The 52,918-nt window shown below is 72.0% G+C and carries 59 protein-coding genes and 1 tRNA gene (2 of these 60 only partly in view); 35 read left to right on the forward strand and 25 right to left on the reverse strand.

From position 1 onward, the window contains the following. The 4 genes from ACFYZ3_RS33995 to ACFYZ3_RS34010 all read left to right on the forward strand — a co-directional run. Positions 1-178, forward strand: partial view of a DUF397 domain-containing protein gene (locus ACFYZ3_RS33995; RefSeq protein WP_388525990.1) — the 3' portion only. Its footprint begins 116 nt before the window's first position; the window shows 178 of its 294 coding nt (coding positions 117-294); its start codon lies beyond the left edge, outside the window; the stop codon is at positions 176-178. Between the two features lie 168 nt (positions 179-346). Continuing rightward, positions 347-922, forward strand: coding sequence for an FABP family protein (locus ACFYZ3_RS34000; RefSeq protein WP_356864747.1), 576 nt, complete (start codon positions 347-349; stop codon positions 920-922). 15 nt (positions 923-937) lie between these two features. Continuing rightward, entirely contained in the window at positions 938-1,375 is a 438-nt protein-coding gene (locus ACFYZ3_RS34005) for a Fur family transcriptional regulator (RefSeq protein WP_007388818.1), read from the forward strand. A 20-nt stretch (positions 1,376-1,395) separates the two neighbouring features. After that, the gene (locus ACFYZ3_RS34010) at positions 1,396-2,361 is read left to right on the forward strand and encodes a YgfZ/GcvT domain-containing protein (protein ID WP_388525994.1); all 966 of its coding nucleotides are present in this window, start codon (positions 1,396-1,398) and stop codon (positions 2,359-2,361) included. A 10-nt stretch (positions 2,362-2,371) separates the two neighbouring features. Here the strand turns inward: ACFYZ3_RS34010 and dtd are convergent, their stop codons facing one another. Continuing rightward, entirely contained in the window at positions 2,372-2,797 is a 426-nt protein-coding gene (gene dtd, locus ACFYZ3_RS34015; RefSeq protein ID WP_388525997.1) for a D-aminoacyl-tRNA deacylase, read from the reverse strand. A 177-nt stretch (positions 2,798-2,974) separates the two neighbouring features. Here dtd and ACFYZ3_RS34020 point away from each other — a divergent pair, with 177 nt between their 5' ends. The 3 genes from ACFYZ3_RS34020 (at position 2,975) to ACFYZ3_RS34030 (ending at position 6,131) form a co-directional block, all read left to right on the forward strand. Then, positions 2,975-3,640, forward strand: a complete 666-nt coding sequence (locus ACFYZ3_RS34020) for an aerial mycelium formation protein (RefSeq protein ID WP_388526000.1) — start codon at positions 2,975-2,977, stop codon at positions 3,638-3,640. Positions 3,641-3,730: 90 nt separating this feature from the next. Next, on the forward strand, positions 3,731-4,777 hold the full coding sequence (locus tag ACFYZ3_RS34025) for an asparaginase (RefSeq protein ID WP_388526003.1): 1,047 nt from the start codon (positions 3,731-3,733) through the stop codon (positions 4,775-4,777). Positions 4,778-4,874: 97 nt separating this feature from the next. After that, positions 4,875-6,131, forward strand: a complete 1,257-nt coding sequence (locus ACFYZ3_RS34030) for a GNAT family N-acetyltransferase (RefSeq protein WP_388526006.1) — start codon at positions 4,875-4,877, stop codon at positions 6,129-6,131. A 178-nt stretch (positions 6,132-6,309) separates the two neighbouring features. Here ACFYZ3_RS34030 and ACFYZ3_RS34035 read toward each other — a convergent pair whose 3' ends face one another. Continuing rightward, a complete protein-coding gene (locus ACFYZ3_RS34035) occupies positions 6,310-6,495 on the reverse strand; it encodes a hypothetical protein (RefSeq protein ID WP_003974784.1) in 186 nt (61 codons plus the stop codon). A 153-nt stretch (positions 6,496-6,648) separates the two neighbouring features. On the opposite strand from ACFYZ3_RS34035, the gene ACFYZ3_RS34040 reads away from it, so the two are divergent. After that, positions 6,649-7,560, forward strand: coding sequence for a FadR/GntR family transcriptional regulator (locus tag ACFYZ3_RS34040; protein ID WP_388526009.1), 912 nt, complete (start codon positions 6,649-6,651; stop codon positions 7,558-7,560). A 9-nt stretch (positions 7,561-7,569) separates the two neighbouring features. Here ACFYZ3_RS34040 and ACFYZ3_RS34045 read toward each other — a convergent pair whose 3' ends face one another. Next, positions 7,570-7,758 (reverse strand): hypothetical protein, encoded by a 189-nt coding sequence (locus ACFYZ3_RS34045; protein WP_104635634.1) that lies wholly within the window; start codon positions 7,756-7,758, stop codon positions 7,570-7,572. A 140-nt stretch (positions 7,759-7,898) separates the two neighbouring features. Between ACFYZ3_RS34045 and ACFYZ3_RS34050 the strand changes: the two genes are divergently transcribed. From ACFYZ3_RS34050 to ACFYZ3_RS34070, 5 genes are all read left to right on the forward strand, one after another. Then, complete coding sequence (locus ACFYZ3_RS34050; protein ID WP_388526012.1) at positions 7,899-8,774, forward strand: winged helix-turn-helix domain-containing protein; 876 nt, start codon at positions 7,899-7,901, stop codon at positions 8,772-8,774. Then, positions 8,774-9,550: an HAD family hydrolase gene (locus tag ACFYZ3_RS34055; RefSeq protein WP_388526015.1), complete on the forward strand. Its 777-nt coding sequence runs from the start codon at positions 8,774-8,776 to the stop codon at positions 9,548-9,550. The genes ACFYZ3_RS34050 and ACFYZ3_RS34055 overlap by 1 nt, the downstream gene beginning before the upstream one ends. Before the next feature lie 157 nt (positions 9,551-9,707). Beyond that, a complete protein-coding gene (locus tag ACFYZ3_RS34060) occupies positions 9,708-10,817 on the forward strand; it encodes a phosphotransferase (RefSeq protein WP_388526018.1) in 1,110 nt (369 codons plus the stop codon). 10 nt (positions 10,818-10,827) lie between these two features. Next, positions 10,828-11,442: a TetR family transcriptional regulator gene (locus tag ACFYZ3_RS34065; protein ID WP_388526021.1), complete on the forward strand. Its 615-nt coding sequence runs from the start codon at positions 10,828-10,830 to the stop codon at positions 11,440-11,442. 41 nt (positions 11,443-11,483) lie between these two features. Then, positions 11,484-13,526, forward strand: coding sequence for a HelD family protein (locus tag ACFYZ3_RS34070; RefSeq protein ID WP_388526024.1), 2,043 nt, complete (start codon positions 11,484-11,486; stop codon positions 13,524-13,526). Between the two features lie 114 nt (positions 13,527-13,640). Here the strand turns inward: ACFYZ3_RS34070 and ACFYZ3_RS34075 are convergent, their stop codons facing one another. Further along, positions 13,641-14,540: an NAD(P)-dependent oxidoreductase gene (locus ACFYZ3_RS34075; protein ID WP_388526026.1), complete on the reverse strand. Its 900-nt coding sequence runs from the start codon at positions 14,538-14,540 to the stop codon at positions 13,641-13,643. A gap of 50 nt (positions 14,541-14,590) precedes the next feature. Here ACFYZ3_RS34075 and ACFYZ3_RS34080 point away from each other — a divergent pair, with 50 nt between their 5' ends. Next, entirely contained in the window at positions 14,591-14,950 is a 360-nt protein-coding gene (locus ACFYZ3_RS34080; RefSeq protein WP_388526029.1) for a winged helix-turn-helix transcriptional regulator, read from the forward strand. Positions 14,951-15,064: 114 nt separating this feature from the next. Here ACFYZ3_RS34080 and ACFYZ3_RS34085 read toward each other — a convergent pair whose 3' ends face one another. Then, complete coding sequence (locus tag ACFYZ3_RS34085; protein ID WP_388526032.1) at positions 15,065-15,568, reverse strand: NUDIX hydrolase; 504 nt, start codon at positions 15,566-15,568, stop codon at positions 15,065-15,067. 223 nt (positions 15,569-15,791) lie between these two features. Between ACFYZ3_RS34085 and ACFYZ3_RS34090 the strand changes: the two genes are divergently transcribed. From ACFYZ3_RS34090 to ACFYZ3_RS34100, 3 genes are all read left to right on the forward strand, one after another. After that, complete coding sequence (locus tag ACFYZ3_RS34090; protein WP_115743339.1) at positions 15,792-16,217, forward strand: helix-turn-helix domain-containing protein; 426 nt, start codon at positions 15,792-15,794, stop codon at positions 16,215-16,217. Positions 16,218-16,239: 22 nt separating this feature from the next. Continuing rightward, on the forward strand, positions 16,240-16,881 hold the full coding sequence (locus ACFYZ3_RS34095; protein WP_388526035.1) for a hypothetical protein: 642 nt from the start codon (positions 16,240-16,242) through the stop codon (positions 16,879-16,881). A 113-nt stretch (positions 16,882-16,994) separates the two neighbouring features. After that, entirely contained in the window at positions 16,995-17,330 is a 336-nt protein-coding gene (locus tag ACFYZ3_RS34100; protein WP_030868443.1) for a DUF2516 family protein, read from the forward strand. A gap of 39 nt (positions 17,331-17,369) precedes the next feature. Here ACFYZ3_RS34100 and ACFYZ3_RS34105 read toward each other — a convergent pair whose 3' ends face one another. From ACFYZ3_RS34105 to ACFYZ3_RS34115, 3 genes are all read right to left on the reverse strand, one after another. Next, positions 17,370-18,848: a PP2C family protein-serine/threonine phosphatase gene (locus tag ACFYZ3_RS34105; RefSeq protein WP_388526038.1), complete on the reverse strand. Its 1,479-nt coding sequence runs from the start codon at positions 18,846-18,848 to the stop codon at positions 17,370-17,372. 270 nt (positions 18,849-19,118) lie between these two features. After that, positions 19,119-20,255: an NlpC/P60 family protein gene (locus ACFYZ3_RS34110; protein WP_388526041.1), complete on the reverse strand. Its 1,137-nt coding sequence runs from the start codon at positions 20,253-20,255 to the stop codon at positions 19,119-19,121. A gap of 225 nt (positions 20,256-20,480) precedes the next feature. After that, on the reverse strand, positions 20,481-21,296 hold the full coding sequence (locus ACFYZ3_RS34115) for a class I SAM-dependent methyltransferase (RefSeq protein ID WP_388526044.1): 816 nt from the start codon (positions 21,294-21,296) through the stop codon (positions 20,481-20,483). A 232-nt stretch (positions 21,297-21,528) separates the two neighbouring features. On the opposite strand from ACFYZ3_RS34115, the gene mshA reads away from it, so the two are divergent. Both mshA and ACFYZ3_RS34125 read left to right on the forward strand, forming a co-directional pair. Continuing rightward, positions 21,529-22,902 carry a D-inositol-3-phosphate glycosyltransferase gene (gene mshA / locus ACFYZ3_RS34120; RefSeq protein WP_388526047.1) on the forward strand — a complete coding sequence of 458 codons (1,374 nt, stop codon included), beginning with the start codon at positions 21,529-21,531 and terminating at the stop codon, positions 22,900-22,902. Then, a complete protein-coding gene (locus tag ACFYZ3_RS34125) occupies positions 22,895-23,401 on the forward strand; it encodes a YbjN domain-containing protein (protein WP_388526050.1) in 507 nt (168 codons plus the stop codon). Before mshA ends, ACFYZ3_RS34125 begins: the two co-directional genes overlap by 8 nt. A 27-nt stretch (positions 23,402-23,428) precedes the next feature. Here ACFYZ3_RS34125 and ACFYZ3_RS34130 read toward each other — a convergent pair whose 3' ends face one another. After that, complete coding sequence (locus ACFYZ3_RS34130) at positions 23,429-24,256, reverse strand: AraC family transcriptional regulator (RefSeq protein ID WP_388526053.1); 828 nt, start codon at positions 24,254-24,256, stop codon at positions 23,429-23,431. A 49-nt stretch (positions 24,257-24,305) separates the two neighbouring features. Here ACFYZ3_RS34130 and ACFYZ3_RS34135 point away from each other — a divergent pair, with 49 nt between their 5' ends. Next, the gene (locus ACFYZ3_RS34135) at positions 24,306-24,764 is read left to right on the forward strand and encodes a DUF2000 family protein (protein WP_388526056.1); all 459 of its coding nucleotides are present in this window, start codon (positions 24,306-24,308) and stop codon (positions 24,762-24,764) included. A 22-nt stretch (positions 24,765-24,786) separates the two neighbouring features. On the opposite strand, the gene ACFYZ3_RS34140 is transcribed toward ACFYZ3_RS34135, so the two are convergent. After that, positions 24,787-26,076, reverse strand: a complete 1,290-nt coding sequence (locus ACFYZ3_RS34140; RefSeq protein WP_388526059.1) for an MDR family MFS transporter — start codon at positions 26,074-26,076, stop codon at positions 24,787-24,789. Between the two features lie 161 nt (positions 26,077-26,237). Here ACFYZ3_RS34140 and ACFYZ3_RS34145 point away from each other — a divergent pair, with 161 nt between their 5' ends. Beyond that, on the forward strand, positions 26,238-26,999 hold the full coding sequence (locus ACFYZ3_RS34145; protein ID WP_361012597.1) for a phosphoglyceromutase: 762 nt from the start codon (positions 26,238-26,240) through the stop codon (positions 26,997-26,999). A gap of 111 nt (positions 27,000-27,110) precedes the next feature. Here ACFYZ3_RS34145 and ACFYZ3_RS34150 read toward each other — a convergent pair whose 3' ends face one another. Beyond that, entirely contained in the window at positions 27,111-28,007 is an 897-nt protein-coding gene (locus tag ACFYZ3_RS34150) for an MOSC domain-containing protein (protein WP_388526062.1), read from the reverse strand. Between the two features lie 158 nt (positions 28,008-28,165). Here ACFYZ3_RS34150 and ACFYZ3_RS34155 point away from each other — a divergent pair, with 158 nt between their 5' ends. Further along, a complete protein-coding gene (locus ACFYZ3_RS34155; RefSeq protein WP_388526065.1) occupies positions 28,166-28,357 on the forward strand; it encodes a DUF6381 family protein in 192 nt (63 codons plus the stop codon). 227 nt (positions 28,358-28,584) lie between these two features. Further along, positions 28,585-29,343, forward strand: coding sequence for a dienelactone hydrolase family protein (locus tag ACFYZ3_RS34160; protein WP_388526068.1), 759 nt, complete (start codon positions 28,585-28,587; stop codon positions 29,341-29,343). Positions 29,344-29,440: 97 nt separating this feature from the next. On the opposite strand, the gene ACFYZ3_RS34165 is transcribed toward ACFYZ3_RS34160, so the two are convergent. Both ACFYZ3_RS34165 and ACFYZ3_RS34170 read right to left on the reverse strand, forming a co-directional pair. Next, the gene (locus ACFYZ3_RS34165; RefSeq protein WP_388526071.1) at positions 29,441-29,836 is read right to left on the reverse strand and encodes a VOC family protein; all 396 of its coding nucleotides are present in this window, start codon (positions 29,834-29,836) and stop codon (positions 29,441-29,443) included. 68 nt (positions 29,837-29,904) lie between these two features. Next, positions 29,905-30,303: a signal peptidase I gene (locus ACFYZ3_RS34170; protein WP_388526074.1), complete on the reverse strand. Its 399-nt coding sequence runs from the start codon at positions 30,301-30,303 to the stop codon at positions 29,905-29,907. Between the two features lie 108 nt (positions 30,304-30,411). Between ACFYZ3_RS34170 and ACFYZ3_RS34175 the strand changes: the two genes are divergently transcribed. Next, entirely contained in the window at positions 30,412-30,792 is a 381-nt protein-coding gene (locus ACFYZ3_RS34175; RefSeq protein ID WP_361012621.1) for a VOC family protein, read from the forward strand. A gap of 15 nt (positions 30,793-30,807) precedes the next feature. On the opposite strand, the gene ACFYZ3_RS34180 is transcribed toward ACFYZ3_RS34175, so the two are convergent. After that, positions 30,808-31,677 (reverse strand): GyrI-like domain-containing protein, encoded by an 870-nt coding sequence (locus tag ACFYZ3_RS34180; RefSeq protein WP_388526078.1) that lies wholly within the window; start codon positions 31,675-31,677, stop codon positions 30,808-30,810. An 89-nt stretch (positions 31,678-31,766) separates the two neighbouring features. Then, the gene (locus ACFYZ3_RS34185; RefSeq protein WP_388526081.1) at positions 31,767-32,405 is read right to left on the reverse strand and encodes a TetR/AcrR family transcriptional regulator; all 639 of its coding nucleotides are present in this window, start codon (positions 32,403-32,405) and stop codon (positions 31,767-31,769) included. A gap of 142 nt (positions 32,406-32,547) precedes the next feature. Between ACFYZ3_RS34185 and ACFYZ3_RS34190 the strand changes: the two genes are divergently transcribed. Beyond that, complete coding sequence (locus tag ACFYZ3_RS34190; RefSeq protein ID WP_388526084.1) at positions 32,548-33,414, forward strand: SDR family NAD(P)-dependent oxidoreductase; 867 nt, start codon at positions 32,548-32,550, stop codon at positions 33,412-33,414. On the opposite strand, the gene ACFYZ3_RS34195 is transcribed toward ACFYZ3_RS34190, so the two are convergent. The 5 genes from ACFYZ3_RS34195 to phoU form a co-directional block, all read right to left on the reverse strand. Next, positions 33,356-34,639, reverse strand: a complete 1,284-nt coding sequence (locus ACFYZ3_RS34195; RefSeq protein WP_388526087.1) for a lanthionine synthetase LanC family protein — start codon at positions 34,637-34,639, stop codon at positions 33,356-33,358. The genes ACFYZ3_RS34190 and ACFYZ3_RS34195 overlap by 59 nt on opposite strands. 121 nt (positions 34,640-34,760) lie before the next feature. Continuing rightward, positions 34,761-35,171, reverse strand: coding sequence for an SCO4225 family membrane protein (locus tag ACFYZ3_RS34200; RefSeq protein WP_388526090.1), 411 nt, complete (start codon positions 35,169-35,171; stop codon positions 34,761-34,763). A gap of 135 nt (positions 35,172-35,306) precedes the next feature. Further along, positions 35,307-35,555, reverse strand: coding sequence for an SCO4226 family nickel-binding protein (locus ACFYZ3_RS34205; protein WP_388526093.1), 249 nt, complete (start codon positions 35,553-35,555; stop codon positions 35,307-35,309). 117 nt (positions 35,556-35,672) lie between these two features. Continuing rightward, the gene (locus ACFYZ3_RS34210; RefSeq protein ID WP_164883312.1) at positions 35,673-35,828 is read right to left on the reverse strand and encodes a hypothetical protein; all 156 of its coding nucleotides are present in this window, start codon (positions 35,826-35,828) and stop codon (positions 35,673-35,675) included. Positions 35,829-35,978: 150 nt separating this feature from the next. Then, complete coding sequence (gene phoU / locus ACFYZ3_RS34215) at positions 35,979-36,668, reverse strand: phosphate signaling complex protein PhoU (protein ID WP_109035183.1); 690 nt, start codon at positions 36,666-36,668, stop codon at positions 35,979-35,981. A 214-nt stretch (positions 36,669-36,882) separates the two neighbouring features. Here phoU and ACFYZ3_RS34220 point away from each other — a divergent pair, with 214 nt between their 5' ends. Together ACFYZ3_RS34220 and ACFYZ3_RS34225 are read left to right on the forward strand one after the other, a co-directional pair. After that, positions 36,883-38,181 (forward strand): sensor histidine kinase, encoded by a 1,299-nt coding sequence (locus ACFYZ3_RS34220; protein ID WP_388526097.1) that lies wholly within the window; start codon positions 36,883-36,885, stop codon positions 38,179-38,181. Next, a complete protein-coding gene (locus tag ACFYZ3_RS34225; RefSeq protein WP_003974745.1) occupies positions 38,178-38,858 on the forward strand; it encodes a response regulator transcription factor in 681 nt (226 codons plus the stop codon). Before ACFYZ3_RS34220 ends, ACFYZ3_RS34225 begins: the two co-directional genes overlap by 4 nt. Positions 38,859-38,993: 135 nt before the next feature. On the opposite strand, the gene ACFYZ3_RS34230 is transcribed toward ACFYZ3_RS34225, so the two are convergent. After that, positions 38,994-39,737 carry a DUF461 domain-containing protein gene (locus tag ACFYZ3_RS34230; protein ID WP_388526100.1) on the reverse strand — a complete coding sequence of 248 codons (744 nt, stop codon included), beginning with the start codon at positions 39,735-39,737 and terminating at the stop codon, positions 38,994-38,996. A gap of 667 nt (positions 39,738-40,404) precedes the next feature. Here ACFYZ3_RS34230 and ACFYZ3_RS34235 point away from each other — a divergent pair. The 7 genes from ACFYZ3_RS34235 (at position 40,405) to ACFYZ3_RS34265 (ending at position 48,424) form a co-directional block, all read left to right on the forward strand. Then, positions 40,405-40,887 carry a CarD family transcriptional regulator gene (locus ACFYZ3_RS34235; RefSeq protein ID WP_003953493.1) on the forward strand — a complete coding sequence of 161 codons (483 nt, stop codon included), beginning with the start codon at positions 40,405-40,407 and terminating at the stop codon, positions 40,885-40,887. A gap of 315 nt (positions 40,888-41,202) precedes the next feature. Beyond that, entirely contained in the window at positions 41,203-42,015 is an 813-nt protein-coding gene (gene ispD, locus ACFYZ3_RS34240) for a 2-C-methyl-D-erythritol 4-phosphate cytidylyltransferase (RefSeq protein ID WP_388526103.1), read from the forward strand. Continuing rightward, a complete protein-coding gene (gene ispF / locus ACFYZ3_RS34245) occupies positions 42,005-42,520 on the forward strand; it encodes a 2-C-methyl-D-erythritol 2,4-cyclodiphosphate synthase (RefSeq protein WP_388526106.1) in 516 nt (171 codons plus the stop codon). The genes ispD and ispF overlap by 11 nt, the downstream gene beginning before the upstream one ends. A gap of 183 nt (positions 42,521-42,703) precedes the next feature. Next, positions 42,704-44,104 carry a cysteine--tRNA ligase gene (gene cysS / locus ACFYZ3_RS34250; protein ID WP_388526109.1) on the forward strand — a complete coding sequence of 467 codons (1,401 nt, stop codon included), beginning with the start codon at positions 42,704-42,706 and terminating at the stop codon, positions 44,102-44,104. A 132-nt stretch (positions 44,105-44,236) separates the two neighbouring features. After that, the gene (gene rlmB, locus ACFYZ3_RS34255; RefSeq protein ID WP_356864798.1) at positions 44,237-45,181 is read left to right on the forward strand and encodes a 23S rRNA (guanosine(2251)-2'-O)-methyltransferase RlmB; all 945 of its coding nucleotides are present in this window, start codon (positions 44,237-44,239) and stop codon (positions 45,179-45,181) included. 117 nt (positions 45,182-45,298) lie between these two features. Continuing rightward, positions 45,299-47,032: a DoxX family membrane protein gene (locus tag ACFYZ3_RS34260; RefSeq protein ID WP_388526112.1), complete on the forward strand. Its 1,734-nt coding sequence runs from the start codon at positions 45,299-45,301 to the stop codon at positions 47,030-47,032. Between the two features lie 180 nt (positions 47,033-47,212). Continuing rightward, positions 47,213-48,424, forward strand: coding sequence for a lipase family protein (locus ACFYZ3_RS34265; protein WP_388526115.1), 1,212 nt, complete (start codon positions 47,213-47,215; stop codon positions 48,422-48,424). A 40-nt stretch (positions 48,425-48,464) separates the two neighbouring features. Here the strand turns inward: ACFYZ3_RS34265 and ACFYZ3_RS34270 are convergent, their stop codons facing one another. The 3 genes from ACFYZ3_RS34270 to msiK all read right to left on the reverse strand — a co-directional run bounded on the left by ACFYZ3_RS34270 (position 48,465) and on the right by msiK (position 51,059). Next, complete coding sequence (locus ACFYZ3_RS34270; protein ID WP_388526118.1) at positions 48,465-49,202, reverse strand: NDP-sugar synthase; 738 nt, start codon at positions 49,200-49,202, stop codon at positions 48,465-48,467. A 42-nt stretch (positions 49,203-49,244) separates the two neighbouring features. Continuing rightward, positions 49,245-49,700 carry a hypothetical protein gene (locus tag ACFYZ3_RS34275; protein ID WP_109035804.1) on the reverse strand — a complete coding sequence of 152 codons (456 nt, stop codon included), beginning with the start codon at positions 49,698-49,700 and terminating at the stop codon, positions 49,245-49,247. A gap of 222 nt (positions 49,701-49,922) precedes the next feature. After that, positions 49,923-51,059: a diacetylchitobiose ABC transporter ATP-binding protein MsiK gene (msiK, locus tag ACFYZ3_RS34280; protein ID WP_011029527.1), complete on the reverse strand. Its 1,137-nt coding sequence runs from the start codon at positions 51,057-51,059 to the stop codon at positions 49,923-49,925. Between the two features lie 218 nt (positions 51,060-51,277). Here msiK and ACFYZ3_RS34285 point away from each other — a divergent pair. After that, a tRNA-Thr gene (locus ACFYZ3_RS34285) sits at positions 51,278-51,351 on the forward strand. A 73-nt stretch (positions 51,352-51,424) separates the two neighbouring features. Here ACFYZ3_RS34285 and ACFYZ3_RS34290 read toward each other — a convergent pair. After that, positions 51,425-52,918: the 3' portion of an alpha/beta hydrolase gene (locus ACFYZ3_RS34290; protein ID WP_388526122.1), read on the reverse strand. 156 nt of this gene lie beyond the right edge of the window; 1,494 of the gene's 1,650 nt are visible here — the last part of the coding sequence; its start codon lies off the right edge, out of view; the stop codon is at positions 51,425-51,427.

The raw sequence follows: 52,918 nt of genomic DNA on the forward strand, positions 1-52,918 counted from the left end.
GAGCAGCTACAGCAACCAGGACGGCGGCAACTGCGTCGAGGTCGCCCCCAACCTCCCCTCCCTCGTCCCCGTCCGGGACAGCAAGGACCCCGCTCGCGGAGCCCTCCTGTTTGCCGCCCCCGCCTGGGCCGCCTTCCTGGACGGAGTCCGGCGAGAAGAGGCGGGGCGGGCCGCGTAAGCTGAGGCCGGCCCTGTTTATGCCCCCCGCTCAAGGAGCACCCCGTGGAGATCTTCTTCGAAGCCCTGCTGGTCCTGGTCTGCGTCGGCGTTCTCGCCTTCGCCGGTCTGACCGTGAAGAAGCTGTACCAGGGCCAGCGCTGATCACCGACGCCAGGAAGTACCGCTCATGATCGAGATCCCGTCCGACCTGCACAAGGACCTCGTCCCCCTCGTCTTCCTGCTGGGTGACTGGGCCGGCGCGGGCGTGCACGACTTCCCCGGTGCCGAGAAGTGCAACTTCGGCCAGGAGGTCTCCTTCACCCACGACGGCCGGGACTTCCTGGAGTACCAGTCCCACACCTGGGTGCTGGACAACGACGGCAACAAGGTCCGCCCGCTGGAGTCCGAGCACGGCTTCTGGCGCGTCGACGCCAACCGCAAGGTCGAGGTGACGATGACCCGCGACGACGGCGTCATCGAGATCTGGTACGGCGAGCTGGCCGACCAGAAGCCCCAGATCGACCTGGTCACGGACGCGGTGGCCCGCACGGCGGCCTCCCAGCCCTACACCGGCGGCAAGCGGCTGTACGGCTACGTCAAGAGCGACCTGATGTGGGTCGGCGAGAAGCAGACCCCCGAGGTCGAGCTGCGCCCGTACATGTCGGCGCACCTGAAGAAGGTCGTCACCCCGGAGGACGTCGAGCGCTGGGCCAAGGCCCTGCCGGACGACATGCCGGACGACGGGATCGCTTTCTTCAAGTAGTCCTAGACTCGTGGTGTGGTGAGCACCGACTGGAAGAGCGACCTCAGGCAGCGCGGCTATCGGCTGACGCCCCAGCGGCAGCTGGTGCTCGAAGCCGTCGACACGCTGGAGCATGCGACCCCGGACGACATCCTCGGCCAGGTGCGCAAGACGGCGTCGGGGATCAACATCTCCACGGTGTACCGCACGCTGGAGCTGCTTGAGGAGCTGGGGCTGGTCAGCCACGCCCACCTCGGGCACGGTGCGCCCACCTACCACCTGGCCGACCGGCACCACCACATCCACCTGGTCTGCCGGGACTGCACCAACGTGATCGAGGCCGATCTGTCGGTGGCCGCCGACTTCACCGCCAAGCTGCGCGAGCAGTTCGGCTTCGACACCGACATGAAGCACTTCGCGATCTTCGGCCGGTGCGAGAGCTGTTCCCTGAAGGGTTCAACTACCGACTCGTAAGCGAGTCGTAGGCTGGGCGTATGAAGAGCCCCCTGCTGTCCCTGCCCGGCGCCGTTCCCGCCGAGGGCGTGGACGAAGGCGTCGCCGCCCACTACGGCGACCTGTTCCGCGAGCAGCGTGCCCTCGCCGACGGCACCGGCTTCGTCGACCTCTCCCACCGCGGTGTCCTCACCGTCACGGGCGACGACCGGCTGAGCTGGCTGCACCTGCTGCTCACCCAGCACGTCAGCGACCTGCCGACCGGCCAGGCCACCGAGGCGCTGATCCTCTCCGCGAACGGCCACATCGAACACGCGCTGTACCTCGTCGACGACGGCACGACCGTCTGGGCCCACGTCGAGCCCGGCAGCCAGGAGGCGCTGATCGCCTACCTGGAGTCGATGAAGTTCTTCTACCGGGTCGAGGTCGCCGACCGCACCGCCGACACCGCCCTCGTGCACCTGCCGGCCGGTTCGATCGCCCAGGCCCCCGACTCCGCCGTCGTCCGCGAGACGCCGTACGGGCGTGACCTCTTCCTGCCGCGGGAGGAGCTGGAGGCGTTCGCCGACCGGGCCGGGCCCCCGGCCGGGATCCTGGCCCACGAGGCGCTGCGGGTCGAGCAGCACCGTCCGCGCCTCGGCTTCGAGACCGACCACCGGACCATTCCGCACGAGCTGGGCTGGATCGGCACGGCCGTACACCTCCAGAAGGGCTGCTACCGCGGGCAGGAGACCGTCGCCCGGGTGCAGAACCTCGGCAAGCCGCCGCGCCGGCTGGTCTTCCTGCACCTGGACGGCAGCGAGGTCCACCTGCCGCCGAACGGGGCGGAGATCCGCCTCGCGGACGACGGGCCCGACGGCCGGAAGATCGGTTTCATCACCACGTCCGCGCGCCACCACGAGCTGGGCCCGGTCGCCCTCGCCCTGGTGAAGCGGAACGTTCCGGTGGACGCCCGGCTGATGGCCGAGGAGACGGCGGCCGCGCAGGAGACCGTCGTCGAGCCCTGAAGGGCGGGGCTCAGACCTCCACGAGGACCGTGAACGGGCCGTCGTTCGTCAGGGACACCCGCATCTGCGCGCCGAAGCGGCCCGTCGCCACGGTCGCGCCCAGCGCGCGCAGGTGCGCGACCACCTCGTCGACCAGCGGTTCGGCGACGTCAGCGGGGGCGGCGGCGTTCCAGGTGGGACGGCGGCCCTTGCGGGCGTCGCCGTAAAGAGTGAACTGGCTGATCACCAGCAGCGGTGCGTCGAGGTCGCTGCACGACTTCTCGTCGTGCAGGATCCGCACCGACCAGAGCTTGCGGGCCAGCTGCGCCGCCTTCTCCTTGGTGTCGTCGTGGGTGACGCCGACCAGGACGCACAGGCCCTCGCCGTCGATCGCCCCCACGGTCTCGCCGTCCACGACGACGCTCGCGCCGTCGACCCTCTGCACTACTGCACGCATCCCGCAATGATGCCGTGCGCCCCTAGGGTGTGGAGGGGCGGGGCCGTACGGGGTTTTTATCGCTGCGAACCCCCCATCTGGGGCCGATCGGGGCCGATCGGGGGCACTCGGTCACATAGCGGCCACTTGGGGTGGCACGATGCTCCCAGACGCCGGGCGAGGGGACGGTTGAGGCGCATGAGCACACCGAGTACGGGGCGGTCGTTCGGGACTGCCGCGTTGACATGTCCGAGTGGTCTGGGCGGTCCGAGCGGTCCGGCCGGCCTGGGTGGTCTGGAGGCGCCCCGGGCGCCCGTGCAGCGCACGGACAGCCCCGAGCTGCCGGCGGATCCCCCGGAGGGGGACCTGACCAAGCTGAGCCTGCCGGAGCTGCGCACGCTGCGCCGGGACGCCCAGCGCGAGGAGGCCGACCTCAGTTACGTACGGCGGCTGCTGCAAGGCCGTATCGACATCCTGCGCGCGGAGCTGGCGGGGCGCGGGCCGGCCCCGTCGTCGTCGGTGGTCACCACCGCGGCGACCGGGTCGGTGGTGGAGCGGCTCTCCGAGATCCTCGCCGACGCGCCCGCCAGGCAGCGCTCCTCCGCCCGGCACGTGACGCTGGCCACCCCGCGCAGCGAGGAGTGCCGGCGGCTGGCCGCGGAGATGATGGGCGAGGTGGAGCTGTCCGACCTGACGGCCCGCACCGACGTCGAGCTGACCGCCGGGATGGGGCGGCTCGTCCGCTACGAGCAGCAGGTCTCCCGGAGCCGGCAGCGGCTCCAGCGCACGGCGGACGGCTGCAGCGCGGAGATCGCACGCCGGTACCGTGAGGGGGAAGCACAAGTCGACGACCTGCTCGTGTGACACGGGGGCGGCCATCCGCGCCGCCTCCGGAGCCCGGTGATCCCGGGCCGTCGCCGCGGGGGGTCGCCCGTTCCCGGAAGGCCACCGCCGATGCCCGCGCCCCAGCCGTCGCAACCGATGCAGCCGTCGCAGCCGTCACAGTCGCCGCAGCCGTCGCATGCGAACCAGACCGCGCCCACGTCCGCCCTCTCGCCCGTCGTGCCGCCGGTCCTCGCCGAGGTCGTCCGGTCCGGCTTCGTCGAGGGGCGGCACCGGGGCAGCCTGGTGGTCCTGGGCACCGACGGGGCGGTGGAGCTGGCGCTGGGCGAGGTGACGGCGCCGGTCTTCCCGCGCTCCTCGAACAAGCCGATGCAGGCGGCGGGCGTGCTGCGGGCGGGCCTCGACCTCGCGGGGGAGCGGCTGGCGCTGGCCGCCGCCAGCCACTCCGGAGAACCGTTTCACCGTGATCTGGTCCGCAAGATGCTGGACGAGTACGGACTGGACCCGGCGCTGCTCCAGTGCCCGCCCGACCTGCCGCTGGACGCCGAGGAGCGGGAGACGTACCTGGCGTCGGGCGCCGAGCCCGACCGCGTCACCATGAACTGCTCCGGCAAGCACACCGCGATGCTGGCGGTCTGCGCGCAGCAGGGCTGGCCGCTGGAGACCTATCTCGACCCGGAGCACCCGCTCCAGCGCGTCATCCACAGGGTTGTGGAGGACGCGGCGGGCGAGCCGGTCGCCGCCGTCGGCACCGACGGGTGCGGGGCGCCGCTGATGGCGATCAGCCTGGTCGGGCTGGCCCGCGCCTTCCGCTCCTTCGTCGCCGCCGAGCCCGGTTCGGCCGAGCGCCGGGTCGCCGACGCGATGCGCGCGCACCCCGAGTACGTCGCCGGCAGCCGACGTGCCGACACCTGGCTGATGCGCGAGGTGCCGGGCAGCCTCTCCAAGATGGGCGCCGAGGCCGTACAGGCGGTGGCCCTGCCGGACGGCCGCGCCCTCGCCTTCAAGATCGAGGACGGCGCGACCCGGGCCCTGGGCCCGGTCCTGGCCCGCGCCCTGACCCTGCTGGGAGTGGAAGCGCCGGTCGTCGAGCGCATCGGGCGCGCGCCGCTGCTGGGCGGCGGTCGCGAGGTGGGGGATATCCGGGCGTCCTTCTGACGTCCCGGGCCTTCGGGGTCTTCGGGGCCGTCGGGGCCCTCGGATCCACCCCGATAATCCCCGCGACGCAGCCGGGTGGGCGATCTACGGTGAGCGTATGAGCCGCCGCACCGAGATAGACGTACGTCCCATCACCGAGGCCGAGTTCCCCGACTGGAACCGGGCCCTGAACACGGGGTTCCTGCGGCCGCCCGCCGTGGCCGAGGAGCAGTTGGAGGCCCGCCGCCACGAGTTCGTGCCCGGCCGGTCGCTCGGCGCCTTCGACGGCGACCGGTGCGTGGCGACCTTCCGGTCCTTCGACCAGGAGCTGACGGCCGTCGGCGGCGCCCCGGTCCGGGCCGACGCGATCTCCAACGTCACCGTCACCGCGACCCACCGGCGCCGCGGCCTGCTCACCCGGATGATGGCGCAGGACCTGGCCGCGGCGAAGGAGCGCGGGGACGTCGTCGCGACCCTGATCGCGGCGGAGTACCGGATCTACGGCCGGTACGGCTTCGGCCCCGGCACCACCATGACCGAGTGGACGGTCGACGTCCCCCGCGCCGGTCTGGACCCGCGCTGGGCCGCCCCGGAGGACGGCGGCCGGATCGACCTCGTGGACGGCGCCGACGTCCGGCGGCTCGGACCCGACCTGCACGAGCGGCTGCGCCGGACCCAGCCCGGAGCGGTCAGCCGGACCGAGCTGTGGTGGCGTTACCGGACCGGTGTCGTCGACTGGAACGGCTCCGGCTGGACCGAGCCCTGCTACGCCGTGTACCGCTCGGCGGACGGCGAGGTGGAGGGCATGGCCGCCTACCGGACCGACGACCGCTGGGGCGAGGCCAAACAGCCGCTGAACACGGCGACCGTGGACTGGCTGCTCGCCGTGACCCCGGCCGCCGAGCGCGCGCTGTGGCACTACCTGTGCTCGATCGACTGGGTCCAGACGGTGAAGAGCGGCTGGCGCTCCCCGGACGACCTGCTCCCGCATCTCCTGCCGGACCCGCGCGCGGCCCGCGTCACCACGCAGGCCGACTGGCTGTGGGTGCGGATCCTCGACGTCGCGCGGGCGCTGGAGGCGCGGACGTACGAAGGGCAGGGATCGGTGGTCCTCGAGGTCGTGGACGGGGGAGGGCTCACCGGCGGGCGGTGGCGGCTGGAGGCGGGGCCGGACGGGGCGTCCTGCGCGCCGACCACCGAGAGCGCCCACTTCGTGCTGGACGTGAGCGACTTGGCCGCGCTGTGGCTCGGCGACGAGTCGGCGGTGCGGCTGGCCGCGCTCGGCCGGGTGCGGGAAGAACGAGCGGGCGCCGCCCGTGTGGTCGACGCCCTGCTGCGTACGTCCAGGCGGCCTTGGTGCCCGGACATGTTCTGAGGTGACTCCCTTCCTCCGGTGACGGCGGACGTGCGCATCCGTAGCGCGGGTTCTTCGACGTGCTCTTCAGTTGTGGTTGTGGTTGTTGTGCTTGTTCTGCCTGTTGTGCGTGGTGCCTACTGACCGGCCGGGCTCCCGGCTCCCCTCCGGAAGGGGGCCCGGCCGTCAGTACGTCGGTTCAGCCGGACTGGGCGAGCAGCATCACGAGGATCACCGCACCCACACCGCCGATCATGGTGTTCTTCGCCTTGATGCCGATGGACAGCGCGACGAACGCGATGATGCCCATCGGCCCGTACTTCCACTGCACGAGCTGCTCGAACCCGATGGCCAGAGCCGCGACGACGATGGCGATGAGCGGCATGGTGGACCCCCTGTCACCGTGGTGGCCAACCCCCGTGAGGCTCGACCACGTTGCTCAAGTTGGCTGCCAACTTCACTGTACTTATCTCCGCTTGGAAGCGTCTCATAACCACCTTTCCGCGAACTGCCCAAAGATGGCGAGAAGTTGTAGGGTTTGGTCGTGGAGCCGGAACACGCCCCCGTCAACGGGCGGGAGAGACCGCAGCGGCCACAGACAACACATCGAGAGGTGGCCGACGAGCTGCGCGCCCGGATCAGGTCCGGTCGGCTGCGGCCGGGCCAGCGCATGCCCACGCAGGCCCAGTTGGCCGAGGAGTTCGGCGTGGAGCGGGGTGCCGTCCGCCAGGCCCTGCGCACACTTCAGTCGGAACGTCTGCTCACCAATGTGTCCAAGGGGAGCCCGGCGACCGTCGCGCCCGACCTGTACGGCCCCCAGTCCGGCCCCGAAGCGCGGCCGATGCCCACGACCGTGGCGCTCGCCTCGCGGATCGCGGCGGCCTTCGCCGCCGAGCACGTCGAGATCGACGCGCTCTGCCTGACCTCCGTCTCCCTCACCCTCGCCCTCGGTGAACCGCTGAGCCAGATCCACGCGGGGCGACTGAAACCGGCCAAGGTCGACGTCCGCGTCCTGCTGCCGAGCGGCGACATCGACCTCGCCTTCCCGGTGGCGGTCTCGGGGGGCGCGGCGGGCGGCCCGGTGCACGAGCGGTGGCTGGCGATGCGCAACGCCCAGGGACAGGTGCTCCGGCACAACCTGCTGAGCCTGCGCGCCACGCACGGCATCGACGTGCGCGTCTCCTTCCGCGCACTGCCCTTCACCCCGCCGGTGAAGCTGTACGTGCTCAACGGCAGCGAGGCCCTGTTCGCGTACTACACCCTCGGCCGGCGCGCGCAGGAGATCGACCACGAGCAGCTGGAGATGTACGACGCGGAGGGCATCCGCTCGACGCTGTTCGCCTTCGAACAGGGCGGTGGCCTGCGCGACGGCGTGTTCGTGAAGCAGTCCCGGCTGTGGTTCGAGGCGCTGTGGGGGACGATCAGCTCCGAGCTGGTGCTCACGGGCTGACCGTCCCCCTCACAGTGCGGGACCCGCGACCAGGAGGGCCAGCAGCACCGCTCCGGCGGAGCTGACGGAGGGGCTCTTGGCCTTGATGCCTATGGTGAGCAGGAGCAGGCCGACGATGCCGGTGGCACCGTACTTCCACTGGACGATCTGCTCGAAGGCGATGACGAAGACCGCGGAGACCAGGGCGAGGACGGGCATGGCCTTCCCCCCTTCGGGAAGATAGACTTTCGCCAACTGAGCGAAGTTGGCAACCAACTCTCCCTAGGTTGTCCCCACTTGGCTACTACCTATAAACAAGTTTCAAACAACTCCCTATAGGTAGGTCGAAGTTGTAGCGTTTGGTCGTGACTCAGGAGAACGTGTCCGTGAACGGCAGCAGAAGGCTCTCGTCCCAGGAGATCGCCGACGTCCTGCGGGAGCGGATCCGCGGGGGAGACCTCAGGGCGGGCGACCGCCTGCCCACCCAGGCCGAGCTGGCCGAGGAGTTCGGCGTGGAGCGCGGCACCGTCCGCCAGGCCCTGCGCGCCCTCCAGGAGGACGGCCTGCTCACCAACGTCAGCAAGGGCAGCCCGCCCCGCATCGCCGAGCCCGCCACACCGCGGGCCGAGCCGCAGCCGACGATGGTGGCGCTCGGGCCGCGCCTGGCGGAGGCGTTCGCGGCACCGCACGTCCAGGTCGACGTCGTGTGCCACACCTCGGAGACGCTGATGCTGGCCCTCAGCGAGCCGCTCCGCCTGATCCACGAGGGCCGCATCCACCCGGAGTCGATCGACTTCCGCGTGCTGATGCCCTCCCGCGACATCGAACTCGCCTTCCCCGTCCTGGTCGAGGACGAGGAGGACGACCCGGTCCACCAGCGCTGGCTCCAGATGCGCAACGCCCAGGCCCGCGTCCTCCAGCACAACCTGCACGCCGTGCGCTCCACCCACCGCGTCGACGTGCGCATCGCCTTCCGCGCCCTGCCGTTCACCCCGCCGATGAAGCTGTACCTGCTCAACGGCGAGGAGGCCCTCCTCGGCTACTACATGCTGACCCGCCGCGAGGAGGAGTACGAGAGCCGGACGCTCCAGATGTACGACGCGCTCGGCTCCCAGTCGCTGCTGTTCTCGTTCCTAAAGCGGACCGGTCACCGGGACGCGGTGTTCGTGGAGGAATCACAGAAGTGGTTCGACGCCCTCTGGGAAACCATCACCACGGACATGACACTCTCCTAGTGACTTCCGATACGGATCAGACGGAACCGGTGAGCGAGCGGGCCGGCCCGGACGAGCAGTCCGAGGCCCTGCGGGACCTGGTCATGGGCGCCCGCGTCGTCCTGTGGGACTTCGACGGCCCCATCTGCAGACTGTTCGCGGGCTACTCCGCCGACCGGGTGGCGGGCGAACTGGTGGACTGGCTGGAGCGGCTGGGCCTCAAGGAGTTGCTCACCCAGGAGGAGCAGGTCCACCCGGACCCGCACGCCCTGCTGGCCGCGGTCGACCGCAGACACCGGCGGAGCGACCTGGTCGCCGAGTTCGAGGAACGGCTGACCCGGGAGGAACGGCGGGCCGTGCCCACCGCGTGGCCGACCGCGTACGCGGACGCCCTGATCCGCACCTGGTCCGCCCTCGGCGTGGGCCTCGCGGTCACGACCAACAACTCGCCCCGCGTGGTGGGCGAGTACCTGGAGTCCCGGGACCTGCTGGGCTGCTTCGCCCCGCACATCTACGGCCGCACCGGGGACCCGCAGCTGCTCAAGCCGGACCCCCACTGCCTCAACCGCGCCCTGAGCGCGATGGGCGCCGCCCCCGCCCGGGCCCTGATGGTCGGCGACTCCGCCTCCGACGTGACCGCCGCCCGACGGGCCGGCGTGCCCTTCCTGGGCTACGGCCACAACGAACGCAAGACGAAGCTCCTCAAACAGGCGGGCGCGGACACGGTCGTCGACTCCCTGGAGCCGGTCCTCAGGCTGCTGTGGGAGACGGCGGGGCCGGGACCCGGACGGGCCTGACCCGCCCCGGCGTCGTACACGTGCTCATCCGTTCGCCGTGCGGAGGGACGGCGCGGCGGCGTTCGCCGGGGTTCCGCGGGGATGAGGGGGACAACAGGAGTACCGTTTTCCCACTCCTGCACCTCCGCAAGGGTCCAAGGCGAAAGAAAAACGGTAGATGTCGCCTCAATCGGCCTCCCCCGCCCGGCTCCGTGCCGTCGAGGTGAGCGGTGACGCAAGCGCGGTCGAGGGCCCACTGCGCGGTTACCACCACGAGACGTACGTGGTCCCGCTGCCCGGAGCCGCGGGTGCCGCGGACGGGGCCCGCTGGAAGTGCCGGGAGCCGCGCAGCGGCCTGCTCTGGTTCGACCGCCGGTGCTTCGTCTCGGAGGAGCAGCTGCTGCGCGCCCTTCAGGGCCGGATCACCGGCGTGCCGGACGTCTTCGAGGTCGGCGGGCTGCCCCTGCAGCGGTTCGTCGAGGGCCGGACCCTCGGATCCCTGCACGGGGCCGGGCGGGCGGTGCCCGAGGGGTTCACGCGGCAGATCGTGCGGCTCTTCGGCGAGATGGCGGCGGTCACGGCGCGGACGCTGCCGGTGGAGCGGCGGTGCAGCCCCGAGGACCGGCCGGCGGACGGCGACACCGACGGCTTCATGGAACGGCTCGTCTGCTTCACCGAGCAGCGCGTCTATACGGAGAACCTGCCGCGGTTCGGCTCGCTCTACGCGGCCCTGGGGCTGGACGGCGACGCGTTCAAGCGCCTGCGCAAGCACGTCGCCGGGCTCCGGGAACGTCCGTTCTGCCTGCTCCACGCCGACCTGCACCGCGAGAACATCATCGTCGACGCGGACCGGCGGCTGTGGACCATCGACTGGGAACTGGCGATGGTCGGCGATCCGCTCTACGACCTCGCCACCCATCTGCACCTGATGCGCTACCCGTCCCGGCAGGGACTCCGGGTGGCGGAGCACTGGCGCCGCACGGTCGAGGCCGTGCGCCCCGGCGGCACCCGCGGCTGGCGGGAGGACCTGGAGCGGATCGTCGGCTACAAGCGGGCCCAGTCGGTCTTCACCGACGTCGTCCGCGAAGCCGTCTCACTGGGGCGCGGGGCGCGGTCGGCCGGTCCCGAGGTCGGGGCCGCCGCCGTCAGGCTGCACACCGTCCTGACCGGCGCGGCCCTTCCCCTCGGACTGGAGTCGGTGCCCGGCCCCGCCGAGATCGGTACCGCGCTCGTCCGGTGGGGCCGTACGCACCCGGACGAGGAGGGGGCCCTGCCGGACACCCCCTAGGCTCGCCTGCATGAACGCCCCCGGTCTGCGCGAGCGCAAGAAGCAGCGGATGTTCCGGACCCTGTCGGACATCGCCGTCGAACTCTTCCTGGAGAAGGGCTTCGACGCGGTGTCCGTCGCGGAGGTGGCCGCCGCGGCCGAGGTCTCCAAGCCGACGCTCTTCCGGTACTTCCCGGCCAAGGAGGACCTGGTCCTGCACCGGATCGCCGACCACGAGGACGAGGCGGCCCGGGTGGCGGAACAGGGGCTGCCCGCGCCGGTCGACGCGCTGCGGCGGCACTTCCTGGCGGGTCTTGAGCGGTGCGACCCGGTGACCGGGCTCAACGACCACCCCGCCGTGCTCGCCTTCCACCGGCTGCTCTACGGCACCCCCGCCCTGGTCGCCCGGATGCACACCCAGCTGGAGCGGTCCGAGGCCGCGCTCGCCGAGGTGCTCGGCGGTGACCTGGAGGCCAGGCTGGCGGCCGGGCAGATCATCGCCGTGCAGCGGGTCCTCGCGCTGGACAACTGGCGGCGGATCGCCGCCGGGGAACGGGTGGAGGACGTGCGGGCGGAGGCGGTGGCGGCGGCGGAGCGGGCCTTCGACGGGCTGGCCGCCGCACTGCCCAGATTCGTTACGACGTAAAAAATGTAACTCAGTAACGTCATTCCTCTATGCTTGCTGGAATGACGTCGACCGACACCGCCCTCCAGCGCGCCCTCGACCGCGAACGCGCCCACCACGAACACTGCCGGACCGTCCTCACCGCGATGGTCGAGGGCGCCCAGGACCACGCCGTCACCGGCGAGGACGTCTCCGCCTCCGGTGCCGACGCCGAGGTCCTCGGGTACCGGCTGCGCAGCCGGGCCAAGGAGATGCGAGAACTGCCCGAGGGCCCGCTGTTCTTCGGACGGCTCGACTTCGCCCAGGCAGAGGATGCCGGGCGGGCGCTGCACATCGGCCGGCTGCGGATCAGCGAGCACCCGGCCGCCCCGCCCCTCGTCGTCGACTGGCGCGCCCCCGTCTCCCGCGCCTTCTACCAGGCCACCGCGGGAGACCCCCGCGGCGTGGCCGTCCGCCGCCGCTTCGGCTGGGCGCCCGGCAGCCGCGGCGACGCCGCCGACCTCACCGGCATGGAGGACGAGCACCTCGGCCGGGGCGAGTCCCGGGCCGGCGTCATCGTCGCGCGGGAGATCGAACGGCCCCGCGTCGGACCCATGCGGGACATCGCCGCCACCATCCAGCCCGAGCAGGACGACCTGGTCCGCGCCGCTCTCGGCGCCACCGTCTGCGTCCAGGGCGCCCCGGGCACCGGCAAGACCGCCGTCGGCCTGCACCGGGCCGCGTACCTCCTCTACACCCACCCGCAGCGCATCCGGCGCGGCGGACTGCTGATCCTCGGCCCGAACCCGACCTTCCTCTCCTACATCGCCGAGGTGCTCCCCGCCCTCGGCGAGAGCGGCGTACGGCAGTCCACGCTGGACCGGGAGATCGCCCGGCACCCGGTCACCCGCACCGACGACGCACCGGCCGCCGCCCTCAAGCACGACGCCCGGACCGCCGAGGTGCTGCGCCGCGCCCTGTACGCGCGCGTGGACCCGGGCGCCGCGGGCGACCTCGCCGTGCCGGACGGCTCCTACCGCTGGCGGGTCCCGGCCGAGGCGCTGGCCCGCATCGTCGCCGAGGTCCGGGAGGAGGAGCCGCCGTACGGTGTCGGGCGCGAGCGGGTCAGGGCCCGGATCGTGCGGTACGTCCGGGAAAGGGCCGAACGGCGCGCCGGGCCGCAGAGCAACGCCTGGCTGCGCCGCGTCGAACGGTGCCGCCCGGTCGGCGCGGCCCTCGACGCCGTATGGCCCCGGGTGCGCCCCGAAGAGGTCGTCGCGCCGCTGCTCGGCGACCCCGCAGTGCTGGCCCGCGCCGCCGACGGGCTGCTGGACCAGGAGGAACAGCAGGCCCTGCGGTGGACGGGGCGGGCACCGCGGTCGTGGAAGTCGGCGCGCTGGTCCGCCGCCGACCTGCTCCTCCTCGACGAGGTCGCCGGACTCCTCGAACACCCCGAGGGGTACGGCCACATCGTCGTGGACGAGGCCCAGGACCTGTCCCCGATGGAGTGCCGGGCCATCGCCCGCAGGTCGGCCTTCGGTTCGCTCACCGTCCTCGGCGACCTCGCCCAGGGGACCACGCCGTGGGCCGCGCGCTCGTGGCGGACCGTCCTCTCCCACCTGGGCCGTCCGGACGCGGCCGTGGTGCCGCTGACCACCGGATTCCGGGTGCCGAAGGAGGTGGTGGGCCTCACCAACCGGCTGCTCGCGCGGCTCGGCGTGGACGTGCCGCCGGCCCGCTCGCTGCGCGGCGACGGCGAGTTGACCCTGCGCGAGGCCGCCCCCGGTACCGTGCCGGAGGCGGTCGTGGACGCCGTACGGCACGCGGTCACCCGGGAGGGCTCGGTGGGTGTCGTCGCCGCCGACCCGGACGTGCCGGGGCTGCGGGCCGCCCTCGACGCGGCCGGCATCGCGGCGGCCGGGCCCGAGGAGCTGGACTCCCGGGTGGCCGTCGTGCCGGCGAGCGTGGTCAAGGGCCTGGAGTACGACCACGTCGTCGCCGTCGAACCGGCGGCGATCGCGGCGGCGGAGGGCCCCGGGGGTCGGGGCCTGCACCGGCTCTACGTGGTGCTCACCCGCGCGGTGTCCCGGCTGGACGTGGTCCACGCGCGGCCCCTGCCGTTCTGACGGGCTCGCTCCCCTCGCCCGTTCCGGCGCACCGGTTCCCCGCACCGGTTCCCCGCACCGGTTCCCCGCACCGGTTCCCCGCACCGGTTCCCCGCACCGGTCCCCCGCCCCGGGTCAGCGCCCGGTGATCACGTCCGCGACCCGGGTGTAGCCGTCGGAGCCGTGCCCCCGCGCGACGACCCGGCGGGCCTGTCCCTCGATCACCCGCATCAGGCTCGTGTCGATGCCGTGCGCCTCGGCGGCGTGGACGACGTGCGCCATGGTCGAGACGGCCGAGGTGACCGGGTTGATCGCGCCCGAGTACGTACCGGCGTCCGTGCCGGCGGCGAACTCCGTGAACAGCGGCGGCAGGATCGCGGCGATGCCGTGCGCGAACGGCGCGAGTTCCGCGCCGGTGACGCCCTCCGCCCGGGCCACCGCGAGGGCGTGCACGTAGCCCGCCATCGCCGTCCAGAAGACGTCGAGCAGCGCGATGTCGTAGGCCGCCGCCCGTCCGGGGTCCTCGCCCAGGTGGGTGTGGGTGCCGCCGAGCGCCGCCAGCACCGGCCGGTGCTCCTCGTACAGCTCCTCGGGGCCGCTGTGCAGGAACACGCCGTCGTCCGTGCCGATGGTCGGGGCCGGGGTCATGATCGCGCCGTCCAGGTAGCGGACGCCGTGCCGGGCGGCCCACTCGGCCGTGTCCCGGGCGCGCCCGGGGGTGTCGGCGCTCAGGTTCACGACCGTCCGGCCCTTGAGCGCGGCGGTGACGGCCTCCTGGCGCAGCACGGCGTCCGAGGCGTCGTAGTTCACCACGCAGACGACCGTCAGCGGCGAGGCGGCGACCGCCTCCTCGGCCGACGCGGCGGCGACCGCGCCCGCCGCGACCAGCTCGGCGTCCCGCCCCGGCGTGCGGTTCCAGACGGTGGTGGCCACCCCAGCGGCCACGAACGCGGCGGCCAGCGCCCGGCCCATCGGACCCAGGCCGACGACGGTGACGGCGGTGACGGCAACGGGCCGCCCGGTGTGTGCGGACATGCTTCAACTCCCGTAACGTGAGGAACAATTGCTGATGAAGGGGGCACCTCATGGCACACCGGCGCCACGATCCGAACGTCTGCGGGGTGACCGCCGCGATCGCCGTGATCGAGGGCAAGTGGAAGACCACGCTGCTGTGGCTGCTGGAGTCCGGCCCGCACCGCCCGGCCGAACTGCGCCGGAGGGCGCCGGGACTCACCGAGAAGGTGCTGACGCAGGCGCTGCGCGAGATGGAGGCGGACGGCCTGGTGGACCGACGGGTGTACGACGAGCTGCCGCTGCGGACCGAGTACTCGCTGACCGCGTTCGGCCGCGATCTCGCCGAGGCCCTTTCCCCCCTCTCCGACTGGGGCCACCGCCGCCTGGACCGGCTGACGGGACCGGAGGCCGCCGTCCGCACGCCTTCCTGACGCCCGCCTGCCCCCTCAGTCTCCGACGGGCGCGGCGCGTTGCCCAGTACGCACAAAAAAGTGGGTACGGGGACCGGAGCCGTGCCTGAGCCCAGACCGCGATCGCGGGCAAGGTCAGGACTGCGCGGTCCGGAACGCGAGATACCGGCTGAACGCTTCGTGGCTGTCGGGGGTGAAGCGCCACTCCAGCAGGGCCGACCGCAGCTCCGGCTCGGTCAGCCAGCCGTGCCAGGCGACCTCGTCGGGATCGGGGACCACGGCGTCCGGCACCACGGCTTCGTGCACGCCGAGCCAGTGAGGGCTCACACCGCTGCGGTTGATGAACGTGAACAGCAGGCGCGGCAGCGCACGAATGCCCAGCTCTTCGGCCAGCTCCCGCGCGGCGGCCTGTTCATAGGACTCGCCGACGTTTGCTGCACCCCCGACCTCGACCTCGTAGAACCCGGGGTAGCGCGACACCTGCTCCGACCGCCGGTGGACGAGGATCCGGCCACCCTCGTCACGGCACACCGTCACGGCGACCCGATGCAGCCAACCCTCCCGCACGGCCTCCCGACGGCTGACCGCCACCCCCAGCACACGATCCTGATCGTCGACACGCTCCACCCATTCATCCACGAACCACACCCTGGCAGAGCCCACCGACAACGCCGTTTCTCGGCGACTCGCGGAGGCTGGCCCCCCAAGCACCCGCACCGGGAGGCCGCACGCGGAAGACGACAGGTGTCGTGCACATACGACACCTGCCCGTGGTCGGCCTCAGCGCCTGCGGGCCGCAGCGGGAGACACTCTTGCAAGCAGGGTGCTTGCAATAGTTAGCGCGGTGCTGCATGGTGGAGGCATGGCATCGCTCAACGTCGGCAATCTCGGTGAGTACCTGCGCGAGCAGCGGCGCAACGCGCAGCTGTCGCTCCGGCAGCTCGCCGACGCCGCGGGCGTGTCCAACCCGTACCTGAGCCAGATCGAGCGCGGGCTGCGCAAGCCGAGCGCGGAGGTGCTCCAGCAGGTCGCCAAGGCGCTGCGGATCTCCGCCGAGACGCTGTACGTCCGCGCGGGGATCCTCGACGCGGAGCGGGACCGGGAGGACGTGGAGACGCGTGCGGTCATCCTCGCCGACCCCTCGCTGAACGAGCGCCAGAAGCAGGTGCTGCTCCAGGTCTACGAGTCCTTCCGCAAGGAGAACGGGTTCGGGGCCGACGCGGAGCCGGGCGCCGACGCCGACATCGCCGTCGACGGGGCTGGAACGACACAAAACCCTCACTCATAGGCAATTCCGGAGGACCATCACCATGGCCATCACCGACGACCTGCGCAAGACCTTCAGCGACCCCACCCCGCTCTACTTCGCCGCGGGCACCGCCGACCTCGCCTTCCAGCAGGCCAAGAAGGTGCCGGTGCTGGTGGAGCAGCTGCGCGCGGAGGCCCCGGCGCGGATCGACGCCGTACGCAACACCGACCCGAAGGCCGTCCAGGAGAAGGCGACGGCCCGCGTCAAGGAGACCCAGGGCAGCCTCCAGGCCAAGGCCAACGAGCTGTTCGGCTCCCTCGACGCCGACTTCAAGAAGCTGGGCGAGACCGCCCAGGACCTCGCGCTGCGGTCCGTCGGCGTGGCCGCCGAGTACGCCGTCAAGGCCCGGGAGACCTACGAGAAGGTCGCCGAGCGCGGCGAGCACGCGGTGCGCACCTGGCGCGGCCAGGCCGCCGACGGCATCGAGGACCTCGCCGAGGACGTGGAGGACTTCGCGGTCGCCGTCGAGCCGGCCAAGCCCGCCCCGGCCAAGCCCGCGGCGCCCAAGCCGGCGACGGCCAAGTCCGAGCCGGTCCGGGTCACCGAGGACAAGTCCGCGGCGGCGAAGAAGACGCCCGCCCCGCGCAAGGCCCCGGCGAAGAAGAGCACCACCGCGAAGAAGACGACGCCGCCCGCCAAGTAGGGCAGGGCGCGAGGAGCGGGGAGCGGGCCGGGCACCCTTGGGGTGTCCGGCTCGTTCTGCGGGTACGGTGACCGCGTAATGACGATGCGATTCTGGTGGTGGACGTTGTGCTGATGCAGGGGTTCGCAGGCTTCATGTGGCTGCTGAGCATCGCCCTGATCCTTTTCAGCGGCTTCGCTTTGATCGACGCCGCCACGCGCCGCGAGGACGCCTACCGCGCGGCCGACAAGAAGACCAAGCCCTTCTGGCTGATCATCCTCGGGCTCGCCTTCGTGGTGAACCTGATCTTCAACATCCTGTCGTTCCTGCCGATCATCGGCCTCATCGCGACGATCGTGTACATGGTCGACGTACGGCCGGCGCTGCGCGGTCTGTCCGGCGGCGGCCGCAGCAGCCGCCGCGGCTCCAGCAGCGACGGTCCGTACGGCCCGTACAACGGCGGACGCTGACGGGAGCACCCGCGCGGGTGGTCTCCGGGACCGGGCGGCTCAGGCCGTCCGGTCCAGCAGGACCACGGCCAGGTCGTCGGCCAGCTCGCCGCCGTTGAGCTCGCGGACCTCGTTGACGGTCGCCCGCAGCAGCTCCTCGCCGGTCAGACCCTCGGCACGCTGGCGGCGGACCAGCTCCACCATGCCGTCCTGGCCGAGCCGCTCCCGGCCCCCGCCGACGTGGCCCTCGATCAGGCCGTCGGTGTACAGCATCAGGCTCCACTCGGCGCCCAGCTCCACCTGCATCCGCGGCCAGCGGGCGCCCGGCAGCAGCCCCAGCGCCGGGCCGTTGTTGTCGTAGGGCAGCAGCCGTGCGGGCATGCCCGGGCGGCTGAGCAGCGGGGACGGGTGTCCGGCCAGGCACAGGCCCGCGCGGCGGCCGTCCGGGGAGATGTCCACGGCGCACAGCGTCGCGAAGATCTCGTCGTCCGAGCGCTCGTGCTCCAGCACCTGCTGGAGCGTGCCGAGCAGCTCGTCGCCGCACAGCCCCGCCAGCGTCAGCGCCCGCCAGGCGATCCGCAGCTCCACGCCGAGCGCCGCCTCGTCCGGGCCGTGCCCGCAGACGTCGCCGATCATGGCGTGCACGGTGCCGTCCGGGGTGCGCACGACGTCGTAGAAGTCGCCGCCCAGCAGCGCGCGCGAGCGGCCCGGGCGGTAGCGGGCGGCGAAGCGCAGCGGGGAGCCGGCCAGCAGCGGGGTCGGCAGCAGGCCGCGCTCCAGACGACGGTTCTCCTGGGCCCGGAGCCTGCCCTCGGCCAGCCGCCGCTCCGCCGAGTCGGACCGCTTGCGCTCGACGGCGTAGCGGATCGCCCGGCTCAGCAGGCGGCCGTCCAGCTCGTCGCGGAACAGGTAGTCCTGCGCGCCGACCGCCACCGCCTCGGCGCCGCGCTCGGCGTCGCTGGAGGAGGTGAGCGCGAGCACGGCGTGCCGGGGCGCCAGCTCCAGGACGTGCCGGAGCACCGCCAGCTCGTCGCTGTCCTCGCCGCCGCCTTCACCGTCACCGGTGCCCTCGCCGCTCGGGCGGGCCGGGGCGGGGACCGACAGGGCGAGGTCCAGCAGGATGCAGTGGACGTCGTCGGTCAGCAGCCGCCCGGCCTCGGTGAGGTTGCGTGCGGTACGGACGCGGATCGGCTTGCCGGCCTGGTCGATCAGGTCGGGCACGATCGGCGAGCCGGCCGGATCGTCCTCGATCAGCAGCACCGTCAGGTTCGTGGGGGCAGCGCTCTCGGTCCGGACGGCGGGCGTCCGGTCGGTGCCGGGGCTGGTCTCCGTGCTGGTCTCCGTGCTGGTGTCCGTGGGCTTCTCGCGCTTCTCCGTGGGGTTCTCTCGGGTGTTCTCTCGCCGGGTGGCGGCGTTCTCGGCCTGGGGCGTCCCGGGCGGGGCCTGTTCCTTGGAAGGGCCGCTGTCCGGAGACGCGGCGGGCGCCTGACCACACTCCACGGCCGGGATCGCCCTCTGCCGCGGTACGGGTACGGGCATCGTCTTGGTTTCCTTCCCTCCCCCCGAGGGCATGGCGGGGCGAGGGACCTCGACCCACCGACGGGGACCATAGCGGGTGACCGCACCGCTGCGGAATGGTCCAGAACACGTCGGGCGGCCATCGGCCACTGTCATATGCCGCGTTTTCCCCCGCAGTTGGACACGTCGGCCCGGGGGCGGGGATGACGAAGGTCACGCGGGGCGGGCGCCGGGCGTGGACTGGGTCACGTGGCCCGTCTCACGCACCCGGCGCCGGTCACGTGGCCCGCGTCACTCCTTGGGGGTGGACGCCCGCTCCGGGGCCGTGTCCGGGCGGACCACGCCGAGGATCGGCATCGAGCCCGCGCCCGCGAGGGTGATCGAGCGCCCCGGACGCGGGGCGTGCACCATGGAGCCGTCGCCGACGTACATGCCGACGTGGCTGGCGTCGTCGAAGTAGATGATCAGGTCGCCGGGGCGCATGTCCTCGACGTCGACGTGCCTGAGCTGCTTCCACTGCTGCTGCGAGGTGCGCGGGATCGTCTGTCCGGCCGACACCCAGGCCTGCGAGGTCAGGCCGGAGCAGTCGTAGGACTTCGGGCCCTCGGCACCCCACTGGTACGGCTTGCCGATCTGGGCGGTGGCGTACTCGACCGCCTTGCGGCCCCGCTCGGTCGCCCCGGTGTCGAGGTCCTTCAGGATGCCGGAGTCGAGCCAGGCGGTCTGCGCCTTGGCCTGCGCCTCGCGCTCCAGCCGGGCGAGGCGCTCCTTCTCCTCCTTCTCCAGCTCGGACTCCAGCTTCTCGGCCGCCGCGATCTGCTTCTCGATCTTCTTCTGGGCGGTGGCCTTGGCCCTGCGGTTCGCCTCCAGCTCCTTGAAGCGGGCGGAGGCGTCCGCCGCGTAGGCCTTCAGGTCCCGCTGGGCGCGGGTCAGCTCGCCGAGCAGGCCCTTGGTGGCGCGCTGGCCCTGGATCACCCGGCCGGTGCCGTCGAGGAAGTCCTCGGGGTCGTCGCTCAGGATGAGCTTCGCCCCGTCGGGCAGGCCGCCGGTGCGGTACTGGGAGCGGGCCGCGGCTCCCGCGCGGTCCTTGAGGCCGTCCAGCTTCTCCTGGCCCTTGACGATCTTCTTGGCCAGCTCGACGATCTCGGCGTTCTGCTTCTCGGCCTTCTCCTCGGCGGCGTTGTACTCCTCCGTGGCCGAGGCCGCCGCGCGGTAGAGCTTGTCGAGCTTCTTGCGCACGGCCTCCAGGTCCTTGCCCTTGCCGGGTGCGGCGGCCGGGGCGCCGGCCGCCGCCGACGGTGAGGGCGACGGTGACGACGAGGCCGAGGGGCCCGGGTCGGCGAACGCCGTGCCCGGTGCCGCCAGCACGGTGATCGCGCAGACCACGGTCACGGCAGCCGTCGTCAGGCCACGCATCCCCGTACGCATACCTCGCCCCCAACCTGATTAACCGTCAGTAACATAGCCCGCTCGGGGGATCGTGCCATGCCGACGCGAAAAGCGACAGAGGCCGTGCATTCCTCCCGCTTCCCCTCGATTGCTTCCCTCGGTCGCATCCTGCGTTTGCTTCCTGCGTTTGCTTCCGTGGGGGTGTGACGAACGCCGCACGGAGATCGTTCCCGGTCGGGGGCGCCCCCGGTCCGTGCCGTCGGCTCAGGCGCGGGGTGCCAACGCCTCCCACCGCACCGTCACTTCGCCCTGCCGCCACCGCACCGGGCCGTCCGTCACCGGCCAGTCGGCCGTCAGGTCCCGCACCGCCCGCATCCAGCGCTGCCGGGCCCCGTACGAGGCGTAGGGCGCGGCGGCGGCCCAGGCGCGGTCGAAGTCGCGCAGGAAGGCGTGCACGGGCTCGCCGGGGACATTGCGGTGGATGAGCGCCTTCGGCAGCCGTTCGGCCAGGTCGGAGGGGCGGTCCAGGGAGCCGAGCCGGGTCGCGAAGGTGACCGTGCGCGGCCCCTCGGGCCCGAGCGCCACCCACACGTGCCGGCGCCCGATCTCGTCGCACGTCCCCTCGACCAGCAGCCCGCCGCGCGAGTGCTCCGACGCCGGTGCGAGCCGCGCGCACAGCCGCCGCCAGACGGCGGCGACCTCGCCCTCGTCGTACTGGCGCAGCACGTTCGCCGCGCGGATCAGCAGCGGGGGCGGGGAGACGGGGACCTCGAAGCCGCCGTGCCGGAAATCGAGCCCCGCGCACGCGTACGGCCGGGCCGCCGCCACCCGGGCCGGGTCGATCTCGACGCCCACCACGCGCGCGTGCGGAGCGGCCGTGCGCAGACGGTGCAGCAGTTCGACGGCGGTCCAGGGCGCCGCGCCGTAGCCGAGGTCGACGGCGACCGGGTCGGCGGCGCGGCGCAGTTCGGCACCGTGCGACGCCGCGATCCAGCGGTCCATGCGGCGCAGCCGGTTGGGGTTCGTCGTCCCGCGCGTGACCGTGCCCACGGGGCGGGCGGCGGTGGCGCGGGGTGGCATGCCTACGAGGATATGCGGCCGGCGTCCGGCATTCGGCCGCGGAATGGTGGTACCCGCACACCACCGGCGGGCGGGGGGACCCGAAGGGCTCTCGAACGGTTGAGCGACCAGCGGTAATGATTCGGCAAAGGTCGGAAAACCGGAATGGAGTACCGCCCGTCCGGTGTTCCCACCCCTTGGAGGGCGACCCAGGTCCTCCGACCGGCATGCCCGCAGCGAGGAGGATCGGCTCGTGAGCCAGTACGTCAGCAGGCTCGGGCGTCGCTCACCGGCGGCCTCGCCGCGGCTGAGGCTGAATCGAAAGCCCCGCCGCGTCGCCATGCTCTCCGTGCACACCTCACCGCTCCACCAGCCCGGCACCGGCGACGCCGGAGGCATGAACGTCTACATCGTGGAGCTGGCGCAGCGCCTCGCCGCGATCAACATCGAGGTCGAGATCTTCACCCGGGCGACCACCGCCGCCCTCCCGCCCGCCGTCGAACTGGCCCCCGGCGTCCTCGTCCGGCACGTCGACGCGGGCCCGTACGAGGGGCTGGCCAAGGAGGAGCTGCCCGCCCAGCTCTGCGCCTTCACGCACGGTGTGATGCAGGCCTGGGCCGGTCACCGCCCCGGCCACTACGACCTCGTGCACTCCCACTACTGGCTCTCCGGCCACGTCGGCTGGCTCGCCGCCCAGCGCTGGGGCGCGCCCCTGGTGCACGCCATGCACACCATGGCCAAGGTCAAGAACGCCAACCTGGCCGACGGCGACACCCCCGAACCGGCCGCCCGCGTCATCGGCGAGACCCAGATCGTCGCCGCCTCGGACCGGCTCATCGCCAACACGGCGGAAGAGGCCGACGAACTCGTCCGCCACTACGCCGCCGACCCCGACAAGGTCGCCGTCGTCCACCCCGGCGTGAACCTGGAGCGGTTCCGCCCCTTCCCCAAGGGCCGCGTGCCCGGCCCGGGACAGCACGGCAACGCCCGCGCCGCCGCCCGCGCCCGCCTCGGCCTGCCCCAGGACGCGCTGATCCCGCTCTTCGCGGGCCGCATACAGCCCCTGAAGGCGCCGGACATCCTGCTGCGCGCCGTCGCCGTGCTCCTCGACGAACGCCCCGAGCTGCGCTCCCGCATCGTCGTCCCCGTCGTCGGCGGCCCCAGCGGCAGCGGCCTCGCCAAGCCGGAGGGCCTGCAGAAACTCGCCGCGCGGCTCGGCATCGCCGACGTCGTACGCTTCCGCCCGCCCGTCGGCCAGGAACAGCTCGCCGACTGGTTCCGGGCCGCGTCCGTGCTGGTCATGCCGTCCTACAGCGAGTCCTTCGGCCTGGTGGCCATAGAGGCCCAGGCGGCCGGTACGCCGGTGCTCGCCGCCGCGGTCGGCGGCCTGCCGGTCGCGGTGCGCGACGGACACACCGGCCGCCTCGTCCACGGCCACGATCCCGCCGAGTACGCGCGCGTGCTGCGCGATTTCGCCGACAACCCCGAGCTGACGCCCCGCATGGGCGACGCCGCCGCCCGGCACGCCCAGTCCTTCGGCTGGGACAGCGCCGCCGCCACCACCGCCGACGTCTACACGGCCGCGATCCAGTCGCACCGCCGTCGCGTACGCTCGCACCATGGCTGAGGCACCACAGCACAAGGCAGCGCAGGTCCTCGAGGAGGCGCTGAAGGACGCCGAGCTGGAGTGGGAGAGCCCCGAGCCCGGCACCTACGTCGTCAAGCTCCCCGGCACCCGCAAGCTGTCGACGACGGTCTCCCTCCTCGTGGGCCGGCACTCGCTCTCCCTCAACGCCTTCGTCGTCCGCCACCCCGACGAGAACGAACCGGCCGTCCACCGCTGGCTGCTGGAACGCAACCTCAAGCTCTACGGCATCGGTTACGCCGTCGACCGCCTCGGCGACATCTACGTCACCGCGAAACTCCCCCTGGCCTCCGTCACCCCCGACGAGATCGACCGCCTCCTCGGCCAGGTCCTGGAGGCCGCCGACGGCGCCTTCAACACCCTGCTGGAGCTGGGCTTCGCCTCCGCCATCCGCAAGGAGTACGAGTGGCGCACCGCGCGCGGCGAGTCGACGCGGAACCTGGAGGCGTTCCAGCACCTGATCGAGCGCTCCGCCGACTGATCGGACGCCGTGGGACGGCCATGGGCGTCAGGTCCGAGTGCCGCTCGCCCGGTACCGCCCCGGCGTGACCCCCACCAACCGCTTGAAGTGCCGGGTCAGATGGGCCTGGTCGTAGAACCCGGTGGCGCCCGCCACGTCCGCCGGGGCCCGTCCGGCCAGCAGCAGCCGCCGGGCCCGGTCGACCCGCCGGGACATCAGGTACTGGTGCGGCGCGATGCCGTACGCGCCGCTGAACGCCCGTACGAGGTGCGCCGGATGCGCGGGCACGAGCGCGGCCGCCTCCTCCAGCCCGATCCCCGGGACGACCCGCTCGTCGAGCAGCTCCCGCAGTCGCCGGGCGAGCACGGGGTCCCGGCGGGCGCCGGGCGAGCCGGTCCCGGGCCGCAGATGCTCGCGCAGCCGGTCGCCGATCAGGGTCAGCCGGCTCTCCGCCTCCAGCTCGTCGCCCGGCAGCGTGAGCGCGGCGTGCACCTGCCCGACCCGCCGCCGCAGCACCGGGTCCCGCAGGTCGGGCGCGTCCACCGCCGGTCCGATCAGCTCGTCGCCCAGACGGGAGGCGTCCAGGTACAGGACGCGCTTGCGGAAGCCGTCCGGGGTCGCCGGGGAGCCGTTGTGCGGCACGTGCGGCGGCAGCAGCGACACCGTGTCGTGCGGGGTGCCGTGCTCGTGCCGGTCCAGGTCGTACCGCACGGCGCCGTCGTCGACGATGAGCAGCGTCCAGGCGTCGTGGACGTGCATCGGATAGGCGTACTCGGTGTAGTGGGCGTGGAAGACCTCGACGACGCCCGGGACGCGGGGCCGCCACGCGGAGACGCTGCGTTCGTCCTTCCGCTGGTCGTTGCGCTGGCCGGCCATGCAAAAAACGTACAAGACCGGGCGGGGTGCGGGTCGGCAGTCTCACGGTATGAGCACGCACGAAGCAGCCCCGGAGACTCCCGGGGCCGAGACCCCCGTCCGCTTCGACACCAAGATCGCCGTACTGCTGCGCGAGGACCTGGAGACCTGGCAGCGCCTCAACGTCACGGCGTTCCTGGTCAGCGGCCTGGGCAAGCAGTTCCCCGAGGTGATCGGGGAGCCCTACGAGGACGCGGACGCCGTCGGCTACCTGCCGATGTTCCGCCAGCCGGTGCTGGTCTTCGAGGGCACGAAGGAGACGCTGACGACCGCCCACGCGCGCGTACTGTCCCGCGCCCTGCCCCGCGCCCTGTTCACCTCCGACCTCTTCACCACGGGCAACGACCGCGACAACCGCGCGGCGGTACGGGCCGTGGCGACGGCGGACCTGGACCTGGTGGGTCTCGCGGTGTACGGCCCGAAGAACGCGGTGGACAAGGTGCTGAAGGGGGCGCGGATGCACCCGTGAGCGAGCGGTGGGCGCGGCTGGATCAGACGGCGCCGGCGTCGGCGTCGACCCGGGCTGCCGGGGCGACGGACGACTCCTGGGCAACCGGTGCCTCGTCGGCGTCGTCCGGCAGGCCCCGCATGAGCCCCCAGTACCCGGCCGCCGCCACGGTGCCGACGACGGCGCAGATGCCCCACAGCCACTCGGCGCCCCAGTGGTCGATGACGAACCCGGACATCAGCGGGGCGACGAGGGCGGCGACCGCCCAGGACATGGAGTACATCCCCTGGTACCGCCCGCGCCCGTGCAAGGGCGACAGCCGGACGACGAGCCCGGTCTGCGTCGGCGCGTTGACGACCTCGGCCAGCGTCCACACGCACACGGTGAGGGCGAACACCGCGACCGACCCGGCGAAGGCGGTGAGCCCGAACCCGTACCCGGCCAGCAACGCCGAGCCGATGAGCAGCAGCCGCGGATCGCGGTGCTGGATGAACCGCGTGACGGGAATCTGCAGTACGACGATCAGCACACCGTTGACGGCGATCGCCATGCCGAAGTCGGCGGGCGTGAACCCGGCCTCGCCCATGGCGACGGGCAGCCCGACGTAGGCCTGCTGGAAGATCAGCGCGATGAGGAAGGACAGCCCGACGACCCCCATGTACCGCCCGTCGCGCAGCACGGTCCCGAGCGAGACGGGCACCGCGTCCCCGCCGCCGGACGTGTCGTCGGCGTGCTCCTTGGGCCGCGACTCGGGCAGCTTCACGAAGACGAGCACGGCGCACACCAGCGTCATACCGGCCTCGATCATGAACCCGGCGAGATAGCTGTACTCGGCGATGAACCCGGCCGCCATGGAGGAGATCGCGAAGCCGAGGTTGATCGCCCAGTAGTTGAGCGAGAACGCCCGGATACGGTCCTCGGGCCGCACGATGTCCGCCATCATCGCCTGCACCGCCGGCCGGGAGGCGTTGCTCGCCATGCCGACCAGGAAGGCGACGGCGGCGATGGCCACCGGGTCCCGCATGAAGCCGAGCAGCGCGACCGACAGCGCGGTGGAGGTCTGCGCGACCAGCAGCGTGGGCCGCCGCCCCAGCCGGTCGGTCATCACCCCGGCGCCCAGCGAGGACACGACCCCGCCGAGCCCGTGCAGGGCGGCGACCAGACCGGCGTACGAGGCGGAGTAGCCGCGGTCGATGGTCAGGTACAGCGCCATGAAGGTCGCGACGAAGGCACCGAGACGGTTGACCAGGGTGCTGGTCCACAGCCACCAGAACTCGCGGGGGAGCCCGGAGACGGTCTCGCGTGCGGCACGTCTGAGTCCGACGACTGGCATGGGTCCCCCGAGGTGATTGAGATCGCTGTAAGCGGCTGATGCGGTAAGCACAACTTACAAACGGCTCTCTCGGGGAAGCCATTCAATTAACACTTCCCGTCAACCGTCCGCCCACCGGGCGCACGCGCGGGGGATCAGGGCCTTGGATTACGCTCGGGAGCATGGCCGACGCACCGTACAAGCTGATCCTCCTCCGCCACGGCGAGAGCGAGTGGAACGAGAAGAACCTGTTCACCGGCTGGGTGGACGTCAACCTCACCCCGAAGGGCGAGAAGGAGGCGACGCGCGGCGGCGAGCTGCTCAAGGACGCCGGCCTGCTGCCCGACGTGGTCCACACGTCCGTCCAGAAGCGCGCGATCCGCACGGCCCAGCTCGCGCTGGAGGCCGCCGACCGCCACTGGATCCCGGTCCACCGCCACTGGCGCCTGAACGAGCGCCACTACGGCGCCCTCCAGGGCAAGGACAAGGCGCAGACCCTCGCGGAGTTCGGCGAGGAGCAGTTCATGCTGTGGCGCCGCTCCTACGACACCCCGCCGCCCGCGCTGGACCGCGACGCCGAGTACTCCCAGTTCTCCGACCCGCGTTACGCGATGCTCCCGCCGGAGCTGCGCCCGCAGACGGAGTGCCTCAAGGACGTCGTCGGCCGCATGCTCCCGTACTGGTTCGACGCGATCGTCCCCGACCTCCTCACCGGCCGCACGGTCCTGGTCGCCGCCCACGGCAACTCGCTGCGCGCCCTGGTCAAGCACCTCGACGGCATCTCGGACGCCGACATCGCGGGCCTGAACATCCCGACGGGCATCCCGCTGTCCTACGAGCTCGACGCCGAGTTCAAGCCGGTCAACCCCGGCGGGACCTACCTGGACCCGGACGCGGCCGCGGCAGCGATCGAGGCCGTGAAGAACCAGGGCAAGAAGAAGTAAGCGCCCACGAACAGGCCCCCTGCCTGCGGGTCCTCCGCCGGGCAGGGGGCTTCTTGCTGTCTCTGCTCCGCCCTCAGTACCTCGTGCCTGGCAGCAAAGACGTCCAGGGTGTCATGGAGAGAGCAGTCCATCCTGCAGTTCGGCGTCGCCCCACTCCTGTACGACGACCTCGTCGCCGACCGACAGCTTGCCCGGCGTGATCACGGAGAACTTGGCGCCGAAGACCACGCCGCCGCTTGCCGCTCGCCGGTAGCTCGCCAGTGTGCGCAGTGGTTCCGGTCCCCGCCGTGCTCCGGCCTCCTGGTCAACCAGGGTGACGGCACAGCGCACCGCGAGCTTGGCATAGCCCAACTCGGCACCGCCGATGGAGATGCGGCGGGCGCGATCCTCGGCGTGCGGCAGGGCTGCCCGGTCGTCGCCGCTGCCGTGGTCGTGGCTCTCGTGGCTGTCGACGACGATGTTCGGGCGGAAGCGGTTCATCGGCAGGATCGGGGCGCCGCGATCAGCCATCCGCCGGTTGAGGAGGGCGAGGGAGGCGCGGGACAGGAGGTGCACCGCGCTGCTGTCGGCGTAGCCGGACGGGCCGGGGGTCAGGCCGTCGGTGATGCGGTTGTGCTCCGGCGGGACGCGGACCAGACGGCTGGGGGTGCCGAGGAACTCCGACAGCCAGGCGGCGGCTTCGTCACCCTGGTCGATCCCCTGGTAAGCGGTGCCGAAGAGGTCGACGTCGCGGCGCGGGGCAGACGTCGTCACGTCGAGGCACAGCGTGCCGAAGCGGCTCGTGCCGTCGGTCGCGTCCAGTGTCAGGCGCGTGCCGTCGGTGCTGACGGCGGGCCGGATCAGGGCGAGGCGGGGGTGCCGGCGTTGCGTGCGGAAGATTCCGTTCTCGCTGATGACCATGAAGCTGCGGTCGTGGGCGAGGCCCGCCGGAGTCAGGAGCGCATCGCTCGTCGACGTGCCCGCACACCCCTTGACGGGGTAGCAGATCAGATCCACCACGTTGGCCATGCTGCGCCCCCTCGGTCCGCGACCAGAGTAGAACGTACTCCGTTGCCGCATAGCGTCTCCGGACGACCGCAGCGTGGGTGACGCACCGGATGCGGAGGGTAGCAGTGTGTGATTCGCTGGTATGCGCAATTGCCGCTCACGATGCGAGGACGGATCACATGAGTGCAGACGGAGAAGCTCGCGCCCGGCTCCAGCAGATGCGCGACAAGGCCCAGGAGCTGAAGGCCGCCTCGGAACGGGCCAGTGACCCCGACGAGCGGAAGAGGCTCCAGGAGAAGGCCCGAAGGCTGCAGAGCCAGAGCGAAGAGGAAAGCATGGAGCGGGGCGGGGACATCTATCCCTCGGAGTGAGGAAGCGACGGCACCGGCGGTGCACGTCGAGAACTGGGCTATGTTCTGGAGTCATGACTACCGGGACGGCCTCGCGCCACACACGGATTGGTGACCCGGTGCTCTTCTGAGTGCCGTACGGGCCGGTGTCGGTCCGCTGTCGAATCGAGGATTCCGCGGTGCCGCGCGGGCTCCGCCTCCGTCGTGTTGATCACAAGCTCGATACATCAACCACGACTGGAGAGTTCATGCCCACCAAGACGTTGCAGATACCGACCGCGGACGGACAGGCCGACGCGTTCGTCGCCTTTCCCGGCGGTGGGGAGCGGCACCCTGCGGTGCTGATGTACGCGGACGGTTTCGGGATCCGGCCCGTGCTGCGGGAGATGGCCCGCGAACTGGCCGGGCACGGGTACTACGTGCTCGTGCCCAACTTCTTCTACCGGCACGGCCCGGCGCCGGTCATCGAGCTTCCCGAGTACATCGGAGAAGAGGCCCGGGGCGCGGTCTTCGCCCAGCTGATGCCCTTGATCGAGGCGCACACCGCGGAGCGGGTCCTGCGTGACGCCGACGCCTACCTCGCCTTCCTCACCGCTCAGCCCGAGGCCGGTCCCGGACCGGTCGCGGTGACCGGCTACTGCATCGGCGGCCTCCTGGCGACGCGCACCGCGGTGGCCCACCCGGGCCAGGTGGCCGCCCTCGCCGCGTTCCACGCTCCCGTGGGAGCCGACGGGCCCGGCAGCCTCGCCAAGCTCACCGCCGAGGTCCACTTCGGCCACGCCGAGGGCGACTTGACGCCGGAGGGCCTCGGCGAGCTGAACCAGGCCCTGGACGCGGCGGGTGTCGGCTACACCTCGGAGATCTACCCCGGCACCGTCCACGGCTTCACCATGGCCGACACCGACTCCTTCGACGCCGCCGCACTGCGGCTTCACTGGGAGCGCCTGCTGCCTCTTCTCGGCCGCACCCTGGATCGTGGTGGGGATCCCGGTCGCTCGCGTCGTTGACGGATGTGCGGTCGGTACTGAAGAGGCGCGCGGTCGGCGCCGGCAGGTCTCGCTCCTGGCCATCGACGAAGCCCGGCCGTCGGTTGGCGGGGAGCCTCTACGCAGACGGTGCCAGGCTGCGTACGACGTCGAACTCGTTGCCCTCGGGGTCGGCCATGACCACCCAGCTCCGGCCCGGGCCCTGGCCCACGTCGACCTTGCTGGCGCCTAGGGCGAGGAGCCTGGACGCCTCGTCCTCGGTGCTGCCGTCGACCGGGCTGACGTCGAGGTGGAGGCGGTTCTTCACCGTCTTGCCCTCGGACACCTGGATGAAGACGAGGGTGGGCGGCATCTGGCGGGCCCGGACCTCCTCGACCGTCGGCTCCCAGGAGCCGATCTCGACCTTGCCCTCGCCCCGGTCGATCACCTTGAAGTCCAGCACCGCGCACCAGAAGGCCGCGAGCCGCTCCGGATCGTGGCAGTCGAGGACCAACTCCGTGAACCTACTGGTCATTTCTCCCCCAGGCCGTGCGGACGGGCGCTCAGCCTATGGGGCGGCCTCCACCGCCACCGAGCGCACTGTCAGTTCCGGGCGTCCGGCCCACCGGATTCGTCCTCCGCGGCGACCGCGTACCCGGGCACGGACGGCCACCGCACCGTCAGGACCACGGACTCCTCCTCCGCGTACCAGGAGTGGTCGACGCCCCTGCCCCACACGACGTAGTCGCCCTGTTCGGCCAGTACGACGCTGCGGCCGGGGAAGTCCACCCGGAAGCGTCCGCCGATGAGGACCTGTAGCGCGGTGCGGTCTTCACCGGTGACCCATCGGGCGCGCTCGTCCCCCTTCGGATGGACGCCCCACTTGATCTCGACGTCCTCACTGTGCCGGGGATCGGAGGCGTCCTTGAAGTGCCCCAGCAGCCATCCCCGGTCCAGTGCCGCGTCCTTGCCCGCGTTGCCCACGTACACGCCGTCCGTCATGCTTCCGGAAGCTAGCAGTGGAAAAGCCTTCGCCTCCGACCGACCCTCCAGGTACGGTCACCAGCGCGTTCGTGCCCGTGCTTCCCACGTTGAGAGCAGGTTTCGGTCATGGCTTGTCGGATCAGTGAGCTGGTGCTCGGTTGTCGTGACCCCGAGGCGCTGGCGCGGTTCTGGTGCGAGGTGCTGGACTTCGTCGTGCTCGACCGTGAGGACAACGAGTACTTCGAGATCGGGCCGCGGGAAGGGTTCGGCGGGCCGCAGCCGACGATCATCCTCAGCCGCCGGGACGAGCCGGAGCCCGGCAAGTCCCGGCTGCACATCGACGTCAACGCCACCGACCGGGATCAGGACGCCGAGCTGGAGCGCCTGCTGAAGCTCGGGGCGCGCCCGGCCGACATCGGGCAGACCGGCGAGGAGCAGTGGCACGTCCTCGCCGATCCCGAGGGCAATGAGTTCTGTCTGCTCAAGGCCCGCCTGAAGCCGCTCTGATCAGCCGCCAGCTCCTCAGGCCGGTTCCACGGGGAGCCACAGTTCCGTCGTCGCCGTCGTGAAGTCGTCCGCGCGGTCCAGGACGGAGACGATCGACGGGCCGGGACGCAGGCGCCACGGGTTGGAGGGGAACCACTCGGACGCCGTGGCCGCCCAGGTGGTCTGGAGGGCGTCCGGGTAGGGGCCCGAGCTGCGGAAGACCGCCCACGTGCCCGCCGGTACCTCGATGGCGTCGAGGTCGTCGGGGGCGGGGGTGCCGGCGGTGACGGCCACGCCGTGGAGGTAGGTCAGTTCGGTGCCCTCCGGACTGTCCTGCGCCACGTCGTCGCTGACCTGGAGCAGGCCGGCCGGGTCCGTGTCGCCGAGGGACTTCAGGCGGACGTGGGCCTCCTGGGGGAGGGCGGCGATGTGCTGCTGGATGTGCGGGTTGACGCCCTCGTGGATGAGGGGGACGCGGGTCGCGTGGCCGATCAGGCGGAACGCGGGGCGGTCGGTGAAGCGGGTGTCCATGGGGGTGCTCCCTTCGACGCTCAGGCGGAACCTGAGCTGCGGCTGTGTCCGAAGGGGGCCGCCGTCGCGGCGTACGTCGCGCGGGGCGGCGCCGTGGACCGACCGGAACGCGCGTCCGAACGCCTCCGTGGAGCCGTAGCCGTACCGGACGGCGATGCCCAGCAGGTCGTCCCCGCCCCGTACGACGTCGGCGGCGGCGACGGTCATACGGCGCCGGCGGACGTACTCCGACAGCGGCATGCCCGCCAGCGACGAGAACATCCGGCGCAGGTGGTACTCGGTCGTGCCGAGCCCCGTGGCCAGCGCGGGGACGTCCGGCTCCTCGCCGAGGTGCTCCTCGACCAGGTCGACCAGGCGGTTCAGTGCCGAGATCATGCGGCCTCCCTTCGGCATCCACCGTGGCAGGGGGCGCCGCCACGGCGCCCGATCGCCGCGGTTCGGTTCGGTCGGCGTCCGCCGCCCGGTCAGGGCCCGGGCAGTTCCGGCCGGCCCGGATGGGCGCGCAGCCCGTCGAGGATGACCATCAGATAGCGGCGCCACAGCTCGGAGGGCTGCTCGGCGGGCAGGGCCATCACCGCGTCGAGCATCGCGGCGATCGGCGCGAGGTCCGCCTCGGTGACCCCGGCCCGCAGCGCGCCCTCGGCGCGGGCCCGGGCCAGGAGGTGCTCGCAGTGCGCGGTGATCGCCTGCCGTGCCCGGGTGAGACCCGCGCCCTCCACGGTGCCCCGGCGCATCAGTTCGCGCAGCCCGCGGTTGTGCGCCGCCCGTTCCAGGGCCTTTTCCAGGAAGCCGGCCAGGGCACCGAAGGCGTCGTCCGCGTCCCGGGCTTCCCGCGCCATCGCCGCGATCTCGTCGAGCTCCTCGCCGAAGACCGCCTCGGCCAGCGCCTGCTTGTCGGGGTACTTCCGGTAGACGGTGCCCACGCCGAGCCCGGCGTGATGCGCGACGTCGTTGAGCGTGGCCTGCAGTCCCCGGACGGCGAAGACCTCCCGGCCGGCGCGGAGGATGAGCCGACGGTTCACTTCCGCGTCGCGCCGCAGCGGACGTTCCTGTGCCGCGTCGGCCTCCGTGCCGGCCCCCTCGGACTGTCGCTCGCCGCTCATGCACGCCCCTCCGCCGTTCCCTGGCCGAATCCGAATCCGATCCACCGTCCTGAACACAATCGGATACATCGTATCCGCTTCGTGCTACCGTCCCGGTGCGGGCAAGCGGATATCGGATATCCGCATGGGCTGAGGAGCTGGGATGCGGACCGTGGTCATCACCGGAGGTACCGACGGGCTCGGCAAGGGGCTCGCACTGCACTACCTGCGTCAGGGGGCGCGGGTGATCGCCGTGGGCAGTACGCCCGCCAAGGGCGAAGCCCTGCTGGCCGAAGCGGCGGCGTTCTCCGACGGCGGCCGTGCCGTCTTCCTGCGCTGCGACCTCACCTCGGTCCGGGCCGCCCGCGAACTCGTCAGCACGATCGAGGGCACCTGGGCCGCCGTCGACATGCTCGTCCTCTGCGCCCAGCGGTACCGGCTCTTCGGGCGCCGTACCGTCACCGCAGAGGGGTTCGAGCACAGCTTCGCGCTCGCCTACCTGAGCCGGTACGTCCTCAGCCACGGGCTGCGTCACGCGCTGGAGTCCGCCCCGCGGCCCGTCATCATGAACGTCGGCACCCCCGGCATCCCGCTCGGCCGGATCCACTGGGACGATCCGCAGCTGGCGGCGGGGTACAGCGGGACCAGGGCCACTCTCCAGTCCTTCCGCGCCAACGACCTGCTGGGCGTCGCCTACGGCGCCGTCCATCCCGAGACGCCCGTCCGCTACGTCGGCTACAACCCCGGAGTCGTGGCGACCGGGATGCCCGAGCATCTGCCACAGCCCCTGCGGACCCTCACCAAGGCGTCCTTCGCCCTGCTCGCCACCTCCGTGACCAAGGCGGTCGCCCCCATGGTCCGCCTCCTGGACGAACCCCCGGGCGAACCGTTCAGCGCCTACCGCACCACCCGCCGGCTCTCTCTGAAGGGAGCCTCCTTCGACCAGGACGCCGCCCTGCGCCTGCACCGCCTCACCGCGCGGGCGACCGATCCGGCGCGGTGGCCACCGGCGGCTGGTCCGGCCACGTGAAGGCGTACCCGGGCTCGCCCCCGCGGGCCTGGCGTACGTAGCGGAGCAGCTCGCGGACGATTCCCGCGTTGCCCATCGCCCAGCCGAGCTGGGGTTCGAGCTCGCCCGGAGTGGACCGGAAGTCGACGTTGGACCAGCGGGCGCCCTCGCCGTCCCGGGTGGCGCGGGCGGTCAGGTCCGTGACCAGGACGTCGGCGAAGTCGAACGCGTCCTGCTGCTCGGCGATCCGGTCGCAGGCCAGGGCCAGGACGCCCGCGGTGCCGCAGCAGCGGCCGTTGTTGTCCCAGAAGCCGGGGCGCAGTCGCCGGGGGAGGCCGGAGCGGGTGACCGTGTGCCAGCAGCGGTCGGCCAGGGCGGTCCAGGCGGGGTCGGACGTGACCTCGCGCAGGGTGCGGAAGAGCTGGGCGTCGCCGGAGGGGCCGTGGCACCAGCCGTAGCTGACCGGGTCGATCAGGTCCGGGAGGAACTGCGGGGTGGAGTGCGGGGCCAGGAAGCCCTCAGGGCCGGCGCAGTCCCGGGCCACGACGTCGGCCGTTGCGGACAGCGCCAGGTCGAGCAGGTCCCCGCGGCCGGTGGCGCCGCCGACGCGGGCGAGGGCCAGGGCGATGCCGAGGGTGCCGTGCGAGACATGGTGCAGGCGGGAGTCGGTGTCCGGGCGGTGGGGCCAGTGGACGCCGTGCGCGGTCCGCTCCGCCGTACGCAGGTACGGCTCCAGGGCCAGGACGGCCAGGTCGGGGTCGCCGGCCAGGAGGGCGCCCAGGCCGATGCCCGCGTTGCCGCCCATCAGCTCGAAGAGTTGGCCCCAGCGGGTGCCGTCGAAGCGGGCGCGGACCAGGCCGAGGGCGCGGTCGGCTGCCTCTCCCGACGCCGGGTCGCCCAGTTCGGCGTGGACCGTCCGCAGGACCAGGGCGAGTCCCGTGCGGCCGAAGTAGAGGGAGTCGTCCTCCAGGTCGCCGACCCGGGCGGCCAGGGCCCGGGCCGCGCGCAGGGCGGTGTCGGCGTACGCGTCGTCGCCGAAGTGCCGCCACGCCTCCAGGAGCACGGGGATGTTGCCGGCCGTGCCGTTGTAGAGCATCGGCTCGACGGCCTCATCCGAGGACCTGACCGGCCAGGCGAGGCCGCCGCCGGGAGTTTCCCGGGCCGCTCCCGTCAGCCAGCGCAGGCCGTCCACCGCGATGTCCTCGACCTCGTCGACCGCCACGACCGTGGTTCCTGGTGCCGTCATGGGGCCACTCTCGCACCCGCGTCCGGCCCGGAAGGCGACGGAGCCGACGGAGCCGACGGAGCCGACGCAACCGGCGGAACCGGCGGGGGCGGCAGAGGCGGGGGCGGGGGAGGAGGCGGAGTCAGTGCGCCGGCGTCAGGTGGCCGCGTTTGTCCCGGCGCCCCCGCAGGGCCCGCCACACCGCCCCCAGGGCCAGCGACTGGACGAGCGCCGAGAGCACGATGCCGCCGACGAAGAACCACGCCGGTGCGTCGCCGCCCCAGCCCGCCTCGCCGAGCCAGGCCACGAAGCCGAAGGCCGGGAAGGTGAACAGGGCCGGCCAGACCCAGACGAGGGACGCGTCGGGGCCGGTCGCGAAGAGGGGCTGCGCCGCGGCGAGGGCCATCGCGCCGCCGACCACGGTGAGGTAGACCGCCGAGGCGCGGTTGGCGAGGACCAGGCGGACGAGGCCGCGTATGCGGTCGCTGCGGTCGCTGCGGTCGCTGCGGTCGCTCCGGTCGGTTCGGGCGTTGTTCGGCTGGCTGCTGTTCATGGGATCCGGGCTCCCCGGGGTGGTGGTCGTGGTCGTGCTCCTGAACCAGGGTCGACCGGGAGCCCGCCCCGGGCCTGAGTACCCGTACTCAAGTCCGGGGTGACGCGGTACCCGCCTGCGGGAGGCCTGTCCGGCCTATACCGACAGGGGGACTTCGTGGATCTCGTCCGCCTTGTGGCCCGCGCGTTCGTGCACGCGCTGGACCGCCTCGGCCGACGGCCCCTCGGAGAGGCAGTAGATCGTGCCGGAGGCCGGGTCCGCCCACGCCTGTTCGAAGTGGACGTTCTCGTCCTTCTCCGCGGCGAGATCGGCCTGGTGGGCCTGGTGCAACTGGTCCGAGGTGATGCCTCGCATCCCACGGTGTACGTCCATGAAGTGAGCCATGGCGTCTCGCACCCCCTTCAGGGTCCTCCTTCCAGGGTGCGCCCGTGTGGCGGCCGGGGCTAGCCGGCCGCCACACCACTGTCCACCGCATGCCGCGGGCTACCGCGGGCTACCGCGTCAGCCGCACTGGCACGGGCTGCCCGACTGGCAGCCGCAGCCGCAGCCGGAGCCGCAGCCGCAGGCGGCGATCAGCGGGAGGCTGCGGATCTCGGTGGGCTGCTCGGTGGGGCGTTCCTGCGCGGGGTCGGGCTTCGTGCTGGGGGAATCGGCCATGGTTCCTCCTGGAAGCGGGTGCCTGGGACCCGGGTGTATGGGTCCATTGCACGCCCCGAACGGCCGCGCATCAACGGCGCACGGAAGCGAACGCGCGCCCCATTGCGCCGTTGACGCGCGCGGGACTCAGGTCCTCAGGCCTTCAGGTCCTCAGGCCCCCTCGACCTGAGTCGCCGGCTGGATGTCCGCCTGGAGGTCGTCGGCGTGCTCGCCGGTGACGAGGTAGACCACCCGCTTGGCGACCGAGACCGCGTGGTCGGCGAAGCGCTCGTAGTAGCGGCCCAGCAGCGTGACGTCGACCGCCGTCTCGATGCCGTGCTTCCAGCGGTCGTCCATCAGGTGCTGGAAGAGGGTGCGGTGCAGGAGGTCCATCGCGTCGTCGTCCTGCTCCAGCTGGAGGGCCAGGTCGACGTCCTTGGTGATGATCACCTCGGCGGCCTTCGCCATCAGGCGCTGCGCGAGCTGGCCCATCTCCAGGATGGTCGCGTGCAGGTCGTGCGGCACCGCACGCTCGGGGTAGCGCAGCCGGGCCAGCTTGGCCACGTGCTGGGCCAGGTCGCCCGAACGCTCCAGGTCGGCCGACATCCGCAGCGACGTGACGACGATGCGCAGGTCCGTCGCCACCGGCTGCTGCCGGGCCAGCAGGGTTATCGCCCGCGCCTCCAGCTCGTGCTGGAGGTCGTCGACCTTCTGGTCCGCCTCGATGACGGCCTCGGCCAGCTTGAGGTCGGAGTCGAGGATCGCGGTCGTGGCGCGTCCGATGGCCGACCCGACCAGCCGGGCCATCTCCACCAGACCGTCACCGATCGAATCAAGTTCCTCGTGGTACGCGTCCCGCATCAGGATTCCCTCTCGTACGTCCGTTTCGGGGGCTCGAAGACGGCCTCGCGCCCCTCGCCGTGCCCCCACGCTTACACGTTCCGGCCTGTACGCGTCCGTTTCCGGCACCCCAAATGAACCGTCCCTGGCTCCAAGGTGAACTCTGGGCGACGAGTGTTCGAGGTCGCACCCGGATGGCTGGGGCGGGACGGTTCGCCGTGCCTAACCTGGAGACATGGACGTGAACGCGGCGGTCGCCGCAGTGGCAGCGATCGCCGGAGTACTCACCGGCGTCATCGCGGTGCTGGCGTTCCGCTGGAGCGAGCGGGAGCAGAAGCGCCCTACGCGCACCTCGCTGCACACGGACCCCGTGCTGCCGCCGGGTGTGGACACCGTCCTTTCCGTACTGCGCTCCTCCGCCGTCGTCCTCGACGAGGCCGACGCGGTGGTCAAGGCCAGCTCGGCGGCGTACGCCCTCGGCCTGGTCCGGGGTGGCAGGCTCGCCGTCGAGCCGATGCTGCAGATGGCCAGGGACACCCGGCGGGACGGAGAGATACGGCAGGTCGAGCTGGACCTGCCCCGGCGCGGCAACGGTCGGGGGGAGGCCCTCGCCGTCTCCGCACGCGTCGCGCCCCTCGGGTCGCGGCTGGTGCTGCTGCTGGTCGAGGACCTCACCGAGGCCCGCCGCATCGAGGCCGTACGGCGCGACTTCGTCGCCAACGTGAGCCATGAGCTGAAGACACCGGTGGGGGCGCTCTCGCTGCTGTCCGAGGCCGTGATGGACGCGGCGGACGACCCGGAGGCCGTGGAGCGGTTCGCCGGGCGGATGCAGATCGAGGCGACCCGGCTGACGAACCTGGTGCAGGAGCTCATCGACCTGTCCCGGGTCCAGAACGACGACCCCCTCGACGACGCCGAGCCCGTCCGGGTGGACGAGCTGGTCGCCGAGGCCATCGACCGCTGCCGGCACGCCGCCGGTACGAAGCAGATCACCATGGCCGCCGGAGGAACGGCGGATCTGCACGTGCGCGGCAACCGCGGCCAGCTCGCCGCCGCCCTCGGCAACCTCGTCGAGAACGCCGTCAACTACTCGCCGGCCCGTACCCGCGTCGGCATAGCCGCCCGCCGCGTCGCCGCCCCCGGCGGCGACCTGATCGAGATCGCCGTGACCGACCAGGGCATCGGCATCTCGGAGAAGGACAAGGAGCGGGTCTTCGAGCGCTTCTACCGCGTGGACCCGGCCCGCTCACGGGCCACCGGAGGCACCGGTCTGGGTCTCGCGATCGTCAAGCACGTGGTCGCCTCGCACGGCGGGGAGGTCACGGTGTGGAGCGCCGAAGGCCAGGGCTCCACCTTCACCCTGCGACTGCCGGAGGCGGGCCTCGCCCGCGACCGCGCGCAGCGGCGGTCCGACCGCGCCGGGCTCAGCGACGAGACCGAGCGGTCGCCTTCAACCCCCCATTCCACGCATTCCACGCATTCTCCGCATACATCCGCGTACGAAACGTTTCCCGCCCCGGAGGTCCTTCCGTGACCCGTGTGCTCGTCGTCGAGGACGAGGAGTCCTTCTCCGACGCCCTGTCGTACATGCTCCGCAAGGAGGGCTTCGAGGTCGCCATCGCGACCACCGGCCCCGACGGACTCGACGAGTTCGAGCGCAACGGCGCCGACCTCGTGCTCCTCGACCTGATGCTGCCCGGCCTGCCGGGCACCGAGGTCTGCCGCCAGCTGCGCGGCCGCTCGAACGTTCCCGTGATCATGGTGACGGCCAAGGACAGCGAGATCGACAAGGTCGTCGGGCTGGAGATAGGGGCCGACGACTACGTCACCAAGCCCTTCTCCTCCCGCGAGCTGGTCGCCCGCATCCGGGCCGTACTGCGGCGGCGCGGCGAGCCGGAGGAGGTCGCCCCCGCCGCCCTGGAGGCCGGGCCCGTCCGCATGGACGTGGACCGGCACGTGGTGACCGTCGGCGGCACCAAGGTCGACCTGCCGCTGAAGGAGTTCGACCTGCTGGAGATGCTGCTGCGCAACGCGGGCCGGGTGCTGACCCGCATGCAGCTGATCGACCGGGTCTGGGGCGCCGACTACGTCGGTGACACCAAGACCCTCGACGTCCACGTCAAGCGGCTGCGCGCCAAGATCGAGCCCGACCCGGGCGCGCCGCGGTACCTGGTGACCGTGCGCGGGCTGGGCTACAAGTTCGAGCCGTAGGCCGGCCCGTCGGCCGCCCGACCGGGGCGGCCCCACGGACACGGCGAAGGGCGGGGCCTCACAGAGAGGTCCCGCCCTTCGGCCGTACGCCGACGCGTCCGTACGGTGCGTCTTTTCGGTGCGTCCGTACGGTGCTCAGTGACCGGCTTCGGTTCCCGTGCCGGTCTCGGTGCCAGTGCCAGTGCCGGTCCCGGTCTCGGTGCCGGTGCCGGTCTCGTCCGTGTCGCCGGTGGCCCCACCGGTGGCCTCGTCCGTCCCGGGGGCCGTCTCGCCGTCCGCCGGGGTGCCCGAGGCCTCGCCGTCGGCCGGTTCGCCCGAGGTCTCCGCGGAGGCCTCCCCGGAGGCGCCCGGGGCCGCCGGGGTCTCGCTCGGGCCCCACTCGGCGAAGAAGCTCTCGGCGGGGACGACGAACGCGCGCAGGCTCACGGCGCCGGTCTCGCTGAAGTTGAAGGTGATCTTCTGGGCGTTGCCGTCCTGGACCGCCTCGCGGCTGCTGGGCAGGACCGCCGCGGCGTTGTCCTTGCCGCCGAGGATCAGGCGGCCGCCCGCCGGTACGGTCAGGTCGCCCTTCTCGCCCTTGGCGGGCTTCAGCTCGGCGGACTTGCCGGTACCGGCCACGGTGACGGACTCGAGGGTCTGGTCCTTGTCACCGCTGTTGAACAGGGTGGCGGAGACCACGGCCGGGCCGGTCGACTCCAGGTCGGGCTGGGTGATGACGACCGCGTTCTGGACCTTGATGTCGCCCACGGACGTCGCAGCGTTGTCCGGCTTGATCTCCAGCGTCTGGGCGTTGTGACCGGCGCCGCACGCGGCGAGCGAGGCGATCGAGAACGCGATGGCGGCGGCGGCGAGGGCACCGCGTCGAAGGCTGCTGCTCACGGCGGCGGCAACTCCTTGGACTCGAGCGGGGTGGCGGCAACGGATAAAGCCGCCCTAAGTGGCTGTCAGCGGCCTCAGGCTACCGAGCCGTTGTTGAGCCACCGCACCCGACCCTCCCCGAAGACGTCCGGCTTCGCTCGGCAGGCGGTAGGCGCCGGGGGCGGCGCGGGCGCCGTCCCCGCCCGGCCGGGGCGCCGGCAGGTGTTGTTCCGGTGGGCCGTTTAGCGGCTCGTACTCGTCCGACATTCAGCTATGAAGCCCTGCGCCATACAGGTCGGGATCGGTACGCGAAATTTCCGTGAAGGAATGCGCGGGCGGCCAGGAAATTGATCACCTCGGGACGGGTCGGGGGCACGCCGTGATCAATTCCGGATTCGTCCGGAACCCTGCCGCGGCCTCCGAACGGAGTAGCGGAAGTCGCACGCACGGAACCGGACATATCGGGATCTTCGGGCAGGTGGTGCGGGCTCCGGATGTGTGTGACGTGGGTGTTTCGACCGGCCTGGAGAGCGGCTCCGACCTGCGAATACTTTCTTCCGCTCGCCCGGCGCAGCACGTTCCTGTTGCTGTTGTCAAGCCCCGAGATATGCCCTGACCTGCGAAAACGCCATTCAGAAGACGCCGTTTCCGTGTTACCCTGGATAGCCACGGAAGGGGTACCTGTCACATGACGTTCAAGGTTGGCGACACCGTGGTCTATCCCCATCACGGGGCCGCGCTGATCGAGGCTATCGAAACTCGCCAGATCAAAGGCGTGGACAAGACCTACTTGGTGCTGAAGGTCGCCCAGGGCGATCTGACGGTACGTGTGCCAGCGGACAATGCGGAGTTCGTCGGCGTGCGTGATGTGGTCGGTCAGGACGGGCTGGACCGGGTCTTCGAAGTACTGCGCGCGCCGTACGCCGAAGAGCCCACGAACTGGTCGCGTCGTTACAAGGCAAACCTGGAGAAGCTCGCCTCCGGCGACGTCATCAAGGTCGCGGAAGTCGTGCGCGACCTGTGGCGCCGCGAGCGCGAGCGCGGACTCTCCGCAGGTGAGAAGCGCATGCTCGCCAAGGCCCGCCAGATCCTGGTGAGCGAGCTGGCTCTCGCGGAGAACACCAACGAGGACAAGGCGGAGGCCCTGCTCGACGAGGTGCTCGCCTCCTGATCCGACTGGATCCGAGGCGAGGCGCAGACCGTCACCCACTCGGTTCAGCGCACTGAAATGCCGCGGTGCCCGATGACATCTTTGCTGTCGCCGGGCGCTGCGGCATGTTCGTACCCGGACACCGTTTCCCGCATCCGGACGTCCGGATGCCGATGATCCTCGTACGCTCATCCCGGGAGGTTTCCCCCGGTCCTGGCGTGCCGGGCCCGGGCTGCTGGCTCGACCAGGGTCACGGAAGGGTCCGGTCAAGGCGTCGCGCCCGGCACGGTGAGGCCATACCCAACTAGGTCGAGCACACAAACCTGACAGGAACCGATGTCTGACGAATCGCGTCCCTCACCCGTCGAGACGCCTGCGGAGATGCCTGCGGAGACGTCCGCGGAGGCGTCCGCCGCGGGCCGTCCGCACGCCAGGACCGCCGCCGTGATTCCGGCCGCGGGCCGGGGGGTGCGGCTCGGCCCGGGTGCCCCCAAGGCCCTGCGGGCGCTGGGCGGCACTCCCATGCTCATCCACGCGGTCCGGGCGATGGCCGCCTCCCGCGCGGTCTCCCTCGTCGTGGTCGTCGCCCCGCCCGACGGCGCGGGCGAGGTCAAGAGCCTCCTCGACGCGCACGCGCTGCCCGAGAGGACGGACTTCGTCGTGGTGCCCGGCGGCGAGACCCGGCAGGAGTCGGTACGGCTCGGCCTGGACGCGCTGCCGCCCGAGTACGACATCGTCCTCGTGCACGACGCGGCCCGGCCGCTGGTGCCGGTGGACACGGTGGACGCCGTGATCGACGCCGTACGCGAGGGCGCGCCCGCGGTGGTGCCGGCCGTGCCGCTCGCCGACACCGTCAAGCAGGTCGAGCCCGCGGCGGTGCCGGGCGAGCCGGAGCCGGTGGTGGCGACCCCCGAGCGGGCGCGGCTGCGGGCGGTGCAGACCCCGCAGGGTTTCGACCGCGCGACGCTGGTGCGGGCCCACGGGACGGTGACCGACGACGTCACCGACGACGCCAGCATGGTCGAGCAGCTGGGGCTCGCCGTGGTGGTGGTGCCGGGCCACGAGGAGGCGTTCAAGGTGACGCGGCCGCTCGACCTGGTGCTCGCGGAGGCGGTACTGGCGCGCAGGAGGCTGAACGATGGGTTCTGAGGCGGGCGGGCAGGGGCAGCAGCAGCTGCTGCTGCCGCAGGTCGGGATCGGTACGGACATCCACGCCTTCGAGGACGGGCGTGAGCTGTGGTGCGCCGGGCTGAAGTGGGAGGGCGAGGGCACCGGGCTCGCCGGGCACTCCGACGCGGACGTCGTCGCGCACGCGGCGTGCAACGCGCTGTTCTCCGCGGCCGGGGCCGGGGACCTGGGGCAGCACTTCGGCACCGGGCGGCCGGAGTGGTCCGGGGCGTCCGGGGTGACGCTGCTGACGGAGGCGGCGCGGATCGTGCGGGCGCGGGGGTTCCGGATCGGGAACGTCGCGGTGCAGGTGGTGGGGGCGCGGCCGAAGATCGGCAAGCGGCGGGACGAGGCGGAGGCCGTGCTCTCGGGGGCGGTGGGGGCGCCGGTGTCCGTGTCGGGGGCGACGACGGACGGGCTGGGGTTCCCGGGGCGGGGGGAGGGGCTGATGGCGGTGGCCACGGCGTTGGTCGTGCGGGTGTCTTGAGCGCGGGGGTGGGCACCCCGCGTTGCCCGGCCGTGCAGGGCCCCGCCCCGCGCCCCGCCAGGGGCTCCGCCCCTGGACCCCGGCCTCTGCCCACCCGCCACCCGACTCGCGGGGACGAGAAGCGGCCCCAACAACGGGGTACGCGTGCCCCTGGCACTGCTCGGCGCCTACTACCCTGGACACGTGACTATTCGCCTGTACGACACCAGCGCCCGGCAGATCCGTGACTTCGCCCCCCTCACACCGGGCTGTGTCTCGATCTACCTGTGTGGTGCCACCGTGCAGGCCGCCCCGCACATCGGGCACATCCGGTCGGGGCTGAACTTCGACATCATGCGCCGCTGGTTCGCGTACCGCGGCTACGACGTCACGTTCGTCCGCAACGTCACCGACATCGACGACAAGATCATCTGGAAGGCGGCCGAGCAGAACCGCCCCTGGTGGTCCATCGGCTACGAGAACGAGCGGGCGTTCAACGACGCCTACGCCGCCCTCGGCTGCCTGCCGCCGACGTACGAGCCGCGCGCCACCGGCCACATCACCGAGATGGTCGAGATGATGCGCGGCCTCATCGAGCGCGGGCACGCCTACGAGGCCGAGGGCAACGTCTACTTCGACGTACGGTCCCTGCCGGGCTACCTGTCGCTGTCCAACCAGGACCTCGACGAGCTGCGCCAGCCCGCCGGGGAGGGCGAGACCGGCAAGCGGGACCCGCGCGACTTCGCCATGTGGAAGGCGGCCAAGCCCGGTGAGCCCAGCTGGGAGACGCCGTGGGGCCGGGGCCGGCCCGGCTGGCACCTGGAGTGCTCCGCGATGGCGCACAAGTACCTGGGCGAGGAGTTCGACGTCCACGGGGGCGGGATCGACCTGATCTTCCCGCACCACGAGAACGAGATCGCCCAGGCCAAGGGGTTCGGCGACGCCTTCGCCCGCTACTGGGTGCACAACGCCTGGGTCACCATGAGCGGCGAGAAGATGTCCAAGTCGCTCGGCAACAGCGTGCTCGTGAGCGAGATGGTCAAGCACTGGCGTCCGGTCGTCCTGCGGTACTACCTCGGCACCCCGCACTACCGCTCCACCATCGAGTACAGCGAGGAGTCCCTGCGCGAGGCCGAGTCGGCGTATGCGCGGATCGAGGGCTTCGTGCAGCGCGTCACCGAGCTGGCCGGCCACGCCGTCGAGCCCGCCGCCGAGGTGCCGCCCGCCTTCGCCGAGGCGATGGACGACGACCTGGGCGTCCCGCAGGCGCTCGCGATCGTGCACACCACCGTCCGGCAGGGCAACAGCGCGCTGGCCGCCGACGACAAGGACGCCGCCGTGGCACGGCTCGCCGAGGTGCGGGCCATGCTCGGCGTGCTGGGGCTCGACCCGCTGGACGCGCAGTGGGCCGGGGAGCAGGAGCAGGGCGAGGACCTGCGGCACGTCGTCGACAGCCTCGTACGGCTCGTGCTCGACCAGCGCGAGGGCGCGCGGGCGCGGAAGGACTGGGCCACGGCCGACGCCATCCGCGACCAGCTCGGGCAGTCCGGACTGGTCATCGAGGACAGCCCGCAGGGGCCCCGCTGGAGCCTCGGCTCCCGCTGACCCGGGTCCGGGTCCGTAGATCAACCCGTAGATCGATTGTGCCGCCCGGCCCTCCGGGCGGCACACTGCATAAGACGCACCACCACGCCAAGCACCACGCACACTCCCGTAGAGAGCGGAGACAGGTAACTCATGGCCGCGAACAACCGCCGCATGTCCGGCAAGAAGGGCGCGCAGGTCGGCAGCGGCGGCAAGCGACGCCGGGGCCTGGAAGGCAAGGGGCCGACGCCCCCCGCCGAGATGCGCAAGGGGCACGCCAAGCAACGCGCCGCCAACGCGAAGGCCCGTCGTACCACGGGCGGCCGCCCGCAGCAGCGGCGCGGCGGCGGCCGTTCGACGTCCGAGCTGGTCGTCGGCCGCAACCCGGTCTACGAGGCGCTGCGCGAGGGCGTGCCCGCCTCCACGCTCTACGTCCAGCAGTTCATCGACAACGACGAGCGGGTGCGCGAGGCTCTCCAGCTCGCCGCCGAGCGCGGTGGCATCAACCTCATGGAGGCGCCGCGTCCCGAGCTGGACCGGATGACCAACGGCCTCAACCACCAGGGGCTCGTGCTCCAGGTCCCGCCGTACGAGTACGCGCACCCCGAGGACCTGGTCGCCGCCGCCCACGACGAGGGCGCCGACCCGCTGATCGTCGCGCTCGACGGCGTGACCGACCCGCGCAACCTGGGCGCCGTCGTCCGCTCCGTCTCCGCCTTCGGCGGCCACGGCGTCGTCGTGCCCGAGCGGCGCGCGGCCGGCATGACGGCGGGCGCCTGGAAGACGTCCGCCGGTACGGCCGCCCGTACGCCGGTGGCCCGCGCCACCAACCTCACCCGGGCGCTGGAGTCGTACCAGAAGGCAGGCATCACGGTCGTCGGCCTCGCCGCCGACGGCGAGGCCGAACTCGGCGACCTGGCGGCCCTGGACGGGCCCGTGGTCATCGTCGTGGGCAGCGAGGGCAAGGGACTGTCGCGGCTCGTCGGCGAGACGTGCGACTTCCGCGTGCGCATTCCGATGCCGGGCGGGGCCGAGTCCCTCAACGCCGGTGTGGCGGCGGGGATCGTGCTGTACGAGGCGGCGCGTCGGCGCTCCTGAACAAGCGTTCGCCGTATAACCCAAACGGGGTGTTCGAGGCTGTCCGGACATGCTTGACGCGGTCCGGACAGATCGGGCCGGTCAAGGCAGTGTCCTAACGACACATCACTCGGTTAGATGAGTGTGGACACCAGAACACCCCGCACACCCACGGGGGACCGCTCGTCGGGATACGACGACGCTCCCGCGCTGAGCATGGTGAAGGTGCCGAGCGATCCGGCCCAGGTCATCGTCAACCACGCGAGCTTCCGCGTGCAGTTCGGTGCCTCCGCGCGGCGGACCCAGTCCCCGCGGATCGCGCGGCACCTGAGCGCCACCCAGGACCCCGCCCGCATGCCCGCCGCCCCGGGCCGCCGCCGCGCCGTCGTGTGGAGCGGGCGGTCCGACCCGGACGACACCGGCGCGCACCGGCTGCTCCAGGCGGTGCGGGCGGGAGCCGGCCACCACGCCGAGGACCCGGCCGCCGACCGCTCCGCCGACGCCGGAGCCACCCAGGTCATCCCCCGGGTCGACCTCGACGGCGGCCCCCTGGACTACGACGACGGCCCCGCGACCCAGACGCTGGAGACCCCCCTCGTCGGCGCCCAGCGCGGCCCGGTCCCCGAGGGCACCCGGCTGCTGCCCGCCATGCGCACCGTCGGCAGCGCCTACGACGAGCCGGCCTACGACGACTCCGCCTACGGCACGCAGGAGTTCGGGACCGGCCCCGACGGCTACGGCGACCGCGGCTACGGCGACGACGGCTACGACGAGGACACAGACGCGGGCGAGCCCCGCAGCAGGCGCCGCACCGACGACCCGGCGCGGCACGCCTACTTCCCCGGCCGCCGCATGAACCTCGGCGTCGTCCTGCTGCCGCTGCGCGTCTTCCTCGGTTTCATCTCCATCTACGCCGGCATGGGCAAGCTCTGCGACCCCGTCTACTTCGACGGCGGCGAACGCGGCTCCATGGTCAAGTGGCTGAACACCCTGCACCCCTGGGACGTCGCGGAGCCGCTGCGTCAGTTCGCCCTCGACCACCCGGTGGGCGCCGGGCTGGTCATCGCCTTCCTCCAGGTGCTGGTGGGCGTCCTGACCGTCCTCGGCTGCTGGCAGCGGGTGGCCGCGGTCATCGGCGCCACCCTGTCCGCCGCGCTCCTGGTCACCGTCAGCTGGAAGAGCGTCCCGGTCTACGACGCGCCCGACATCATCTACCTCGCCGCCTGGTCCCCGCTGATCATCGCCGGGGCCCCCGTCTACTCCGTGGACGGCAGGCTCGCGGGCAGCGCCTGGCGCCGGCTCGGCCCCCGCTCCGACATCTGGGACCTGCGCCGCTACGTCCTGCGCCGCGGCGCGCTCATCACCTTCCTCGTCGCCGGTGTCACCCTCCTCGTCGGCTCGGTCCTCGGCGGTGCCGTCCGGGACGCCGACCGCGTGGTCGTCCCCGGGCCCGGCGAGTCCCCGCGCAACGAACTGCCCGGCTCCCCGCTCCCGCAGGACCCCGGCACGCGGGGACCGAAGACCTCGTCCCCGGAGGCCTCCGCCTCACCGACCCAGGGCGCCACCAGCGGCGCGTCCAGCCCCGCCGAGGACTCCGCGACCACCCCGGGAGCGACCCGCGACGGCAGCGGCACCACCACCGGCGGCGGTACACCGACCCAGACCCAGGGCACCACGGGCCAGGCCCCGCCCCGGCAGTCGTCCCCGGCCGAGCAGGCGCCGAGCACCACGGCCGGGCCGACCGCGGGCGGCACCTCGTCCGGCGGCAGCGGCAGCGGGGGCTCCACCGGCGGCACCGGCAGCGGCGACGGCGGCGACTCGTCCTCCACCGGCGAGCCGGGCGGCCGCCTGGTGGGCGGCCTCCTGGGCTAGGCCGACCTGTGCGCGTCCCGCTCCCGGTGACAACCAGGCGCGGGGCGCGTGCTGTTGGAAGGCGGGCGACCGCAGGGGGTGGGGCATCCGCATCCCCTACGGACTCCGAGGGGTTTTCCCCCGTACGGCCCGGGGGGTCGCTCCATGTTCCGGCCGATCGGCCGACGGCAAGATCCAGCTATGACTTTACGGCGAACAAGAATCCGGATTGTGGCTGGTGCGGCGGTCCTCGGCAGTGTGTCCGCCCTGGTGGCTCCGGCCTCGGCGGCGGCCGGCTCCCACAGCGAGCGGGCACAAGGCGGGGCCGTCGTCTCCGTCGAGCAAGCGGCCGATCTCACCGCGGAGGAAGTGGCCGGGGAACTCCAGGGAAAAATAGACACGTCCCAGGTCCGCTACGGCGTGACCGCCTACCGGGTCACCTACCGCACCACTGACAGCTCGGGCACCCCCACGACCGCGAGCCAGCTCGTCGTCCTGCCCAAGAACAGGGCGCGCCACCTGTCCACCGTCTCCTGGCTGCACGGCACCACCGTCTACCGCAAGGACGTCGCCTCGGAGAATCCGGAGTCGAACGACCGGCTTGTCGCCCTGCTGTTCGGCTCGACCGGGCGGGCCGTTTCGGCGCCCGACTACGTGGGCCTCGGCTCGGGCGAAGGCTTCCACCCCTACGGTGACCCCAGGGCCACCGTCGCGGCCTCGGTGGACGGTCTGCGCGCGGCCCGGACACTCGCCCACCGGAACGGCCGGGAGCTGAAGCGGAAGGTTCAGGTCAGCGGGTTCTCGCAGGGCGGCCCCGCGACCATGCTGGTGGGCCGGGCGCTTCAGCAGGAGGGCGCCGACCGCTACTTCGGACTGGGGGCACTCGCCCCGGTCAGCGGCCCCTACAACCTTTCGGCCTTCGAGGCCGCCGCGGCCGACGACAAGATCGCCAAATCCGGCATCTACCTCGCCTACTTCGTCACCGCCTGGAACAAGATGTACGGCCTCTACACGTCGCCCGGTGACGTCTTCCGCTCCCCCTACGACAGCAAGGTGGAGGGTCTCTTCGACGGCCATCACACCGCCGGGCAGATAGTCAGCGAGCTCCCCGCGGCCTCCAAGGACCTGTTCACCGAGGACTTCCTGAACAAGATCCGCAAGCCCGAGGGTGTCCTGAAGGACAGACTGCGCCCGATGGACAACACGTGCGACTGGCGGCCGAACGTACCGGTGGAGATCTTCCACGGCCGGGGCGACAAGGACGTCGACTTCAGTCACTCGGCGTACTGCGCGGACCAGTTGACGAGGAACGGCGCTGCTCCCCGGCTGACCGATGTCGGCGACTACGACCACAACGGATCGGTGCGGCAAGCCCTGCCCTCGGTCATCAGGTTCTTCGACGACAAGGCTTGAGGGGCAGCCGAGCCGCGCTTCCGTAGCCTGACGGGCCCTCTCAGCGGCCGCTCGGTGCCGCCAGTTCCCGGGCCGCCTCCGTGAGGTCCTTCGCGGTGTCGATCGCGCGCCAGTAGGAGCCCTGGGGGATCGGGAAGCCGGCCAGGCGGTTCTCGCGGGCCAGGCGGGGGAACGTGGTGCGCTCGTGGTCGCCGCGTTCCGGGAGCATCGCGGCGAACTCCGGCGAGAAGACGTACACGCCCGCGTTGATCTCGAAGGTCGACGGCGGCGCCTCGATGAAGTCGGTGATGTGGCCGAAGCCGTCCGTCTGCACGGCGCCCCACGGCAGCCGCGGGCGGGCCAGGGCGAGGGTCGCGACGGCGTCCCGCTCGGCGTGGAAGTCGGCCATGTCGCGCAGCGAGAAACGGGTCCAGATGTCGCCGTTGGTGGCGTACCAGGACCGGTCCGGGTGCGGGAGGTGGGCGGCGGCGTACCTGAGGCCGCCGCCTCGGCCCAGCGGCTCGGTCTCCACGACGGTGGTGACGGAGAGCGGCAGGTCGGCGCTCTCCAGCCACTTCTGGAGCACCTCGGCCAGATGACCGCAGGAGACCACGACGTCGGTGACGCCCTCCTCTGCGAGCCAGGCGAGCTGATGGCCGATGATCGGAGTCCCGGTGCCCGGGATCTCGACCATCGGCTTGGGCCGGTCGTCGGTGTAGGGGCGCAGCCGGGAACCCTGCCCGCCGGCCAGGACGACGGCTTGAACGGGGCGGCGGGACGCGGCGTTCGGATCGGTCATGCCCGAACTGTACGCGGCGCCCCACCGGCCCCCGCGGGGCGCTCAGCTGTGCGCGGCCAGGACGCCCGAGGCGAAGGCGGTGTCGCAGACGGGGCGGGCGTAGGACTGGGCACGCGTGGGGCCGTAGACCTTCACCGCGGCGCGGCCGAGGGCGCGGGCGATGGTCGCGCAGTGGTCGGCCAGCGACGGGCGCTCGTTCACCGCCTGCTGGAGGTGGGTCAGCGCGACGCCCGGGTCCTCCTCCTGCAACTCGGTCAGCAGCCGGTCGCGCAGCACCTCGTGCGGGGCGCGGGCGGCGCGGGCGGAGGACGCCTTCGGCGAGGTGGCCTCCGACGCGGCGAGCACCGAGTCCGAGGGGTCCCCGGACCAGTTGACCCGGGTGACCGCGAGAGTCCCGGAGAGCACCAGGACGACGGGCAGGACGAAGGCGAGAGAGCGGCCGATCCGGCGGGCGGGGCCCCGGCCGCGTCGCGTCTGTCGGGTGGTGGAGTGCTTCACGGAGTGCTTCACGCGAGTGAGGGTAGCGCCCGGTAATGATTTGGCGACATTTAGTCACCCTTTCGGGGGATGAAGAGCGGCCGTGAACGGGATAGGAGATTGACGAACAACGGTCGAAACGTCCGTTGTGCCGGGGTATTTGTCGACAACGAAAAGTGCCCCGCAGCAGGCCGCGGGGCACTTTTCGTCAACGCGGGTGAAATCACCCGGTCGCGTGGTTTCTCAGTCGGTGAGGCGCTCGCCCGTGGAGGACGAGAACACGTGGATCTCGCCCGGACGCGGCACCACGTGGACGGTCGCGCCCTTCTCCGGCACCGCGCGGCTGCTGACGCGGACCACGAGGTCCTTCGTCTCGCCGCCGACCTCGACCGTGCCGTAGATGTAGCCGTCGGCGCCGGTCTCCTCCACGACGTTCACCGAGACCGCGAGTCCGGCCGGGGCGTCCGCCGAGTCCTTCGACAGGGTCTTGGCCGCGCCACCGTTCAGCTCCACGACGTCGAAGTGCTCCGGGCGGACACCGACGGTGACCGTGCGGTCGCCCTTGTCGGAGGCGGCCTTCAGGGCGTCGCGGTTGACCGGGACGACGCTGTTGCCGAACTTCACGCCGCCGTCGGTGATCGGGACCTCGACCAGGTTCATGGCCGGGGAACCGATGAAGCCGGCGACGAAGAGGTTCGCGGGCTTGTCGTACATGTTCCGCGGGGAGTCGACCTGCTGGAGCAGACCGTCCTTGAGGACCGCGACGCGGTCGCCCATCGTCATGGCCTCGACCTGGTCGTGGGTGACGTAGACGGTGGTGATGCCCAGGCGGCGCTGGAGCGAGGCGATCTGCGTACGGGTGGAGACGCGGAGCTTGGCGTCCAGGTTGGACAGCGGCTCGTCCATGAGGAACACCTGCGGCTCACGCACGATCGCGCGGCCCATCGCCACACGCTGGCGCTGACCGCCGGAGAGCGCCTTCGGCTTGCGGTCCAGGTACTCGGTGAGGTCGAGGATCTTCGCGGCCTCCTCGACCTTCTGCCGGATCTCCGCCTTGTTGACGCCGGCGATCTTGAGCGCGAAGCCCATGTTGTCGGCGACCGACATGTGCGGGTACAGCGCGTAGTTCTGGAACACCATGGCGATGTCCCGGTCCTTCGGCGGCAGGTGCGTCACGTCGCGGTCACCGATGCGGATGGCGCCGCCGTTGACGTCCTCGAGCCCGGCGAGCATCCGGAGCGAGGTGGACTTGCCACAACCGGACGGGCCGACCAGGACGAGGAACTCGCCGTCCGCGATGTCGATGTCGAGACCGTCGACGGCGGGCTTCGTGGAACCCGGGTATACGCGGGTCGCCTTGTCGAACGTAACAGTGGCCATGGTGAAGGGCCCCCTTCTACCGGCAGGAACGTGCCGGACGATCCGTTGTAGGAAGGTGGTGGTGTAGTCCACACGGGTGAAGCTGAGCAGGACGGTACCCGGCGTTCACCTGATCTGTCAGTAGCTGGGAGTCTGTGAATTCCGCCGAAATTTTCGAATCACATCGTTCACCGCCCCTGTGTAGAGTGGAGCCGCCTGCGCGCGCCCGACGCGCGCGTGCCTCCTTAGCTCAGCTGGTCAGAGCGCCGCTCTTGTAAAGCGAAGGTCGTCGGTTCGAATCCGACAGGGGGCTCCGCAGCCGGCACGCCGACGCCCCCGCGATCCGAGATCGCGGGGGCGTCGGCGTGGGGCCGGGGTCCTGGGTGCTATTTGCCTTCCGGCAGGGGTTCCGCCTCGCAGACCGTGCCGGGTTTCGGGAGGGTGCCGTTCAGCAGATAGGCGTTGACGGCGTTCTGGACGCAGGTGTTGCCGCTGTCGTAGGCGCCGTGGCCCTCGCCCTCGTACGTCAGCTCGACGCCCACCTTCTCGCCGAGGCGCTGCGCCATGCGGGCGGCGCCCTCGTAGGGGGTGGCGGGGTCGCCGGTGTTGCCGACGAGGAGGACGGGGGGCGCGCCCGGGGCACTGACCTCGGGGTGCCGGGCGGCTCCGGGGACCGGCCAGCCGTCGCAGGACAGGGTGCTCCAGGCGAGGCCGGGGCCGAAGAGCGGGGAGGCCTCGAGGAAGTCCGGCAGGCGGGACAGGACGTCCGCGACGGTGTAGCGGCTGCTGGAGTCGTCGCAGGTGATGGCCCTGAAGGCGTCGTCCTCGTTGCTTTCCTCGTCGGTCGTGTCGTCGGTGGCGTCGTCGTCCGTGTCGCCGCCCGTGCCGTGCTGGCCGAGGGCTTCGGCGAGGTCGTGCAGGACGTCGCCGTCGTCGTCGGCGGCGGCTTCCAGGCCGACCCGGAGCGCGGGCCAGTAGTCCTGCCGGTAGAGGGCCCCGGTGACGGCCGCGACGAGGGCGTCGCCGTCGAGTTCGCCGTCGTCCGGGGTGGGCAGCGGGGTGTCGTCCAGGGCCGCTTCGAGGCCGACGACGAGGTCCACGACGTCCTCGGCGTCGTCGCCCAGTGTGCAGCCCTGGCGGGCGCACCAGGCGGCGAAGTGCTCGAAGGCGAGCTGGAAGCCGCCGGCCTGGGCGAGGGCTTCCTCCATCATGTCGTGGGTGGGGTCGACGACACCGTCGAGTACGGCGCGGCCGACGTGCCGGGGGAACAAGTGGGCGTAGACGCCGCCGAGTTCGGTGCCGTAGGAGATGCCGAGGTAGTGGAGCTTCTCGTCCCCGAGGACCTGTCGCATCAGGTCCATGTCCTGGGCGGCCTGGGTGGTGCCGACGTAGGGGAGGACGTCGCCGGAGTTCTTCTCGCAGGCGGCCGCGGTCTCCCGGTTGAAGCGGACGAGTGCGTTGGTCTCGTCGCCCCCGTCGTCGGGGATGTTGTCGATCTCGTCCTCGTCGGGGAGGCCGGCGTCCAGGCAGCGCACGGCGCCGCTGTCGCCGACGCCGCGCGGGTCGAAGCTGACGAGGTCGTAGCGGGTGCGGAGTTTCTCGTAGTCGGCGGCCAGGCCCGGAAGGGTGGCGACGCCGGAGCCGCCGGGGCCGCCGAAGTTGAAGAGCAGGGAGCCGATCCGCTCGTCCGGAGCGCCGCTGGAGCGGGCCCGGATCAGTGCGAGGTCCATGGACTCGCCGGAGGGGTTCATCCAGTCCAACGGCGTGCGCAGGGTGGCGCACTGCCACCGGGTGCCGTCGGGGAGCGCCGCGGGTGCCTCGCCGCCGCCCTGGGCGGGGGAGGGGGCGGGGCAGGCCTTCCAGTTGAGGGACTGGTCGCG

Source organism: Streptomyces sp. NPDC001599, from assembly GCF_042893535.1.
In the GTDB taxonomy this organism is placed as follows: Bacteria; Actinomycetota; Actinomycetes; order Streptomycetales; family Streptomycetaceae; genus Streptomyces.

Bases quoted from the DNA above. Each gene is read 5' to 3' on its own strand.
- ACFYZ3_RS34030 (WP_388526006.1), top strand. From the start codon at position 4,875: ATGAGCCGCCGCACCGAGATAGACGTACGTCCCATCACCGAGGCCGAG.
- ACFYZ3_RS34060 (WP_388526018.1), top strand. From the start codon at position 9,708: ATGTCGCCTCAATCGGCCTCCCCCGCCCGGCTCCGTGCCGTCGAGGTG.
- ispF (WP_388526106.1), top strand. From the start codon at position 42,005: ATGGGTTCTGAGGCGGGCGGGCAGGGGCAGCAGCAGCTGCTGCTGCCG.
- ACFYZ3_RS34070 (WP_388526024.1), top strand. From the start codon at position 11,484: ATGACGTCGACCGACACCGCCCTCCAGCGCGCCCTCGACCGCGAACGC.
- ACFYZ3_RS34025 (WP_388526003.1), top strand. From the start codon at position 3,731: ATGCCCGCGCCCCAGCCGTCGCAACCGATGCAGCCGTCGCAGCCGTCA.
- ACFYZ3_RS34130 (WP_388526053.1), bottom strand. From the start codon at position 24,256: ATGGCCGGCCAGCGCAACGACCAGCGGAAGGACGAACGCAGCGTCTCC.
- ACFYZ3_RS34065 (WP_388526021.1), top strand. From the start codon at position 10,828: ATGAACGCCCCCGGTCTGCGCGAGCGCAAGAAGCAGCGGATGTTCCGG.
- ACFYZ3_RS34115 (WP_388526044.1), bottom strand. From the start codon at position 21,296: ATGCCACCCCGCGCCACCGCCGCCCGCCCCGTGGGCACGGTCACGCGC.
- ACFYZ3_RS34190 (WP_388526084.1), top strand. From the start codon at position 32,548: ATGCGGACCGTGGTCATCACCGGAGGTACCGACGGGCTCGGCAAGGGG.
- ACFYZ3_RS34000 (WP_356864747.1), top strand. From the start codon at position 347: ATGATCGAGATCCCGTCCGACCTGCACAAGGACCTCGTCCCCCTCGTC.
- ACFYZ3_RS34185 (WP_388526081.1), bottom strand. From the start codon at position 32,405: ATGAGCGGCGAGCGACAGTCCGAGGGGGCCGGCACGGAGGCCGACGCG.
- ACFYZ3_RS34020 (WP_388526000.1), top strand. From the start codon at position 2,975: ATGAGCACACCGAGTACGGGGCGGTCGTTCGGGACTGCCGCGTTGACA.
- ACFYZ3_RS34160 (WP_388526068.1), top strand. From the start codon at position 28,585: ATGCCCACCAAGACGTTGCAGATACCGACCGCGGACGGACAGGCCGAC.
- ACFYZ3_RS34140 (WP_388526059.1), bottom strand. From the start codon at position 26,076: ATGCCAGTCGTCGGACTCAGACGTGCCGCACGCGAGACCGTCTCCGGG.
- ACFYZ3_RS34220 (WP_388526097.1), top strand. From the start codon at position 36,883: ATGGACGTGAACGCGGCGGTCGCCGCAGTGGCAGCGATCGCCGGAGTA.
- ACFYZ3_RS34150 (WP_388526062.1), bottom strand. From the start codon at position 28,007: ATGGCCAACGTGGTGGATCTGATCTGCTACCCCGTCAAGGGGTGTGCG.
- ACFYZ3_RS34105 (WP_388526038.1), bottom strand. From the start codon at position 18,848: ATGCCCGTACCCGTACCGCGGCAGAGGGCGATCCCGGCCGTGGAGTGT.
- ACFYZ3_RS34210 (WP_164883312.1), bottom strand. From the start codon at position 35,828: ATGGCCGATTCCCCCAGCACGAAGCCCGACCCCGCGCAGGAACGCCCC.
- ACFYZ3_RS34080 (WP_388526029.1), top strand. From the start codon at position 14,591: ATGGCACACCGGCGCCACGATCCGAACGTCTGCGGGGTGACCGCCGCG.
- ispD (WP_388526103.1), top strand. From the start codon at position 41,203: ATGTCTGACGAATCGCGTCCCTCACCCGTCGAGACGCCTGCGGAGATG.
- ACFYZ3_RS34135 (WP_388526056.1), top strand. From the start codon at position 24,306: ATGAGCACGCACGAAGCAGCCCCGGAGACTCCCGGGGCCGAGACCCCC.
- ACFYZ3_RS34125 (WP_388526050.1), top strand. From the start codon at position 22,895: ATGGCTGAGGCACCACAGCACAAGGCAGCGCAGGTCCTCGAGGAGGCG.
- ACFYZ3_RS34100 (WP_030868443.1), top strand. From the start codon at position 16,995: ATGCAGGGGTTCGCAGGCTTCATGTGGCTGCTGAGCATCGCCCTGATC.
- ACFYZ3_RS34075 (WP_388526026.1), bottom strand. From the start codon at position 14,540: ATGTCCGCACACACCGGGCGGCCCGTTGCCGTCACCGCCGTCACCGTC.
- ACFYZ3_RS34270 (WP_388526118.1), bottom strand. From the start codon at position 49,202: ATGACCGATCCGAACGCCGCGTCCCGCCGCCCCGTTCAAGCCGTCGTC.
- ACFYZ3_RS34180 (WP_388526078.1), bottom strand. From the start codon at position 31,677: ATGATCTCGGCACTGAACCGCCTGGTCGACCTGGTCGAGGAGCACCTC.
- ACFYZ3_RS34045 (WP_104635634.1), bottom strand. From the start codon at position 7,758: ATGCCCGTCCTCGCCCTGGTCTCCGCGGTCTTCGTCATCGCCTTCGAG.
- msiK (WP_011029527.1), bottom strand. From the start codon at position 51,059: ATGGCCACTGTTACGTTCGACAAGGCGACCCGCGTATACCCGGGTTCC.
- ACFYZ3_RS34155 (WP_388526065.1), top strand. From the start codon at position 28,166: ATGAGTGCAGACGGAGAAGCTCGCGCCCGGCTCCAGCAGATGCGCGAC.
- ACFYZ3_RS34195 (WP_388526087.1), bottom strand. From the start codon at position 34,639: ATGACGGCACCAGGAACCACGGTCGTGGCGGTCGACGAGGTCGAGGAC.
- ACFYZ3_RS34145 (WP_361012597.1), top strand. From the start codon at position 26,238: ATGGCCGACGCACCGTACAAGCTGATCCTCCTCCGCCACGGCGAGAGC.
- rlmB (WP_356864798.1), top strand. From the start codon at position 44,237: ATGGCCGCGAACAACCGCCGCATGTCCGGCAAGAAGGGCGCGCAGGTC.
- ACFYZ3_RS34090 (WP_115743339.1), top strand. From the start codon at position 15,792: ATGGCATCGCTCAACGTCGGCAATCTCGGTGAGTACCTGCGCGAGCAG.
- ACFYZ3_RS34265 (WP_388526115.1), top strand. From the start codon at position 47,213: ATGACTTTACGGCGAACAAGAATCCGGATTGTGGCTGGTGCGGCGGTC.
- ACFYZ3_RS34235 (WP_003953493.1), top strand. From the start codon at position 40,405: ATGACGTTCAAGGTTGGCGACACCGTGGTCTATCCCCATCACGGGGCC.
- ACFYZ3_RS34200 (WP_388526090.1), bottom strand. From the start codon at position 35,171: ATGAACAGCAGCCAGCCGAACAACGCCCGAACCGACCGGAGCGACCGC.
- ACFYZ3_RS34010 (WP_388525994.1), top strand. From the start codon at position 1,396: ATGAAGAGCCCCCTGCTGTCCCTGCCCGGCGCCGTTCCCGCCGAGGGC.
- ACFYZ3_RS34035 (WP_003974784.1), bottom strand. From the start codon at position 6,495: ATGCCGCTCATCGCCATCGTCGTCGCGGCTCTGGCCATCGGGTTCGAG.
- dtd (WP_388525997.1), bottom strand. From the start codon at position 2,797: ATGCGTGCAGTAGTGCAGAGGGTCGACGGCGCGAGCGTCGTCGTGGAC.
- ACFYZ3_RS34110 (WP_388526041.1), bottom strand. From the start codon at position 20,255: ATGCGTACGGGGATGCGTGGCCTGACGACGGCTGCCGTGACCGTGGTC.
- ACFYZ3_RS34260 (WP_388526112.1), top strand. From the start codon at position 45,299: ATGAGTGTGGACACCAGAACACCCCGCACACCCACGGGGGACCGCTCG.
- ACFYZ3_RS34205 (WP_388526093.1), bottom strand. From the start codon at position 35,555: ATGGCTCACTTCATGGACGTACACCGTGGGATGCGAGGCATCACCTCG.
- phoU (WP_109035183.1), bottom strand. From the start codon at position 36,668: ATGCGGGACGCGTACCACGAGGAACTTGATTCGATCGGTGACGGTCTG.
- ACFYZ3_RS34095 (WP_388526035.1), top strand. From the start codon at position 16,240: ATGGCCATCACCGACGACCTGCGCAAGACCTTCAGCGACCCCACCCCG.
- ACFYZ3_RS34175 (WP_361012621.1), top strand. From the start codon at position 30,412: ATGGCTTGTCGGATCAGTGAGCTGGTGCTCGGTTGTCGTGACCCCGAG.
- ACFYZ3_RS34165 (WP_388526071.1), bottom strand. From the start codon at position 29,836: ATGACCAGTAGGTTCACGGAGTTGGTCCTCGACTGCCACGATCCGGAG.
- ACFYZ3_RS34170 (WP_388526074.1), bottom strand. From the start codon at position 30,303: ATGACGGACGGCGTGTACGTGGGCAACGCGGGCAAGGACGCGGCACTG.